The sequence below is a fragment of the Halogranum gelatinilyticum genome, from assembly GCF_900103715.1.
Classification (GTDB): domain Archaea; phylum Halobacteriota; class Halobacteria; order Halobacteriales; family Haloferacaceae; genus Halogranum; species Halogranum gelatinilyticum.
Genome location: NZ_FNHL01000004.1, coordinates 114,980 through 172,650 on the forward strand (window position 1 = coordinate 114,980; position 57,671 = coordinate 172,650).

At 65.2% G+C, this 57,671-nt stretch carries 45 protein-coding genes and 2 pseudogenes (1 of these 47 cut by a window edge); 28 read left to right on the forward strand and 19 right to left on the reverse strand.

The features are described from left to right. Positions 1-787, reverse strand: partial view of a hypothetical protein gene (locus tag BLR57_RS14065; protein WP_089698605.1) — the beginning only. Its footprint begins 965 nt before the window's first position; 787 of the gene's 1,752 nt are visible here — the first part of the coding sequence; the start codon lies at positions 785-787; its stop codon lies off the left edge, out of view. Positions 788-915: 128 nt separating this feature from the next. Here BLR57_RS14065 and BLR57_RS14070 point away from each other — a divergent pair, with 128 nt between their 5' ends. From BLR57_RS14070 to BLR57_RS19020, 3 genes are all read left to right on the forward strand, one after another. Beyond that, positions 916-4,350: a tubulin-like doman-containing protein gene (locus BLR57_RS14070; protein WP_089698607.1), complete on the forward strand. Its 3,435-nt coding sequence runs from the start codon at positions 916-918 to the stop codon at positions 4,348-4,350. Between the two features lie 74 nt (positions 4,351-4,424). After that, the gene (locus BLR57_RS14075; protein ID WP_089698609.1) at positions 4,425-5,846 is read left to right on the forward strand and encodes a hypothetical protein; all 1,422 of its coding nucleotides are present in this window, start codon (positions 4,425-4,427) and stop codon (positions 5,844-5,846) included. Between the two features lie 2,118 nt (positions 5,847-7,964). Then, the gene (locus BLR57_RS19020; RefSeq protein ID WP_139173363.1) at positions 7,965-9,332 is read left to right on the forward strand and encodes a hypothetical protein; all 1,368 of its coding nucleotides are present in this window, start codon (positions 7,965-7,967) and stop codon (positions 9,330-9,332) included. Here BLR57_RS19020 and BLR57_RS14085 read toward each other — a convergent pair whose 3' ends face one another. Genes BLR57_RS14085 through BLR57_RS14095 form a run of 3 tightly spaced genes read right to left on the reverse strand, consistent with a single transcriptional unit; the run spans position 9,333 to position 14,563 of the window. After that, positions 9,333-10,919 carry a hypothetical protein gene (locus BLR57_RS14085; RefSeq protein WP_139173364.1) on the reverse strand — a complete coding sequence of 529 codons (1,587 nt, stop codon included), beginning with the start codon at positions 10,917-10,919 and terminating at the stop codon, positions 9,333-9,335. Further along, on the reverse strand, positions 10,919-12,601 hold the full coding sequence (locus BLR57_RS14090; RefSeq protein WP_089698615.1) for an FtsZ/tubulin family protein: 1,683 nt from the start codon (positions 12,599-12,601) through the stop codon (positions 10,919-10,921). The genes BLR57_RS14085 and BLR57_RS14090 overlap by 1 nt, the downstream gene beginning before the upstream one ends. Before the next feature lie 6 nt (positions 12,602-12,607). After that, the gene (locus BLR57_RS14095) at positions 12,608-14,563 is read right to left on the reverse strand and encodes a YybS family protein (protein ID WP_139173365.1); all 1,956 of its coding nucleotides are present in this window, start codon (positions 14,561-14,563) and stop codon (positions 12,608-12,610) included. A 232-nt stretch (positions 14,564-14,795) separates the two neighbouring features. Here BLR57_RS14095 and BLR57_RS19980 point away from each other — a divergent pair. Further along, a pseudogene (locus tag BLR57_RS19980) lies at positions 14,796-15,149 on the forward strand (universal stress protein); the annotation flags it as partial. A 269-nt stretch (positions 15,150-15,418) separates the two neighbouring features. On the opposite strand, the gene BLR57_RS19745 reads toward BLR57_RS19980, so the two are convergent. The 3 genes and pseudogenes from BLR57_RS19745 to BLR57_RS14110 form a co-directional block, all read right to left on the reverse strand. Then, positions 15,419-15,700: a hypothetical protein gene (locus BLR57_RS19745; protein WP_244510042.1), complete on the reverse strand. Its 282-nt coding sequence runs from the start codon at positions 15,698-15,700 to the stop codon at positions 15,419-15,421. A 510-nt stretch (positions 15,701-16,210) separates the two neighbouring features. Continuing rightward, a pseudogene (locus BLR57_RS19985) lies at positions 16,211-16,435 on the reverse strand (HNH endonuclease); the annotation flags it as partial. 387 nt (positions 16,436-16,822) lie between these two features. Further along, positions 16,823-17,824, reverse strand: a complete 1,002-nt coding sequence (locus BLR57_RS14110; protein WP_089698621.1) for a sensor histidine kinase — start codon at positions 17,822-17,824, stop codon at positions 16,823-16,825. A 137-nt stretch (positions 17,825-17,961) separates the two neighbouring features. Between BLR57_RS14110 and BLR57_RS14115 the strand changes: the two genes are divergently transcribed. The 3 genes from BLR57_RS14115 to BLR57_RS14125 all read left to right on the forward strand — a co-directional run bounded on the left by BLR57_RS14115 (position 17,962) and on the right by BLR57_RS14125 (position 21,140). Continuing rightward, positions 17,962-18,468 carry a hypothetical protein gene (locus BLR57_RS14115; RefSeq protein ID WP_089698622.1) on the forward strand — a complete coding sequence of 169 codons (507 nt, stop codon included), beginning with the start codon at positions 17,962-17,964 and terminating at the stop codon, positions 18,466-18,468. Between the two features lie 3 nt (positions 18,469-18,471). Continuing rightward, positions 18,472-20,379 (forward strand): hypothetical protein, encoded by a 1,908-nt coding sequence (locus BLR57_RS14120; RefSeq protein ID WP_089698625.1) that lies wholly within the window; start codon positions 18,472-18,474, stop codon positions 20,377-20,379. 344 nt (positions 20,380-20,723) lie between these two features. Then, complete coding sequence (locus BLR57_RS14125; protein ID WP_089698626.1) at positions 20,724-21,140, forward strand: type IV pilin domain-containing protein; 417 nt, start codon at positions 20,724-20,726, stop codon at positions 21,138-21,140. Between the two features lie 365 nt (positions 21,141-21,505). Here BLR57_RS14125 and BLR57_RS14130 read toward each other — a convergent pair whose 3' ends face one another. Beyond that, positions 21,506-23,182: a histidine kinase N-terminal 7TM domain-containing protein gene (locus tag BLR57_RS14130; protein ID WP_089698628.1), complete on the reverse strand. Its 1,677-nt coding sequence runs from the start codon at positions 23,180-23,182 to the stop codon at positions 21,506-21,508. 135 nt (positions 23,183-23,317) lie between these two features. Beyond that, complete coding sequence (locus tag BLR57_RS14135) at positions 23,318-24,148, reverse strand: UbiA family prenyltransferase (protein WP_244510044.1); 831 nt, start codon at positions 24,146-24,148, stop codon at positions 23,318-23,320. Between the two features lie 360 nt (positions 24,149-24,508). On the opposite strand from BLR57_RS14135, the gene BLR57_RS14140 reads away from it, so the two are divergent. Beyond that, entirely contained in the window at positions 24,509-25,450 is a 942-nt protein-coding gene (locus BLR57_RS14140; RefSeq protein ID WP_089698632.1) for an ROK family protein, read from the forward strand. Between the two features lie 42 nt (positions 25,451-25,492). Here BLR57_RS14140 and BLR57_RS19640 read toward each other — a convergent pair whose 3' ends face one another. Both BLR57_RS19640 and BLR57_RS14145 read right to left on the reverse strand, forming a co-directional pair. After that, positions 25,493-25,906: a hypothetical protein gene (locus tag BLR57_RS19640; protein ID WP_211603278.1), complete on the reverse strand. Its 414-nt coding sequence runs from the start codon at positions 25,904-25,906 to the stop codon at positions 25,493-25,495. A gap of 18 nt (positions 25,907-25,924) precedes the next feature. Further along, on the reverse strand, positions 25,925-26,887 hold the full coding sequence (locus BLR57_RS14145) for a DUF6498-containing protein (RefSeq protein ID WP_211603281.1): 963 nt from the start codon (positions 26,885-26,887) through the stop codon (positions 25,925-25,927). 107 nt (positions 26,888-26,994) lie between these two features. Between BLR57_RS14145 and BLR57_RS14150 the strand changes: the two genes are divergently transcribed. The 7 genes from BLR57_RS14150 (at position 26,995) to BLR57_RS14180 (ending at position 35,538) form a co-directional block, all read left to right on the forward strand. Continuing rightward, on the forward strand, positions 26,995-28,794 hold the full coding sequence (locus BLR57_RS14150) for a DUF7408 domain-containing protein (protein WP_089698633.1): 1,800 nt from the start codon (positions 26,995-26,997) through the stop codon (positions 28,792-28,794). Next, positions 28,794-31,220, forward strand: coding sequence for a vWA domain-containing protein (locus tag BLR57_RS14155; RefSeq protein WP_089698635.1), 2,427 nt, complete (start codon positions 28,794-28,796; stop codon positions 31,218-31,220). The genes BLR57_RS14150 and BLR57_RS14155 overlap by 1 nt, the downstream gene beginning before the upstream one ends. Next, entirely contained in the window at positions 31,217-31,855 is a 639-nt protein-coding gene (locus tag BLR57_RS14160) for a hypothetical protein (RefSeq protein ID WP_089698637.1), read from the forward strand. The genes BLR57_RS14155 and BLR57_RS14160 overlap by 4 nt, the downstream gene beginning before the upstream one ends. Then, positions 31,852-32,763 (forward strand): DUF7502 family protein, encoded by a 912-nt coding sequence (locus tag BLR57_RS14165; RefSeq protein ID WP_139173366.1) that lies wholly within the window; start codon positions 31,852-31,854, stop codon positions 32,761-32,763. Before BLR57_RS14160 ends, BLR57_RS14165 begins: the two co-directional genes overlap by 4 nt. Further along, entirely contained in the window at positions 32,756-33,724 is a 969-nt protein-coding gene (locus BLR57_RS14170; RefSeq protein ID WP_089698642.1) for an AAA family ATPase, read from the forward strand. The genes BLR57_RS14165 and BLR57_RS14170 overlap by 8 nt, the downstream gene beginning before the upstream one ends. Further along, complete coding sequence (locus tag BLR57_RS14175) at positions 33,721-34,578, forward strand: DUF58 domain-containing protein (RefSeq protein ID WP_089698645.1); 858 nt, start codon at positions 33,721-33,723, stop codon at positions 34,576-34,578. The genes BLR57_RS14170 and BLR57_RS14175 overlap by 4 nt, the downstream gene beginning before the upstream one ends. Before the next feature lie 78 nt (positions 34,579-34,656). Beyond that, positions 34,657-35,538, forward strand: coding sequence for a universal stress protein (locus BLR57_RS14180; protein WP_089698647.1), 882 nt, complete (start codon positions 34,657-34,659; stop codon positions 35,536-35,538). A gap of 29 nt (positions 35,539-35,567) precedes the next feature. Here BLR57_RS14180 and BLR57_RS14185 read toward each other — a convergent pair whose 3' ends face one another. The 4 genes from BLR57_RS14185 to BLR57_RS14200 form a co-directional block, all read right to left on the reverse strand. Further along, the gene (locus tag BLR57_RS14185) at positions 35,568-36,611 is read right to left on the reverse strand and encodes a halocyanin domain-containing protein (RefSeq protein WP_089698649.1); all 1,044 of its coding nucleotides are present in this window, start codon (positions 36,609-36,611) and stop codon (positions 35,568-35,570) included. 32 nt (positions 36,612-36,643) lie between these two features. Beyond that, positions 36,644-37,792, reverse strand: coding sequence for a multicopper oxidase domain-containing protein (locus BLR57_RS14190; protein ID WP_089698651.1), 1,149 nt, complete (start codon positions 37,790-37,792; stop codon positions 36,644-36,646). Between the two features lie 114 nt (positions 37,793-37,906). After that, the gene (locus tag BLR57_RS14195; RefSeq protein ID WP_089698653.1) at positions 37,907-38,992 is read right to left on the reverse strand and encodes an SDR family oxidoreductase; all 1,086 of its coding nucleotides are present in this window, start codon (positions 38,990-38,992) and stop codon (positions 37,907-37,909) included. Continuing rightward, positions 38,989-40,593, reverse strand: coding sequence for a succinic semialdehyde dehydrogenase (locus BLR57_RS14200; RefSeq protein WP_089698655.1), 1,605 nt, complete (start codon positions 40,591-40,593; stop codon positions 38,989-38,991). Before BLR57_RS14200 ends, BLR57_RS14195 begins: the two co-directional genes overlap by 4 nt. A gap of 302 nt (positions 40,594-40,895) precedes the next feature. Between BLR57_RS14200 and BLR57_RS14205 the strand changes: the two genes are divergently transcribed. From BLR57_RS14205 to BLR57_RS14235, 7 genes are all read left to right on the forward strand, one after another. Beyond that, positions 40,896-42,788: a serine hydrolase domain-containing protein gene (locus BLR57_RS14205; RefSeq protein WP_089698657.1), complete on the forward strand. Its 1,893-nt coding sequence runs from the start codon at positions 40,896-40,898 to the stop codon at positions 42,786-42,788. 403 nt (positions 42,789-43,191) lie between these two features. Beyond that, complete coding sequence (locus BLR57_RS14210) at positions 43,192-44,466, forward strand: urea ABC transporter substrate-binding protein (RefSeq protein WP_089698659.1); 1,275 nt, start codon at positions 43,192-43,194, stop codon at positions 44,464-44,466. Position 44,467: 1 nt separating this feature from the next. Next, positions 44,468-45,349: an urea ABC transporter, permease protein UrtB gene (urtB, locus tag BLR57_RS14215; RefSeq protein ID WP_089698661.1), complete on the forward strand. Its 882-nt coding sequence runs from the start codon at positions 44,468-44,470 to the stop codon at positions 45,347-45,349. 1 nt (position 45,350) lies between these two features. After that, complete coding sequence (locus tag BLR57_RS14220) at positions 45,351-46,472, forward strand: ABC transporter permease subunit (RefSeq protein WP_089698663.1); 1,122 nt, start codon at positions 45,351-45,353, stop codon at positions 46,470-46,472. Further along, complete coding sequence (locus BLR57_RS14225; protein WP_089698665.1) at positions 46,469-47,260, forward strand: ABC transporter ATP-binding protein; 792 nt, start codon at positions 46,469-46,471, stop codon at positions 47,258-47,260. Before BLR57_RS14220 ends, BLR57_RS14225 begins: the two co-directional genes overlap by 4 nt. 5 nt (positions 47,261-47,265) lie before the next feature. Further along, a complete protein-coding gene (locus tag BLR57_RS14230; RefSeq protein ID WP_089699067.1) occupies positions 47,266-47,964 on the forward strand; it encodes an ABC transporter ATP-binding protein in 699 nt (232 codons plus the stop codon). Between the two features lie 175 nt (positions 47,965-48,139). Beyond that, the gene (locus BLR57_RS14235; RefSeq protein WP_089698666.1) at positions 48,140-49,006 is read left to right on the forward strand and encodes an amidohydrolase family protein; all 867 of its coding nucleotides are present in this window, start codon (positions 48,140-48,142) and stop codon (positions 49,004-49,006) included. 251 nt (positions 49,007-49,257) lie between these two features. Here the strand turns inward: BLR57_RS14235 and BLR57_RS14240 are convergent, their stop codons facing one another. Next, positions 49,258-49,650 (reverse strand): type II toxin-antitoxin system VapC family toxin, encoded by a 393-nt coding sequence (locus BLR57_RS14240; RefSeq protein WP_089698668.1) that lies wholly within the window; start codon positions 49,648-49,650, stop codon positions 49,258-49,260. Further along, positions 49,647-49,847 (reverse strand): DUF7557 family protein, encoded by a 201-nt coding sequence (locus tag BLR57_RS14245; protein WP_089699068.1) that lies wholly within the window; start codon positions 49,845-49,847, stop codon positions 49,647-49,649. Before BLR57_RS14245 ends, BLR57_RS14240 begins: the two co-directional genes overlap by 4 nt. Positions 49,848-50,034: 187 nt before the next feature. Here BLR57_RS14245 and BLR57_RS14250 point away from each other — a divergent pair, with 187 nt between their 5' ends. From BLR57_RS14250 to BLR57_RS14265, 4 genes are all read left to right on the forward strand, one after another. Beyond that, complete coding sequence (locus BLR57_RS14250) at positions 50,035-52,464, forward strand: penicillin acylase family protein (protein WP_089698670.1); 2,430 nt, start codon at positions 50,035-50,037, stop codon at positions 52,462-52,464. After that, the gene (locus BLR57_RS14255) at positions 52,461-52,805 is read left to right on the forward strand and encodes a hypothetical protein (protein ID WP_211603285.1); all 345 of its coding nucleotides are present in this window, start codon (positions 52,461-52,463) and stop codon (positions 52,803-52,805) included. Before BLR57_RS14250 ends, BLR57_RS14255 begins: the two co-directional genes overlap by 4 nt. Positions 52,806-52,902: 97 nt before the next feature. Then, entirely contained in the window at positions 52,903-53,376 is a 474-nt protein-coding gene (locus tag BLR57_RS14260; RefSeq protein ID WP_089698672.1) for an FKBP-type peptidyl-prolyl cis-trans isomerase, read from the forward strand. 104 nt (positions 53,377-53,480) lie between these two features. Then, positions 53,481-54,422: a DUF5995 family protein gene (locus BLR57_RS14265; protein WP_089698674.1), complete on the forward strand. Its 942-nt coding sequence runs from the start codon at positions 53,481-53,483 to the stop codon at positions 54,420-54,422. A 196-nt stretch (positions 54,423-54,618) separates the two neighbouring features. Here BLR57_RS14265 and BLR57_RS14270 read toward each other — a convergent pair whose 3' ends face one another. After that, complete coding sequence (locus BLR57_RS14270) at positions 54,619-54,993, reverse strand: CBS domain-containing protein (RefSeq protein ID WP_089698676.1); 375 nt, start codon at positions 54,991-54,993, stop codon at positions 54,619-54,621. A 239-nt stretch (positions 54,994-55,232) separates the two neighbouring features. On the opposite strand from BLR57_RS14270, the gene BLR57_RS14275 reads away from it, so the two are divergent. Continuing rightward, positions 55,233-56,474, forward strand: coding sequence for a digeranylgeranylglycerophospholipid reductase (locus tag BLR57_RS14275; RefSeq protein WP_089698678.1), 1,242 nt, complete (start codon positions 55,233-55,235; stop codon positions 56,472-56,474). 67 nt (positions 56,475-56,541) lie between these two features. Further along, positions 56,542-56,874, forward strand: a complete 333-nt coding sequence (locus BLR57_RS14280; RefSeq protein WP_089698680.1) for a DUF7964 domain-containing protein — start codon at positions 56,542-56,544, stop codon at positions 56,872-56,874. A gap of 199 nt (positions 56,875-57,073) precedes the next feature. On the opposite strand, the gene BLR57_RS14285 is transcribed toward BLR57_RS14280, so the two are convergent. Next, entirely contained in the window at positions 57,074-57,649 is a 576-nt protein-coding gene (locus BLR57_RS14285; protein WP_089698683.1) for a hypothetical protein, read from the reverse strand. Positions 57,650-57,671: the final 22 nt, after the last annotated feature.

Consider the following 57,671-nt stretch of genomic DNA (forward strand, 5'->3'; position numbering starts at 1 on the left):
TGACTGTCTCTGGGTCGTCAAGACGGTCCGCGCCGAGCACGCTCAGGTCCTTCACGGCCCGTCGCAGTCCCCCCGCGACGGAGCGTCGACCGCTCGAATGTGGTCCAACGAGGAGAGCACGTCGGGTTCGTTCGACCGACGACACCGTCAGGACGGAGACCGCTCCGAGCGTCGAGAACCCGCCCAGAGCGATGGCGACGACGCCAGCGACGGGTCGCCCCCCAGAGACGGCCATAGAGACGCCGGTCAGACAGTAGCCACCGCCGAGGAGGACGACGGCAGCGACGACGGCGTACTGGACGACGGAGTCGCCCGAGACCGGACCGTACCGGGTGTCGACGACGCCCGACTCGAGAGAGACCGCCGCGACGAACGTCGAGATGCCCGCCAAGACGACTAGTGCCAACTGGAGTGGTGTACTCCCGACGACGGCCTGCACGACGGGGACGGGACTGACGAGGAGTCCGACGACCAGGCTCCCGCCGGTGACGACTGTGGCTGTCCAGGTCCGTCTTGTGTAGTCGACTCCAGCGACAGCACCGAAGACGCTGGCGAGCACCGGTCCCCAGCCGCCGACAGGGCCGAAGACGGTGGTGAGTAGGGCCCAGACACCACCGAGCGGCCACTGACTCGCGACGGCCGTCTGATAGCCCGTCGCCAGCGTTCCGGTGGCCGCCGCTCCGAAGGCAATCAGCGAGAGGAGTACCGACAGTTCCCACTGGGAGTAGCTCAGACGTCCCTCGTCGACAAAGTAGAGAGGATTCCAAGAGGATGGCCAACTGTCCACTAATTGAGTAGAACACAACAGTGACATATATGTGGTACGGTTGTAAAGTTCCCAATCGAGCGCGTGACGAACGTGTCAAAAATAAATGGTTGGGAAGATTTTATTATGGGCCACCGTAAGAAACAGCCATGGCTGTCAACAACAACGGGGAATACCGTGCCCAGATTCCCGATACGATCATCGGGATCGGGGGCGGGGGCAAATCCGTCGTGTACACGCTTCTTGACCAGGATTGGATCCTCAAAGAGGCACTGGAACCTCGTGACGATACAGCTACCCCGGGGTTCAACCCCGTTGTCGTCGACTCCGAGAGCGGAGCGGGCAACAATGACGACTCGCTGGCTAAAGAATACTCGGAGCGGATCGACGAGTTCGCCACGAGTCTCGGACACAACGCGAATAGCTCGGAGCTCACCTACATCAACACCGTCGAGGAGAGTTCGGTCCAGGATACGGTTTCGTTGACCGACGGGACACCCGTCAACGAGATCGCCCGCGCTTCCAACCTCCGCAGTTGGTGGGTCGACGACTCCGACCGGATGATCGACACCGACGACAACTTCGCGGAGGGTGTCAACCGACGTCGGGCACTGAGTAAGGCGTTCTTCCACGGAACCCGAGCGAACAGAGACCCGTTCAACGAGGTCGTCAACCACGCAGGGACCTCCGTCTACATCGTCGTCGGGCTCGGTGGGGGGACTGGTTCGGGGACCTTCCTCGATCTGGCCCGGCGGTTCGACGACAACACCTCGGTCCATCTGTTCGGAATCCTCCCCGGTCAGAATGCCGGATCACAAGAAGACGCCAACGCCCACGCTGCCCTCTCTGAACTCGAATATCTCTCGCTCACCGACAACCTCCCGTTCGACAACGTCGTCATCGTCCCGTTCGCGCCGGCGACGGACTACGGCGACTTCGACGAGGCGGTCGTCAACGCGATGATCTCTCACGCCAACATCGCCGAACAGGGAGTAATCAACAACCACGCAGACTTCTTCAATCCCGGTGAGGGAGCGGCAGTCAAGAAATTCGCCCCGTTCACCATCGCGGTCCCCAAAACCTTCCACATCGACGTTCCAGAGATCGAGGAGGCTGCCGAGAAAGTTGAGTCGTACGTGACCCGAATCGAGGGCGCGCTCGACACCGAGGAGGCGCTCTACAACAGGATCGAATCGATCCTCCTGCGTCCCGAGGATTTCGCCGAAGAGCGCACTGGAGCGTTCGAAACGGGGAGTCTCCCGGGCGACGTACGAGAGGCGCAAGACGCGCTCAGAGAGAGCCTCGACGGCGGCTCCCCCGAGTCCACGCTGTTCCAGTTAGACACCGGTGAGGCCGAACGGCTCGAAGAGCGACTCAACAACCTGCGTTCGTTGCTCGAAAAGGAGATTTTCGATGATCTGAACTTCCTCGGACCGGCAGGACTCGCAAACAAGATCGACAACACCGAAGACCAACTCGATGTCCAACGCGAAGACGTCAACGATGTCGAGTACTTCGAGCGCCTCGTCGACAAACTGTATCGGGTCTTCGAGACGCTGAGCGTTGAGGACATCCTCGACGCTGGAAACCGTAACGTCGACCAGACGGACCGAGAACTGACCAAACAACTCAAGCGAGAGATACTCCTCATCGGGAAACGGAGCACCTTCCTCCGAGCACTGCACGTAATCGAGGACGACAAACCCCTCCGACGTGGGCTGCAGGCGGCTATCGGCCCGAAAGTTGAGAACTTCGCCATTGTCGACGACGCTGACCGCGCACGGCGGGACCTTCTGAGTGCGGAGTCCCGTGAGCAGAACTGTCTCGAGGCACTTGAGTCGGCACTGACTGATTCACAGGACGAACTCGAACGAGCCCTCGAAGAGTGGGAGACGTCCGTCGAGCCGGATGTCGACCGGCTTCTGTACATCGACTCACACCGCGACGAGATTGAAGAACTCCTCGCGAAGCTGAACCGGAAGATCGGACAGGCCGTCACCGACCTCAAACGTCCGGGGAACGAAGCACCCGCCCGACAGCCACTGGACTTCGACGAGTTCGGCAAACTGAACAATATGCTGAAATCCGCTGGCGGCGAGCGCGTCCCCCAAGATGCCATTCTAACGTCGCTCAAGAACCTCTCGAACATGAGGCGGGCGAAGATCGAAGACGAGGACGGTGGGGGATACATTCCGTTCCTCGGAAGCAACAACAACAACTCCGATCCGGAAGGCGACTACGAGAACGCCCTCATCAACGTCAACGATCAACTGTTCGACACGGAGCCAGAGTTCCAGCGGAGCTTCGACGTTACGTTCGTCGGGGAGGAAGCCATCGAGAGCCGACTCGACGACGTCGACAAGGCCCGGCGCGAGGCAGTCGAAGCGATCCTCGAAGACCTCGACAGCTACACCCAACAGACCGTCGGGTTCGAGGAACTCGTCGACGACCCGTCGGATCTCGCGAAGTGTGAATTCGACATCACGCTCGGACTGAAGCGCCACCAGAACGACTACAAACATACGCTGAAGAGCGAGCTCAATCGAACGTTCACTGAGACGACGACGAGCTCCCTCCTGCGGGACCTGACTAGATCCGACGACGGGCAACGCGGTTCGTCGGAGATCGATAACGTCGTCAGACAGGCACTCTCGGCGGCTATCGTCGATCCGATACAGGACTCGCTAGAATCCCGACGGGCGAGTTTGGTCGACGACCAGATCCGGCTGAGCCTCTTCGATTCCGTCCGCGACCTCGTCAACGAGGAGGGCAAAGAGTTCACGAACAACCGGAGCATCGAGATATCGCTCGACGTGAGCTTCAGCGAGCAAGCGCGGGCAGCGAACCCGCACAAAGAGCGAATCTCTCCGCACAACCGCGGGACGTTCGTCGGCTACGACGACATCGAGGCGGCCGATATCCTCGACAACGACCGGGAGATGGAGCGGCTGCTGGCGAAGTTCAGCCAACAGGCCACTTCCATCGCTGCAGGCGACGATATCGCGCCGATACTCAACCCAAGTCTCAGGCGACATAAGGGAAAGAAGGTCTCGAACGCGTCACCGTACTACGAGGGACAGGTAATCAAATCGGTATTCCTCTCCCGGGCGTTCGGAGAGTCACAACAGGCCAACGCGAACCTGACGCTATTCAACGACGAACTCAAGAACAACGGCTTCGACGGCATCCGCTTCCAAGAGAACATGGAGTTCTACAACGAGATGCAGGTCGCGTACGGCGCGCCGTGGGACATCACGATGACGACGTTCGTCGGCGGGGTCTTCCTTGACAACCTAGCACCGGCCGGAAGCGTACGGAGCGGCTACCTGCAAGCCTACAGAGGCCAGCGTGACGAATTCGGCGAAGACATCATCGTCCGTCACGTCCACGGTCTCGACGGCCACGACAAGTATCTCGACCTCGATTTCAACGAGGGCGCGTACGTGTACCGTGACGAGCTCGTCAACGTCCTCGGAGACGAACGGGATCTCTTCACTCTCGGTAACGAAGACGACATCGCGAACGAACTCATCGAGAAGTACACCGTGACTCGCTTCGACTCGCCGGTGCCGTTAGAAGAGTGAGGCTGTCGTAATCCTCACTTATGACCCGTTCACGCGTTTACGACGGTGCGCTGTTGGTCGTGTCGATAGCCGTGATGATCCTCTCTGCGAGGCCGTTCACAGGACTATTAGTCGACGCGTGGTCAGTTGAAAGCAGCGTCGTCGCCGCCGCCGTAACCGGCTTCCTCTCGGCCATCGGAGCGACTCTCGCGTCTGCAATCGCGTTCACGACCGGACTGCTCGGTGTATTCATCCTGTTGTTCCTGTTCGACTCGTCAAAGAAGGTTCAGGCACTCGTCTTCGTGCTCGCGCTCCCGCTGTTCTTCACCACGTTGAACCGCTTCGACCTGTGGACAATCCCGTGGACACGAGAACTGATTCCGTTGGCGGTCGGGGTTGTGGTTGCTCTTCCCATCGGAACCGCCGGTGCGCGGGTCGACACCGAGTCCGACGGCGCGATCCCGCGAGTTCGGGAGTTCCCAGCGGCGACACGGGCGATTTACTGGATCGTCGTCGTCTCAGTCCTCGTGGCACTCGTCCAGGTACACGTGTTGGCCGGGCAACCAGGCATCGTACTGAACGTGGTCCTCTCCGGGGCCATCGTCGCACTCACTGCCGTGTTTACGACGTATCAAGACGACCGGTCGGTCCTCATCATCAGTCCCGATCCGTACGAGGAGGCGAACGTCCTCGGAGGGATCTATCAGGAAGCGAGAAGCCGCTTCGGAGCCGAGGCGATAAACGAGGGGAGTTCGATCGCGACCGAAGACGTCTCCGCGCTGGGCCGTGCACGAAAGCTCACGGCCCCCGACCTCGACCTCGACCAGAGTTCGGGGATGACGGTCGCAGCAGCGGCGAAAGAACATCTCGTGGAGATCCGTGGCGACGCCGGGTTCAGGTTCCGTGCGCCCGGTGTGTTCGGCCGAACGCTCGAAATCATCGCGCACGGATACGGCCCGGACGACATTCGACGCGAAGACTTGGACGCGCTGGACGACAACGGCCAGTCGTCGCGCCTCGACTCGCTGCGACGACGTGTCGTCGACTTCGCCGGGTTCGTCCTCCCAGCGATGCTCCCGGCGTTCGTCCGAGAGCGGCTCACCGGTGGCCCGACGAAGAGCATTGGTGAGGCGATACGAGACGCCGACATCCTCCTCCTCGTCGCCCCGCTTGACGACCAGGTCGCCGAGGGAGCCGCGACGCAGGACGCTGGCGACAGATCGACGGTACTCGGCAAGTACGACGCAATCTGTGGGTCGGACGCTGTGAAGGAGAAGACAGTTCGGATGGTCGTCACGGACAGCCACCGGCTGAAAGACGAGTTCGAGGAGAAACGGAACGCGTCGACCAACTCACCGCCGTCGAAGTATCTCCGTCGTTTCGGGCGGTTCTTGAACCAGACGAGGTTGGGGAACACGTGCTGTGAGGTCGTCCCCGTCTTTCGAGTGCTCAACTCAGAACGAGAGATGGACACCCGACTCTGGGGTGCCAGCGAACTACTGGAGGAAGTCTATTGACACGAACCCACGACACGGCTGGCCGCGTACAGACGTATCGACGACTGTTGACTCACCAGAGTGTTGTCTCGGCCACTCAGAGAACGCTGAGGAGGAGCGTCGATGACTAACGAGGAGTCGATAGACGGACTAATCGAGGGGCTAACCGACGCCGGCTATACGCACCGGACGACACTCACGTCGAAGCTGTCCGGACCGACCACCGCCGACACGACGCGTCTCGGCACGTTCACGACCGACGGGCGGGTCTGTGTCCTCGACGTGGGTGAGTCCGATCCGTCGCCCGTACCGGGGTTTGTCGCCGAGGACCCAACCGACATCTGTTTCGGTCGTGGCGACCAGCTGTACGTCCTCGACGGGTCGGCGGTCGTCCCACTTATCGCGTCCTCCGGTCCGATTGGTGTCCGGTGGGACCAGTGGTCGAACCTCCGACGTATCGACGCGTTCGACGGTGAACCATCGCTCGCTGCACTCACCGAGCAGGGTGACGTTCTCCTGTTGAGCGCACAGGATGGGCGGGAGCGAACCAGAATCGAACAGCGGCTCGGCTCATCGATACACGGAGAGCACTTGTTGACTCACCGAGAGCGGGTGTTCACCGCTGTCGGTGAGACGCTGACGTGTCATGACTACCGGGGGAACTTCGAGTTCGACGTGGCACTTAGTGCGCCCGCGGTGGCGATGGCGGTACTGAACTCACGGGTCGTGGTCGCGTGTGCCGACGACCACGTGTACTGGTACGACTTCGATGGCGACGAGAGAGCCTCAGTCGACGAAACTATCGACACGTTGGAGGCGGTCGGCACGTCGATGGTGTTGGGCAAACGTGATCGTTCGCTCGTCGCTTGTGGGAAGGGTGGAACGGTTGAACCACTGACGGAGATCGGAACGAGGGAGATGGCACACACGGTTGATGGGAAACGGCTACTCGTCTTGGGTGACGAGAGCGCGCTCTTCGAATACGATGCAACGCCGCAAACGAAGGTCTTAGCCGACAGCGTGGCTGTCGGAACGGGAGAGATCGCCATCGAACTCGTGAACCCACACCCGATTCCACACGACTTTACCGTGGCTCTCTCTGCTGCGGACGTGGATGCGGAATCCGCGTCACAGTACAACGTGACGGTGGCACCGGCGACAACCGAAGAGGTGGAGTTCCCGCTCGGTGAGTTCGCCAGCGACCCGGGGACGCTACTCGTCGAGACACAGTCTTCGGAGGGACAGGAAGAGGTCTCCGTACCCGTCGTCTCACAGCGGGTGCACGATACTGAGTTACCCCTCTCCCAACCCGAACGCCCTACCGACGAGAGAGATCTGGGCTCGCCCGATTCGACGACGAACCCACAACGAGAGACCGTAGATGTAGATCGCGGGGACCGGTCGAACAGGCCACCGGTTCGCTCGGGGTCGCTGAGCGATCCGAGGCTCCAGCAGGGGACCGAAGATACCGAGACGTCCGAATCCGAGGCGGACGGCTCAGAAGCGGATGGGACCGAGGTGGGTCCCACGCCGTCCGGCGATGCGGAGGCCGACGAAACGGTGACGGACTCTCACCACGGCCGCGAGACGGTGGGGGGTGGGACTGAGTCGTGGGGAAGAGAGGAGTCGTCGAGTCCGTTCGAGTTCACAGAACCGAGTTCGGAAGCGAGTCCGACCGAAGTCGCGGAGACTGCTGACTCTGGAGAGCGGGTCCCCGAGTCGGAGGCCGCAGCTGGCCACGCTGACGACCCGGGAGACACTGACGAGCAGTCCGGACAGCGACCGGCTGCAGGCGGTTCTTCGCCGTCGCCGGGAGACGGGAAGGCACCGACCGAATCCCTGAACGAACCACCGGTCGAAAAGATCGACGTCAACATCGACCTGGTCACGGTCGAGAATGGCCGGGGGGTCGCGGAGGTGACGCTTCGGAACCACACCCCGGCCGAGTTCGAAGACGTTTCGCTCCCGGACTGTCCACGAAACGTCCAACTTGACACCGACTTGCCGACGGTACTTCCCGCCGGGCGGACCGCGTCATTCCGCATCGCGGGTCCGCTCTCGGCCGTCAGCGAGTTCGCGGTCAGCCCACGAATCCGGAGCTTCGAAGTCGGGACCACCACGCTGGAACTCCCCGAGGAGGTGCTCCGAATCGAACTCAAGGATCACGGAGAAGACGCGGCCGGTCTGTCCGTGCAAAACGAACTCGCCGTGCCGGTTACCGATACGGTCCATCTCTCCGTCACCCGTCCGGACGGTGACAAAGTCGGAGAGTGGTCGTACAAGACGACGTTCCGTCCCGGTCGGACCAACGTCCAACTACCGGTCGCACCGCTCGTTGAGCGGGGAGCGTCCGTGGTCACTATCTCGATACTCGGTGTCGACACACGGTCTGAGGTATCCCTCGACCGGTTCACACCGTTCTCGTCGGTTACCTGTACGAACCAGATGCTGTGTCAGTCTCAGGATGACGAGAACGGTGAGATACGAGTGCACAACGAACAGTACGCTTCGGAGTCTAAGAGCCGTTTCACGGGACCGGTCGTCGACATCATCGAGATCGAAAACGGCCGCTCGGAGCCGCTCGAAGCGGTACAGGTCCTCGACTTTCGAAATCCCGCGGGGTCGTCGTCGACGTTCGATATCCCCGCATCCGAGACCCGGAAGATAGCCAGACTTTGCGATTTCTCCGGGGCAGAGTCAACGGTTCCGGCAATCGGAGTCGAAGCGGACGACGGTCGACATCTCGACCAGCGAGGGTCGAAGCCAATCCGGACGACGTCAAAGGTGATCGATGCGCGTGTGCGAATCCAACCGTTCGACGAGGATTCGGTTCTCGTCTCACTGGCGATCGATGCGGAGTTACCACGGTCCGTCGATTCGCTTCGGTTGACCACATTCCGAATCACAAAGGGGCCAGTGTCGATTAAGCTCTATCCGAAGCTCGAAGTCGAGACAGGGCGTACGTACACGACTCACGTGGTGTCAGCGGACGTGAGTTCACTCCGTGGCCAGCATCCGCGTGTCGATCTCACGTTCGCCGACGGCAGCCGTGAGATCTCGGACATCACCACCGTTGCCGATCTGGTCCCGGAGCCGTTTCGGGGACCGCCGGTCGAACTGGAACGTGTAACACAGGGCGAAAGTCGAGAAGATCTCACGATCGCCGTGCGGACGCAGTCGGACTGTCCGGCGGTCACGGTCCAGGAGGTGACCGTGCTTGTCGATGATGGCACCGTTACCCCCCGTCAGTCGGACGATGCCGAGGGGAAGCGTCGATTCGACGTGTCCGTCCCGTTGGCTGACAGAGGAGAGATCCCCGTCGAACTCGTCTACGAACGACGAACGGGACCGAAAGAGACCGCACAGTACGTCGTCAGGACGACGGAACCCGGGGACGTGGAGTTGGTTGCGGGTGACGTTCCGATGTCGGAGTTCTTCGGTGAGGGCTGGCCGACGCCCCTGTGTTCGTACTGGAGCGTCTTGGACCCCGACCGCACTCAACGGTAGTCAGGCCTCAACGAGCCGGTAGTCGGGGCTGCGCAGCTTCCACAGATCGTTTAATTGTGCCTGAAGCCGTCTGTCCTCATACATCGATTTGATAGCCGACAACATCATCTCTGCCGCGATCGTCATCCCCATCGCCCGCTCTTGCTCACCCTGCTCTCGTGTGCGGCCGGCCTCCGAGAGCAACGAGCTGATCGCGTTTGCGAAGTGGCTCGGGATCCGATTGTTGTATCTCTCTCCCCTGCTTCCGTTGATGTAGGCATCCCGGTACGCTTCGAGCTCCTGTTTGCATGCCGCGTGTCTCTTGTCGACGTCCGTCTCTTCGTCTTCGACCCGTCCGACGAAGTCGCCGATGACGTCCTCGAGGAGGCTCACCCGAGTATCGACGAGATACCGCTGAAGGAGCTGCATATCCTCGTCGAGCCGGTCGCGTTCTCGCGTCAGACGCTCGGCCATCTCGGCCCCGAAGTAGTGGTCGATGGCCCGACACTGCTCTATCAGCGACGCTACCTTCCGGTCGATGTCTTCGACGGAGGATGCCGCGCCGAGTTGGCCTTGGACGATGCGGTGCTCGTCCAGTGTCTCGGCCGTCGCTCGCAGTGTCTCTGTAACCGCTTCGACCGATTCGGAGGGATCCGAGAGCACCTCACACAGACGGCGTGCCTCCGGGGCACTGAGCGTCTCTTCCTGTGAGACCCGTGTCGCCGCCTCAAGCGCAGTACGACGGCCGATCCGGTCGTCGTCGACATCGCTGATGATCTGTTGGAGCGTCTTGTCGCTGTTCTTGCTCGTCTCGACTCCGATTTTCGTTCCCAGTTCCTCGATGCGACTGGCTTGTTGGCTCAACTGCTCACGGTGTTTGATATATTGGCTCAGGAGCGTTTCGGTCGATCCGAGGAACGACTCTACGTCACCGGTACCGACCGGCTTCCGTCCGAGTTCCGCCCGCTGTCGTTTGAGGCTCTCTTTCGCCTGCTCTAACTCGGCTTCCGAACTCGTCGCCGGCGACTTGTCGAAGTTCTCCGAGAGTTGCGAGAAGAGCTGCGCGATGCGCTCTGACTCATGGTTTTCGCTTTCGAGGTCGTCTATCCTGTCAACCGTGTCTTCGAGTGATCGGACGACGCGCTGGTGGTTGTGTCCGTTCTGTCCGTACTCTTCTAACTCGTCTACGACGGTGCGGATGGCAGCGACGTTACCGTGGTCGACGTCCTTCGAGAGGGTCTGCAACCATCTATCGTTCACTCCCTCGTCGGCGCGGACGATTTTGTCGCCTTCGACGCGAGTCGAGAGTCTCGCCGCGAGCGTCCGTGCGTTTGCGGGACGTCTGATGTCCAACTCGAGATTCTCGTGGACAGTCTCCAGTTCGGACCGTGTCTCCTGGAGTCGTGTCCGCAACTGCTTCCCGCGGAGTCCGAGCAACAGCGCTATCGCCACCAGACCCACGACCGCAAGGAGTGATGCCCACGACGAACTCCCGACTGCGGTCGACGAACCGATTCCGAGTAGCGTGGCAAGTACGTAGACGACGGCGACTCCCACGGCGGCGGCGGTCAGAGCGACATCGAAGGTGAGATTTCGCATCCGCATCATCACTGGTCGAGAACCCGTCCGATACCGAGATGGTCACAGATTGCGTCGATGTCATTCATGCGCTTTTTCAAGTCGTCGTAGATGTCCATGTGGCTGAACATCTCCAGCTGATCACGGGCTTGTTCGAGTGCCGGGATCTGGGGGTTCCAGAGAACACCCCAAAGATAGAGTTCGTCCAGACTCTCGCTCGTCAGCATCTTCACGTCCATTCGGAGCGTCGGATGATCCTGATCCGTCACGTACGAGTTAATCATCGCTTCGATGTCGCCGCGACTCTGCAGGTCTCGGACCGGTTTCATCTTCTCCTCGGGACCGAAGAGGAGGAACGCGCCGCCCCACGCCGTCTTCGGGTCGAAGTCGAGGAGCTTGCCGCTTTCGAGTGTGCGGTCGACGAGCGTCTCGACGACGGACTCGTTGATTTCGCCGGCCGAAGTCGAGTTGAGCACGGGTGCACAGATCGTCGCAGGGACGTAGTCGACGCTCCGTCTTTTCGGATAGTACCGCTTGATGGGTTGGTAGGTGTCACGGACGTCGAGTCCGTCCCCACTCGCATCGATGCCGACGTTCGAAGTGAGGGTGAACGCCTCCAGGAAGCGGACGAGACTCTGGTTCTGTTTCTTGTGGCCGAACTTCTGTCCCTCCGGGGCACCGTCGAAGTCAATTTCTGCGTGGAGGTGGTCGAGCGACTTGGCTCCGAGCTTCTTGTTCTGAAACAGAATAATCGAGTCGACGTGAGGTGAGAGACCACCGAGACCATACATCAGGTTTATCGGTTCGGCGAGGGGGTCGTTCGGGATGACCGCCGCGCTGACCATCGCCTTGTCCTCGCCGGCCCAGTCGCCGTTCTTCCGGAGGAATTCGGCGACGACCGGAGAGACGCCCGTGCCGGTTCCGTTTTCAATACTGTGTAGTAAGAGAACTGCTTGAGCAGTGTTCACGTCCATAGACGTGACGAAACTGTTGTCGAAGAATCCGATATCCGGTTCCATAATATCCGATCGAGCGGTCTCCTCACCGGCGATAGGGTCTCTACCCTTACCACTACCGGATCCTAAGACAGCCTGTTCTTGCATCGTCGTTGCGTCCCACTCACGGTCGTTCTGGACGTAGTAGGTCTTCTGAAGCTCGCTGTCGTTCGTGTTCATCATCAGGTAGCCGTTCAGTCCCCCTGGCCCCCACACCCCGGATAAGTCGAGGAGTCGCCGGTCGTGGTTGAGTGTCTCCCGGCGGAGTAGAATCGAGTCGAGGATGCCGTTCCCGGCTCCGCCGATACCGAACACGAACCACTTTCCCGAGTAGTCGGAGTCCGTCTCGTAGAACTCGCCCGAACGGCCGCCACTCGGCGAGCTGTCGGTGTCCGCTTCGAACTCGTTCACATTGGAAGCGGTCTCGGTATCACTCTGCGTCTCGGCCGTCTCGCCCTCGGTCGCTTCCGTCCCACCATCGTCGACGTCGTCGCCATCAGCGTCCACGGTGGTCGCCTCTGTCGCTGACGTTTCAGTAGTTGCTTCTGTGTCGTCGTTTCGCTCCGTCTCGTCGAAATCGAGACCGGCGGCTAGTTCCGCTCCGTAATGTTCTTCGATCTGGTCGATCTGGTCGCCGTGTTCATCGGTAAGATGCGACTGCAGGTCGTCTTCCCACTGGCCGCAGATCGTACACCGGGTCTGAGAGTTGTCGCTCATCTGTTGTCAGTTAGTGATGTTTGAGTGGTCGTTCTGCTCGCTGTTCCACGCCGAAAAGTCGTCACGGAGGTCCCTCGTCACCTGTTCGAGCGGGCTTCCACCGCTCGTCTCCACGACGAAACCGCGTTCCGGACTCTCCTCCGCCTCCTCCCGCACGACGAGTTCGTCGTGCGTATCGACGAACGACTTGAACGCACTAATCGCCGACTCATCGATACCGCTCGGAAGCTCGTCGCGGTCGATTACGACCTGTTCGTTGTCGCGCGACCGTTCAGTGATCTTGTCGAGAAGCGAGTGCACGCGCCACTCAACATCCTCGGAGGCCGACGTCGTGTCCGTGACCGCTGCCCCGTCGCCCACGTCTATCTGGTCGTCCGATGGAACATTCGCTCCCGCGTCGTACGTCACGGTGAGCGTCTGTGCCGTCCAATCGATCTCGTACTCCGCGCCGAAATCCTTCGCGACGCTCTGTTTGAGCGTCTCGAAGACGTGTTCGTCGAATACGGGCTCGGGGGTCGCGTCGCGGGCGTAGAGCGAGAGCTGTTCTCGCTCTTCTTTCAGCCCACGGTAGAACGTCCGGTCGTAGTAATCGACGGCCGTTTGGAGCGATGCGACCATCCCGTCGATCCAGCGAACAGTCTCCTCAAGATCCGTCGCTGTACACCGACGCACCGAGTTTTCCGCCTCGTCGACGGCCTCCCGCACGTCGGCGACGGAGACTAGTTCCGAGGTGCCGTCGTTTCCATCGACGTAGATGTCGTACAGCGACTTCCCGAGGAGGCCCTCTATGGCCTCGAAACGCTCGACGATCGTCGTTCGTTGCTCGACCATGTCGTCCCCGCTCTCGTCCTCGGTGGACCACGACTCGACGTGTGGGGCGAGTAGTCGGATCTGTGATTCGACGTGTGGGGCGACTCGGGTTTGGACGTGGTCCACGACGTCGTCTATCGCCCTGATCGCCTCGATGATAGTGAGTTGGTTGGCGGTTCGCAGTTCGATGATCTGCTCGCTGACAGACCGTTGTGAACTCAGTACGATGTCGACGTCCGCCTCGGTCGGCACGTGCGTGTACTCGCGAGGGAGGTTTTCCACTTCGAGTTGCTCGCCGTCGGGTGTTTCGAGCCGAAGCTTCCCGATCTTCTGTTCGGCAGCCTCGCGGACCTGTGCTTCGAGCTCCGTACGTAGCGTCTGGAGTGCCTCCTCTGGGTCCAACTCCATCGCGTCGAGTTTGACTCCCTGCGCCCGCCGTTGGAGGTCGTCGAGATCCGGTTCCGCCGAAGAGGTATTCCTGATGCGCTCGGCCCGGTTCTCGATCTCACGGCACTCCGCCGGGAACGCCAGTTCGTCCGGAAGCAGTGAGGTCTCCGACGGGTCGCCGCCGATCTCTTCGGAGAGTCGGTCGTCGAACTCACGACGCTTCCGACCAGCCGCCTTCTCGGCTTCTTTGAGATCCTTGATCGCCCGCCAGTACCGTTCGTCCTCCCATGGATAGATGTAGTACGAGCCGACCAGCAATCCCGAGGCGACGACGGGCACCGCGAAGAACGCTGCCAGCTGTCCCACGGGAAGGTCCGTCGTCAACAGCCCGTTGTAAACCCCGAAAAACAGGATGAGATACAGTACACTGGCGACCGTCACGGCCCCAGCAGCCACGGTGCTCGACGGTTCGATCCGCCTGCGAACGCCCGTGATCATGAGGACACCGAACGCGAGCCACGATGTCAAGATGAGGAGAAAGAACCCGAGGACGAGGCTCACCTGTCTGAAGGCGATGTCTTGAGCCACGACGAACACAGCCATCTCCTGTAGGGCGACCGAGATCTGCCCCGCTATGGGAATCGGTGCTACCAAGTTCGTACCTGTCAGAGCGGATGCAGCCCTGAGAGAAGACGAAATGATAGGCAGCCCAGCCAGGATCCACCCTGCCCAAGCGTACCTCTCCGAATTGGTCGGCATCATCACATAACTAATGTCGGTGTGACATAGTGTTTTCTACGACAACAATAACGACGTACTGCTGACGGCCAGCAAATACCAGAATGAACTGGAAATCTGCCACAAAGATCTCGCTGTCACACAGAGAGATTCCGAAGTCGGCCGGTACGGTCGCCCGCACCGCTGTCATCGATTGCCATCGAGACTGGTGATAGTCGTGGGATACAGCCATCTCTTCAGCAATCCACCAGCATTCGTCATGTACTCGACCATCTTGGTCCCCGCCGGCGGCAGCGAGACGGCTACCCGCGCCGTTGACTACGCTATCGACTTCGACAGACAGTACAATGCGACGCTCCACGCCCTCTCGATCGTCGAAGTCGGCGAACTCGGGCTGCGAACACCGACAGATGTCAATCCCGCGAAGCTGCGTCGACCACTCCGCGAACGTGCGCAGAACGCCGGCGACGCCGTCGCACGAGTCGGTGAGAAAGCCAGCGTCGACGTCGTCGAAGCTATCAGAGTCGGCGTCACACATCAGGAGATACTGGAATACGCCGCGGACAACAACGTCGATCTCGTCAGAATCCACGGCTGGAGTGGCCTCCCTCGGGCATTTCTCAAAATAGTCACCGAGCGGGTCGTTTGGACGTCGAACGTCCCAGTACTCGTCGGAATCCACCCGACGAATCACCCTACAGTTGACCGACAAAGACAAAATAGCGACAACTGCACGCGTGACTGCCTGTATCCACACCTTTCACCTGCAGGGTGGTGTCTCTATCTAATCTCCCGAACAGACAACACCCCAAAATGTCTGTTTCACCTCGGCGTTGACCCCCGAACTACTCGCTTTGTATCTTCTGTAGACACCTCACTGACTCACAGTGCGACGAGCGGCACTCCAACGTGGAGGAATAGCCCCACGAGCACCACGAGCGTCCGTTCTTCGAGTAGATATTCAATTGTCCCGCCGAAACCAGTGACAGGTACAATCCCTTCTGCAGGGATGTGCTGTGGCATCGCCCTCCAGAGTACACTCCCAACACCCGAAGCGACTGCCCATACGAACGCAGTTGCCACGAGCGAGCCCACGGTTCCAATCGCGGCGAGTAACACAGTCGCCGCGATGACCTCCTGCGTAGAGAGGCTAAAAACGCGCATACTCGCTTCGATGAATCCTGCGTTGACACTCGCTGAGAACACGGTACAGACAATGAAAAGTAGTAGGGCAGCCAGACGAACTGTCCATTGGAACCATCCACGAGACTGGACCACAACTCGTTCGAACTGTGTTACAGGACCACGAGGGACAGCAACCGCAGCCGGCGGATCCGACGCTGACGGCAGCATCGGTGCCTCCGGAATTCGACTGAGTACCTCCCGTCCTGAGAGCAACTCTGTCGAGAGTAACGAGGGAACCACCAACGTCTGGTGAGCCCCACAGACGACCCCAGCACAGGGCTTACACAGTGGAACTGGTGTGGACGACGAGCGAAGAAAAGACGCAGGGACGCCGACAATCGACTCGCTCGATCCGGTCGTCTCACACCGAGCACACTGTCTGTAGTCGGGATGCAGCGTCGCAACGCGTTCGTCTGCACTGACTGCCGGGAACGGTGGGGCGACGGACAGCGCGTCTGCGAACTCCAGATTCGAGGGATGCTGTACAGCGTGACACGGTATACACAGCGTGATCAGGTTTGACAGCGTGTCTGGGCCACCCTGCGAGCGCGGGACGATGTGGTGTGCTTGGAGTGTCCGGTCACGATTCCCGCAACGCTGACACTGAAACCGGTCACGATGGAGCACACGCCGACGGAGTTCGTCCCAGTCATCTCCGTAGCCATCCCACGTTGTTTCGTCTTTCGCTCGCACCCAGTTACCCATCCAGGTCATGATTTGGATTCGAACACTGTAAAACACCTCTGAAACACCAGATTTCAGCCAGAATGAGAATCCAAGAGGCCAACAAATCGAAGGAACTGTGGTGAGATGTGCCTTCGAGACATCCCCCGTGAGATGAGTGCGTGCATTCGCCCCTCGACACTCTCCCACTCACGCTCACACTACACCAACTACTGTCGGTAGGAAGACCGTTGGTATAGGTGGATTATACAGACTTTGACAAAGACTAGAATCAAAGCAATGGCACACCTCACACCCTTTCGAACCACCGGTTACAATCCGCGATATCTTCAGTGAAGACCGTCGTACCGGACGTGAATAGAACGAGTTGTAGGACTGGTGGCACTTAGTGAGTGCGTGCAGCCGCTCCCCGAGTAGTCACTGACTGTCGCCAGCACGGAATTCGAACCGACAGCCGCCCTCGGGACTCTCAGAGAGCGAGACGGTCAGGTCGTGGGCCTCGGCGATACGCTCGACGATGGCGAGTCCGACGCCGTCACCGCTGTAGCTCGTGGTGAAGCCGTGGTCGAACACCTGCTCTCTGTCTTCCGGCGGGATTCCCGTCCCGGTGTCTTCGACGTAGAAGCCGTCGGCAAGCGGACCCACGCGGATGGCGACGTCCGAGCCGCCGTGGCCGACAGCGTTGCGAAACAGGTTCTCGAAGAGTGCCTGCAGCTGGCTGTAGTCACCGACGAACTCGGACGCGTCGGTGGAGAGTGTGGCCGACCGGGTGTCGGTCGTCTCCCACGCGTCGCGGGCGACGTCGGCGAGCGAGACGGGGTCGTGATCCACGTCAGCCTGGTCTCGGTGGCCGAGCACGGTGAGGTCGGTCGTGAGCTCCTCGATACGCTCGAGTGCCGTCTCGACGTCGTCGAGATGTGCCTCGTCGCCGGTCTCGTGAAACAGGTCCAGTCGGCCGTGGGCGACGTTGAGATGGTTCCGTAGGTCGTGAGACAGCATACTGGCGAACTGCTCGAGATGCTGGGCTTGCTGCTCGGCTCCTGTCGTGGCGTGTCGGTCGTCGGTGACGACCTGCGTGGCCACCACCGCGTGTGACTTGCCGTTGACGTCCACCGGACGGGTTTCGACGTGGTGGGTCTCGCCGAGGAAGACCGCGTCGAACGACCGGCCCTCGCCGTCGAGCGTCGCCGCGAGGTTCGACTCGAGTCGCTCGGCGGTCTCCGCGGGGAACACTTCTTCGAGCCGTTTTCCGATCACGTTATCGACGCTCCATCCACAGAGACGGCGGGAGGAGGGACCGACGGCCTGAAACCGGAGATCGGTGTCGACGAGTGCTAAGACCCCGTTGGGGAAGTGATCGACGAGGAGCTGGACCGATCCGGGGGGTAATGATGACTGTGGATTATGAACGTCGCTCACACCGCGGCTTCGAGCGGCTCATGTATAGCAATTGTGCTAAGGGAACTCACAACAAGCCCCCACTCGGTTGGGAGCGACGCGGGCCGACACTGTCGCAACCAGCATTCTTTTCACACAGACACCGCCACAGAGAAGCAATGAACCGGCCCAGAACGGTCGTCCTCTCCACCCTCTTCGTCTTCCTCTGCGTCTCGGTGGTGAGCGGGCCGCTCGTCGGCGGGGTCGACCTCACGCCCCAGCGGACGGACGCGCGGTTTCCGGGGGTCGACGCCGAGACGGGAACCCTCAGCGTCTCGGACACCGCGGTTCCGGCCGAAGGCTACCGACTCGAACGGGGTGTCGCCGGGTCGGGAGTCTACACGCTCTCGGTTCCGGCGGCGACGGTGGAGGTCGAATCGATCACCGGGACGGTGACGGTCATCTACCAGCTGGAGATTCGCGAGATTGGGTACGCCAGCCAGTCGCTGTACACACTCGACGCGAACAGCCCGGAGACGGTCACGCTCGCGGTCAGCCAGCAGTCTATCGAGGCCGACAAGATCGAACAGGAAGAGTACGCTGCGACGGCGACGGTCTCCGTCCGGTCGAATGGGACCACGCGCGTCCTCGAGACGGCGAACGTGACTGTCGACGTCGAGGAGTGACCGATGGCTCGCACACCTCTCTCCGACGATGGCTCTGAGACGACCAGCACTCGGCTCTTCCGGGCCGTCTTCGGCGACGAGTACGGACTGCTGCTCTTCCTCGGAGCATTCGCCTTCTTCGGACTCTCGTGGCGACTCGGGGTGCTCGTCAACGACAACTACACCCTGGCGAACGCGCTCTACAACCTCGCGAACGGCCATCTCGCGGTCGTCGACGTCGTCTACGGGCCGGAGTCGGGTGCGACGCCCGGCATGGTGAGCAGCAACGGCACGCGGTACGGGCGGAACTACGGACAGCTCGTCGTGAGCCTCCCCGTCGTCTACGCGCTCCGCGGACTCGCGCTCGTCGCAGACCTCCGGCTCGTCGTCGTCGGGCTGTGGAGTGCGAGCCTCCTCGGCTTCGGCTGGCTGGCGGGCCGGGTGGTCGGCCGCGAGACGCTCGGTGCTGTCGTCGGCTCGACGGTCGCGCTCGTGGCGTTCGGATTCAACGTCGCCGTCGCGACCGACCTCCCGACGCGGTGGGCCAGCCTCCTCGCCCTCCAAATCACCTCGATGGCTGCGGCCGCACTCACGGCGGTGCTACTGTACCGGCTCCTCACGCGCCTTCACGACCGGCGGGTCGGAATCGCAGCGGGTGCCGCCGTCGCGCTCGCGACGCCCGTGGGCTTCTGGGCGACGGTTCCGAAACGACACACGTACGTCGCGATGTTGGTCCTCGCGACGGTCTACGGCTTCTACCGGAGCCGAGCCGCTGTCGAACCCGCCGAGGCACGTCGGTTCCGGGCACTCACCTACGCCGTCGTCGGGCTGACCGCGTGGGTCCAGGCGGCCGAGGCGTTCGTCCTCTTCGTCGCCCTGGTCGTCGTCGACCTCGCAACGGCGGCGTCGAACTCGCGTCGGGACCTCGGCGTCGTCGGTGTCGCGTTCGGGCTGTCGCTGCTGCCGTTCATGCTCACGAACCTCCTCGTCGCGGGCAACCCGTTCCAGCCGCCGCGCTTGCTCCCTCGGTTCCAACCGGGCGACAGCGTCTCGGCGACAGGGAACCACGGATTGGGGGTCGACCCCAGCGGCGGCAGTGACGGCGGACAGGCGGCCGGAGAGGGGTCGTCGACGGGCTGGCGACGCGTCGTCGGTCTCGTCGAACGCTCGACACTCGAAGCCGTCTCGCAGGTCGGCCGACTCGGCGGCTATCTCGGACAGGGGATCGGGGCGGCACTCGAAGCGGACCGCCTCTACCGGGTCTTCGTCCGCGGTGGCTACCTCGAAAGTGTCGCGAGCAGAGACGGTGGCCGCGCAATCAACCTCTCGGTCCTCGAATCCGCGCCGCTGTTCGCCGCCCTGGTGGTGCTCCCGCGGGCGGTGCTCGCCTGGATTCGAGACCACCGCTCGACCGGCCGCCGCGACGCCGTCGTCGCGACCGACTGGTTCGTCGCGGTGTTCTCGCTCCTCTTCACCGTCTTCTACATCCACCGGCTACCCCTTCATGCGATGATCACCGTCCGGTATCTCGTCCCGATGATGCCACTTCTCGTCTACGGCGTCGCCCGCCTCGCCGCCGTCAGAGACCTCCTCGAGTCGCCGTGGACGGTCGGCTTCGCCTACGGGCTGACGGTGCTCGTCGGCTCCCAGCTCCTGCTCGCCGTCTTCGTCGTCGAAGACGTCACCCTCGGCGAGGCAGTCCAGGTGCACGCGTGGCTCAATCTCGCCGCCGCGGGCGGGCTGGCCGCGTGGCTCGTCTTCGAGAAGCGTCTGCCGGACCGTGTCGCACCGGTTGGCTCGGGACTCCTCGGCGTCGTCGCGGGGGTGACGACGAACTTCCTCCTCCTCTCGGGGCTGTTCTACTTCGCGCTCCCCGACGGGTTCGTCCTCCCGGTCGTCGAGACCGTCAACGAACTGACGACGTGGCTGTGACCGCCGAGTCGGCGACTGAGTGGTCTCCCGACTGGGTCGTCGGGAATACATAAACCTTCGCGGTGGTAACATTTGAGTGACACGAGCGGCAGGGGCGAGGCCGTCCCACGAAATCGCCGTAAGAGTCGTGTCTCCCGTTCGCTCGGTCGGGACCACTACCGCGAGTTACTGTCTGCCCCGCAAACTTTATTTATTTCAGTAGCGTCCAGTTCAACTGAACACGCCTTACAGGAAAACCGGGTAGAAACGGGCGCGGAGTGGCCGTCGAATCCGGTCACTGTCCGTTTTGTTTCGCTGTCGGTCTCACTGGCCGACCAGTTCACTGGAGGTGTGGAGAGAACAACATGAAATTCAACAACCTATTCAACACAGACGACCGCGCTGTCTCCCCTGTTATCGGGGTCATCCTCATGGTCGCGATTACAGTCATTCTGGCAGCCGTCATCGGTACGTTCGTCCTCGGGCTGGGCGATTCGGTGAGCGACACGTCGCCGCAGGCAAGCCTGTCGTTCGACTACACAGCAGATGCTGCCGACAGTACGATTGAAGTCACTCACAGCGGTGGTGACGCAATCCCCGAATCTGCGACGCTCACGCTGAACAGTGACGTTGCCGCGCTCGATACTACAGACGAACTCGGTAGTGAGCTGACGGTTGGTGACACGAGAACGGTTGGCATCGACGCAGAACTTGAAACGGGTGACACACTCAACGTCATCGTCGGCGACCGCATCGTCGCGTCGTGGACCTACCAGGGCTAAGCCCACACAACTGAACTTCGATTTTTCGCGCAGACGACGCTACTGAGTTACATCGTTACTCAACACTCTTGAGACCCCACGAGCGACCTCTCCAATACTAAGTCGCTTGCAAAATCAGAGCCGCACAGCTCACGGAGTCAGTCAATCAGCGTCAAATCGCAAACGAGAGGGATGTCCGACCGGTGTCGGGAGGCACCGGTCGGACGGGCTGTGGGGCGTACAGCTGGCGAGAAAAGCGCCAGCCGTACGTCGGCCGAGGTGCGGGCGTGTGCGTCGTGTGACGCACATGAGAGCTTCGCGCGGTCTCACTTGTCAATCTTTTCACTCTGCGACCCGTTTCGCGAGGTGAACCACAGTCCCGAGGGCTACGGTCCCGACGAGGGGGGCGGGAGGCGTGGGACGCCGACGGTGACGACGGTGCCGCGTGACTCCGGCGTCGCGAACTCGACCCAGCCGTCGGCAATCTCGACGCCCCACTGGACGAGCCACAGTCCGAGCCCGCTGCCGTGGTCCAGCGGTGTCTCGGTGCCGTCGCGCAACACGCGCAGTTCGTAGTCCTCGATGCCGGGCCCGTCGTCGGCGACTTCGACGATGACGCGGTCGGCCGTCGTCGTCACCGTGATGGAGACGTGTGGCTCGGGGGCGGGGTTGTGTTCGACCGCGTTCTCGACGAGGTTGGTGAAGACGACGTCGAGCAGACCGGCGACGAACACGTCGTCGGCAACGTCCGGAACCGAGATGGTGGCCGCTGGCGACGCCGTGCGAACCGTCGAGACCGCTCGGTCGAGCACGCTGGCGAGCGGTCGCGGCGTCCGTCCGGCCGTGCTTTTGTCGAACAGTTCGATGGCGTCGCGCCCCTTCTTGCCGAGTTCCTCGATGCGGAGCGCGCGCTTTTTGACGATCTCCGCGTCCTCGTCGTCCGCGAACCGGTCGACGTAGCCGTGGATGAGGTTGGTCTCCGTCCGGATGTTGTGCCGGAGGACGCGGTTCAACACGGTGAGCCGCTGTTGCTGGCGGAGATGTTCGCCGATGTCGTGGAAGGTGACGACCCGGCCGATGGTGTCGCCTCTGACGTTCGTGATGGGCGTCACCGTGACGTCGTAGGGCTGTCCACCGGCGGTGTCGCCGACGAGCAGATGACCGGGAAGCGACCCCTCGTCGGGGAACTGCTCGTAGTCGGGGATGACGTCGGCGGCCGGGGCACCCAACAGCGTCGGTGCGGCGGTGCCGAGGAGGTCGACGCAGCTGTCGTTGACCTCGACGACGTAGCCGTTCATGTCGACGACGAGCGCGCCGTCTTGCATCCGGTCGAAGAGGAACTTCCGGGCGCGTTTGTTCGGCGCGGGGCTGGTCCCGAAGAGTCGAAACCGCGTGAGCGCGCCCAGATACGCCACGCCGGAGACGGAGAACGCGACCGGCGTCGGGTCGATGCCGGAGGTCGCGAAGACGTCGGCGAGAAACAGGACGTTTGTCAGCCACGGCACCGACAGTCCCAGGATGAGCGCGGTGCTCTGCCCGCGGAACGTCACAGCGTCGCTCGTCAACAGCCCGAGAAGCGGGATGATGCCGCCCAGTCCGAGCAGGTAGGTGTAGGCCGCGATGACCCAGTACCACGGGCCGCCCTGGGTGACGAGAAAGACGCCGGTCCGACCGAAGCCCAGGGGGCGGGCGTACAGCAGGTCGTGATACGGCGTCGTCAACGCGAGGACGACCGTGATGGCGGGGACGACGGCGAGAAGTGCCACGTACCGGGGCCGGATATACTCGTCTCGGCCGGTGTATTCGAGCGAGAACAGCAGCCACGCGACCGGGATGATCACGACGCCCGGCCACGCGAGGTCGGTCCAGAGCAGCTTCGCGTCAATCGTCGTCGCCTGGAGCCGGAAGATGAGACACGTCGACCACCAGCTCTGTCCGAGCAGGAGCGCGACCAGCGGTTTCGCACCCGGTTCCGAGCGGACGCGCCACGCAAGAATTGTGGCTGCCGTGCCGACCGCGACGGACAGAAACAGCAGCCCATAGAGGATCGTTACGGAGACCACGAGTGTGATGGATTCTTTGCTCCCGCTATATGAAACATCCGCCCAATCACGTCGACCAAACGCCAGAAACGGCCGTTCGTGACTCTCAGACGACAAATTCGGGGACTAGGTGAAAAAACGGAGGAGTCGGGTCGGCTACAGCAGTGCGAGATAGACCGCGATGACGACGAGATGCTTCGCTTCACCGGCGACCGAGAGCCGGCCGTAGCTCGTCGTCCGGCCGATACGGGAGGCCAGTACCAGCGCGTAGGCCAGCCCGACCAGGACCGCGACGGCCAGTGCCGTCGAGATGATACCGACGACGTACGCGCCGCCGACGAAGGCGACGAGCGCGACGTCGACGCCGTAGAGGAGCTGTCGCGTTCGGGTCACACCGAAGGCGACGGGCAGCGTCGACACGCCGATAGCGGCGTCACCCTCCATGTCGGCGATGTTGGGTATCTCCGTGTTGACGAAGGTGTCGACGAGGAAGTAGACGAAGACGACGATTGCGGCCGGAGTGATGGCAGCCTCGGCGAACGCCATCGGCAGGAGGACGACCGCGATGGCCCACGCGAGCGCGACGATGAAGGAGTTGACGACGAGGACGTCTTTCAGCCGCTTGAAGTACGAGCCGACCGTCGGGAGCCAGTCGGTCGCGTAGACGACCCAGAACGCGCCGGGGAGCAGCGTGATGGCCAGCGCGAGCGGGCCACCGAGGACGGAGATCGCGATGGCGAGTCCGTAGGACGCCGCCGACAGGACGGAGAGGACGCTCCGGTGTCGGCGGACGAACGCACATTTGTCGGCCTTGTTCGGGTCGACTGCCTCGTCGGTGTCGACGTCGGTGATGCGGTCACCCACGTAGACGGCGAACGTCACGAGACCGACTACGAGCGGTGCCGGACTCAACGGCAGCGACAGTGCGAGCATCGCGGTGGCGACTTCCACCATCGCGATGACGACGAGATACAGCGAGCTATACATGAGAACCGCACGGAACCGCTCGATAGAATCGAGAAGCGGTCTGGTTAGATGTCTGTGCGTCGGTAGTTCGGCGTCCACTGGCGTGGACAGGTTTCGAGGGTCGTTTGACATGTTCTCTCTCTGGTGGCCGCACGGCCGTCGTGACAGCCACCAGAGTAGTCTTCGACCCCACTCTCCTCAAATTATAGTTAAATGCGCAGACATAAAACCCGTCGTCGTACGGGTCACCACCCCGTGAGAAGGTGGCGGCCGACTGTCACCGACCGAGTCGGCTGGAGTACGAACACTGAACTGACTACGTCCGGTCGAGGCGGATGATGAGTACCGAACGCCACCTCACAGCGTCGTCACGAGTCCGGTATGGCATCTGACCCTGTCGCCGTCGTCGACGTCGGCAGCACGACCGTCCGGTACGGCCGCGTCTCTGAAGCCAACCTCGTCGACGTCGACACCGAACCCACTCGCCCGAGAGACCTCCCCGCACAGCTCGTCGGCGTCGTCAGGCGACTCCGAGAGCGCGCCGACGGCGGCGGGAACCTCAGTCGCGTCGCCATCTCCACGACCGGGTTGGTCGACCACGAACGCGGCGTCGTCACCGAGTTCGACACCGCCGACGGCGACACGCTGCACGACATCCCCCTCGCCGAAGTCATCGAAGCCGAACTCGGGCTTCCCACGACCGTCGAGAACGACTGCACTGCGGCCGCACTCGGCGAGGCGATCTTTGGCGACGGCCGGGGCTACGGGACGGTCGTCCACGTCACCGTCGGCACCGGCATCGGCGCGGGCGTCGTCGTCGACGGCGAGCCGCTGCGCGGCGAGCGGGGCTACGCCGCCGAGGTCGGCCTGATTCCGGTCGTCGCCGACGGCGACCTCGCGAGCACCGGCGTCCGCGGCGCGTGGGAGGCGTACTGCGGGGGCCGCGGTATCCCGCGGTTCGCCGAGCGGCTGCTCGCCGACGCTGACGACGGGCGCGAGTCGGTCCTCCGCGCGGGCGACGAACTCACCGCGCCGGACGTGTTCACCGCCGCAGCCGACGGCGACGCGGTCGCTCGGGACTGTCTCGACCGCGTCGCACGCTACAACGCCGCTGGTGTCGGAGCTGTGCTCAACGCGTTCGACCCCGGCATCGTCACCGTCGGCGGCTCCGTCGCGCGCAACAACCCCGAGTGGTTTTTCGGCGGTCTCGACCGCTATCTCGGTGACTACGCGCTCGCCGACCCGCCCGAGGTCAGGCTGACGGGTCTCGGTGCCGACATCGAACTCTACGGGGCCGCAGCGGCAGCCGGATACACGCTGTAGGCCGCGAAGAACGCCGTAGGCTGTCAAGAACGGCGTCGCCGCCTAGATCCGCGAGAGACCGCTCGCGACGAGGATGCCGACGAGGAGGAGGAAGAACGGCCCGAGCAGGAGCGTGACGCCGAGTGCCTGGCCCTGACTCACGCTCGGAAGCGCGTAGAGACCGAGCGGGACGGCGAGGAAACAGCCACTGAGCACCGCAGCGACGGCCACGACTCGCCGGTCGGTCTCGGGGCGGCTCGTGTCGACGACCGGAAGATCGAGTCGGTCGACGGCGCGGTCGAGGTCGGTGACAGGACCCAGTTGGACGGCCGAGCGGCCGCCGCTTTCGACGTCTGACAGCGTGAGCGTCCCCGTCCCGAGCAGTCGGTCGGCGACGCGGTTTTCGACGTCGACGTCGTGGAGTCGGCGCACGGGCGTTGCCCACTGCGGTTCGTCGAGCAGTCGGTCGTAGGCCACGAGATAGTCGCCGCGGCGTTAGTACTGGAGCGCCCCGAACCGGAGATAGCGCGCTGCGAGCTTCACGCCAGCGATGAGACAGAGCGCGAGACCCGCGGCCACGACGACGGGCGTCCCGAAGACGAACCAGCCCAGCACGAACACGAAGCCCGCGAGGTAGCCCGGCCGACTCATAAGTCCGGCGGCGACGGGTGCGGTCCCGCCGAGGAGCACGGCGCGCGTGTCGGTGTCGACGCGGACATCGGGTTCGACGTCGGGCGCGTCGACCGTCGGCGGCGGCTCGGCGGTGTCGCGCGGCCCGAGGAGCCACCGGCCGAGCCGACCGGGCGAGTGGGCGGTGTGTTCGACGAGGAAGCCGTAGCCGTCCGAGAGGAGCTTCACTGCGACGACGGCGACGAGCAGCGCGCGGCCGCCTGCCCCGCTGTTGGCGACGGGGACGAGACACAGAAGCAGGAGCAGCTGCCGGGCAGGTGTCGCCGCGAGCATCCGCGCGGAGACGTCGCGATACTCCTCGCGGCCGAGATAGTCGGCCCGGAACTCGACGAGGCGGGCGACGACGAGTCCGAGCGCGCTCGCGACGAAGCCGGCGGAGACGACGCTGGCCGGGTCCACGGAGAGCCACAGTGCGAGGACGACGCCGTAGGCGACCAACACGACACCCGAGACGCCGAGGACGCCGATGGCGAAGGGAACGTTCCGGACGTAGACGGGCGGCCAGTCGGCTCGGACGTGGACCCCGCCGCGCTTGGCGGTAAGTTCCGAGAGCGGCTGGAGCCGCGCGCTGGCGTCCGTCGATGCACGCTCCGCGAACAACAGCTTGCCGCCCGTGAGTACTGTCGTGACGACGGCCTCGAACCAGTAGAGCGCGAGCAGGGCGGCGAGGTTCCACCCCCAGACGGCGACGCCGACGAGCGGGAGGAGGTTGCCGACGACGACTGCGAGACCGATGGCCGGAGTCGTGAGCGAGCGAGGACGCTTCATCGGGATATTTGGAAGGAGTCACTGCCGGTCCGTCAACCCTTCTACTGACAACGCGTAGTCATGGTTCGGCGTAAACTCCAAATGTCATTGGGACCACACAGCTGACAGTGGTTCTCGACAACGTCCTCCTCTCTCCGCTCGGTCTCCTCGCTCTCCTGGCGACGCTGCCGTTGATTCTGCTGTATCTCATCCGTCCCGACCCCGCGGAGCGCGACCTCCCGACGATGCGGTTTCTGACCGACGACCGCGGCGAGGACGCCTCGACGCCCGTCTTCGAGCGGCTGAGTCGCAGCCTCCTCCTCCTGATTCAGCTCGCGGCCATCGTCCTGCTGGCAACGTCGCTGGCGACGCCCTACACGCTCGTCTCGGAGTCCTCGACCGTCCAAGAGACGGTCGTCGTCGTCGACGGCAGCGCGAGCATGGCGACCGATTCGGGAGGTTCCACCCGCTTCGACCGCGCCGTCGCCGCCGCCGGCGACGCCCCCACCTCCGTCACGTCGGTCGTCTTCGTCGCCCGGCAGGGCGAGGTCGTCCTGCGCGACGGGACGCCCGAACAGGCGCGGGGCGCGCTCGACGACCTCAGCGTGACCGATGTCTCGGGTGACCTCCGCGACGGCATCGCCCAGGCCTCCGCCGTCGCCGGCGAGGAGGCCCGCATCGTCGTCTACAGCGACTTCGCGGACGACGGCGGCTGGGAGGAGGCCGTCGAAGCTGCCCGCGCCCGCGGCCTGCTCGTCGACCTCCGGCAGTTCGACGGCGGCGGTGCGGACAACGTCGGCATCGTCGACCGCTCCTTCACCGGCAGGGAGGTCACGGTGACGGTCAAGAACTTCGGGGACAGCGAGGCCGAGCGGACCCTCTCGCTGGGCGGCCAGCGCGAGTCGCTGACGCTCGGCGCGGGCGACGTGGTGACGCGGACGCTCGCCGTGCCCGCAGGCGGGGGAACCGTCGCGCTCTCGCCCGGCGACTCCTTCCCGACCGACGACACCGCGGCTGTCGCCGCCCCCGAGGACGCGACGGTCGACGTGTTGCTCTTGACGAACGACCGCAACCGGTATCTCGCGACCGCGCTGTCGGTGATTCCCGAGGTCGAGTTGACCGTCGAGTCGCCGCCAGCGAACGTCGAGGGGACCTACGACGTCGTCGTCTACAGCAACATCCAGGAGGGCCGGCTGCTCCGCGGCAACGTCGCCGACGGCGAAGCGGCACTCGCGAACGGCGGCGGCGTGGTGGTGCAAGCCCAAGAAGGGATGCCGAACCGGTACGTCGAACTGCTCCCCGTCGAGGTCAGCGACGCGGTCGACGGCGGCTCCGTCGGCGCGGTCGCCAACGACGAACTCACCCGCGACATCAGCTACCCGCCGCCGGAGCGACATCTCGTCGCCGAGACAGCCGACGGCACCCGGACGCTCGTGGGGCTGACCGACGGCTCGCCGCTCGTCGCCACCGCCGAGCGCGACGGCGGCCGCGTGCTCTACTACGGCTATCTCGAAGACGCCTCGTCGTTCAAGTTCAACTACCAGTATCCGGTCTTCTGGAAGCGCGCCGTCTTCTATCTGGCCGGTCGCGACCCGCTGCCGACACTCAACCGACCCACCGGCGACCAGCTGCGGTTCGCCGAGGAACGGACCGTCCGCACCCCGAGCGGAACGGTGACCGCGCGGATGGTCTCGATGGACGAACAGGGCTTCTACGAGGTCGACGGCCGGCGGTATGGGGCGGCACTCCTCAGCGAGTCCGAGTCGGCCGTCGCCACCGACCCGCTCGACGAACGGACCGAGGGGTCGGTCCGCAGCCGCGAGGAGGACCGACAGGTGCCCGACCCCCTCACCGAGTGGGTCGCACTCGGCGCGCTCGGCGTCGTCGTGGTCGAACTCGGCTATCTCCGTCGACGGGGTGACCTGTGATGTTCCTCCAGACCGGGCCGCTCGACGGCTTCCTCGACCAACTGCTCGGCGGGTCGCTCATCAGAGTCTTCGACAGCTGGTCGGTCGTCGTCGACGGGCTGACGCTCGGGCTCGAACGGCCGCTGTTTCTCGTCGCGCTGCCGCTCGCCCTGCTTGCGGTCTGGTGGGTCGTCTACCGCGGGGCCGACGGGACGGCGACGCCGAAGATGCGTCGGCTCCTGACCGTCTCGCGCGTGCTCGTCGTCTGCTGTCTCGTCGTCGCCGCCGCCGGACCCTACACCGTCGAACGGGCGGAGACGACGGGCGAACCGCGGGTGACGCTGCTCGTCGACGAGTCCGACAGCATGGCCGTCATGCCCGACACGGCCGACAGGCTCGCAAACGACATCGAGAGCCAGGGCGTCCCCGTCACGCGGGCGACCATCGGACAGGGCGCGCGTTCGCCGCTCGGCGACGGGGTCGCGGCCAACCTCCGGGAGAACGGGACGGTCGTCGTCGTCAGCGACGGCCACGTCACCGACGGCCGGAGTCTCGCCGACGCGGGCGAACTGGCGACCTCGCTGAACGCGACCGTCGCGTCGGTCGACCTCACGGCCCGCGACACCGAGCGCGCCGTCTCGGTTGCGGGTCCGGCGAAGACCAGCGCGGGCGTCGAAAACAGCTTCCTCGCGACCGTCGACGGCGTGAACGTCGGCGACGACGCTCGCCTCGTGGTCACCGTCGACGACGAGACGATCCTCGACGAGCCGGTGCCCGAGAGCGGCCGCATCGAGTTCAGCGCGACGTTCGAGGAGACGGGGTCGCACCGCGTGACCGCCCAACTCTCCGGCGGCGACCGCTTCGCCGAGAACGACGTCTTCCGCAAGACCGTCCGGGTCGTCGAGCAGCCGAAGGTGCTCTACGTGTCGCGGCGCGACTACCCGTTCGGCCGGTATCTGGACAACCTCTACGACGTCGAGCGCGCCGAGGCGGTCCCCGAGGACCTCAGTCCGTACTACGCCGTCGTCGTGCAGGACGTCGCGGCCGACGACCTCGGCAACGTCGACGCGCTCCAGGAGTTCACCATCGACGGCGGCGGCCTGCTCGTCGTCGGCGGCGAGAACTCCTTCGAGAACGGCGGCTACCAGGGGTCGTCGGTCGCCTCGATGCTCCCGGTCACCATCGGCGAGAGCGTCGGCGGCAGCGCGAACCTCGTGCTCGCCATCGACGTCTCGGGGAGCGCGGAGTCGGGGATGCGTGTCCAGAAGGCCGTCTCGCTCGACGCGCTCGACCAGCTCGGCGACGAGAACAGCGTCGGCGTCGTCGCGTTCAACCACGACGCCTACGCCGTCGCCGACCTCGCGCCGCTGTCGACGAACCGCGAGACGGTGGCCGACCGCATCCGACGGCTCCAGAGCGGCGGCGGCACCGACCTCGCCGCGGGCGTCCTCGGTGCCGAGGAGATGCTGGGCGACGAGCGCGGCACGATCATCCTCATCAGCGACGGCCGCGGCCCGGTCGGCCCGCCGACGGCCGCCGCCCAACGGCTCGGCGGACAGGGTATCCGAATCATCGCCGTCGGCACCGGCAACCCCCGCGAGTCGACGCTCCAGCGTATCGCCGAGGCCTCCGGCGGCAGCTACTTCCGCGCGACCGACACCAACCGGCTCCGACTGCTCTTCGGCGGCTCCTCGCGACGCTACGAGGGCGACGCCCTCACCGTCGTCGACCGCAACTCCTTCGTGACGACGGGCGTCGAACTGACCGCGAACCCGCCGCGGAACAACGACGTGTCGATCCGCAGTGGTGCGGACTACCTCGTCGCATCGAGTTCCGGCCGTCCGGCGGTCGCCTCGTGGCGCTACGGACTCGGCCGCGTCGTCACCATCACCGCCTACGACGACCAGGGGACGCTCGACGGGCTGCTCACCGCGCCGGACTCGCTGTTACTCACGAAGTCGGCGAACTACGTCATCGGCGACCCCGAGCGCAAGGCGACAGACGTCGCCGAGGCCGCCGACACCCGCGTCGGCCGGGCGACGACGGTCACCTACCGCGGGTCGGAGCCGCCCGAGGCCGACGGCGTCGCGCTCCGCCAGGTCGCGCCCGACACCTACCGCGCGACGGTGACGCCGACGGAGGCCGGCTACGCCTCGCTGTTCGGTGCGGAGTACGCGGTCAACTACCGGAGCGAGTACGCCGCCTTCGGCCAGAGTCCGGCGTTGACCGACCTCGTGCGGACGACCGGCGGCGAGGAGTTCCAGCCGAATCAGGCGGCGGCCATCGCCGACTTCGCCCGCGAGCAGTCGACGCGGGTCCGCGACGTCGAGCGCGGCTGGGACTGGACGTTCCTCGTGGCGGGACTGTTCGTCTACCTGATTGAAGTGCTCGGCCGACGTATCCGTGTCTACACCGGCCGCACCTCCAGCGACGGTGGTCTGCAATGAGCTATCTCGGCAACTCCATCAACCTCGCACTCGTGGTCCTCGTCGTCGTCGCCGTCGCGGGGACTGCCGGAGCCTCGCTGTTCTACCAGCACTCCACGGCACAGCTCGAACAACAGAACGAACGCCTCCGGTCGTCGAACGCCGACCTCCGCGAGGATCTCTCGACGACCGAGGCGGACCTCTCGGAGACGCGAGCGCGACTCCAGCAGGTCAACAGTAGCCTCCAGGCCGCCGAGGGCGACGTGGGACAGGTCTCCACGACGCTCGAACAGACCGAGAAGGAACTCTCAGAGACCATCAACGAACTCTCACAGACCCAAGAACAGCTGGACGAGACGGAGGCCAATCTCGAAGAGAGCCGCCGGAACCTCCGGCAGGCGCGCAGCGACCTCGACACCGCCGAGGAGGAGGTCGAAGACCTGGAGGACGAGGTCCGGACGCTCGAACGCGAGCGCGACAACCTCGAAGACGAGGTCCAGACGCTGACGCGGGAACGCGACGACCTGCGCGACCGGGTCGACCGCCAGCAGCAGGAGATCGACCGGCTCGAACAGGAGATCGACAACCTGGAGACGGATCTCCGGCGCGTCTGTAACAGCATCCAGGGCGAGCAGCCACGGGAGTGTCAGTCGTGAGCGGCGACAGCGACACGAACGTCGCCACCAACGGCGACGTGAGCGGGCCAGCAACTCGAACTGACGCGACCGAAGGGCGACGCGAGGTCGCCCGCGCGCTCCGTGAAATCCGCCGCGAGGGCTACAAGGTTGCCGTCGTCTACGGCGTCGTCGACGCCGCGTTGGCGACGTTGCTGACGACGCTCCTCGTCCGGCTCGTCGGCCCGGCGTGGCTCGGCGGGTCGGTCCCCCTCGCACGGTTCGCGCCGCCGTCGCTCGGGCTGCCGAACGTCGCGCTCCCGATTCCCATCCTCGTCGGCGTCGGCGTCGGCCTGTTGGTGCTCGTCGCCGAGGTCCTGCTTCGAGTCCGGCGGCCGCTCGTCGAGCAGTTCGAGACCGCCAACCCGGCCGTCGAAGAGATGTTGCGGACCGCCCGCGACGCCGTCGCCGCCGACCGCGACACCCGGATGGCCGGGCGGCTCTACCGGGACGTCCTCGCCGCGCTACGGGAGACGTCGAGTCTCGGGCTCGTCGACCTGCGGCGGCTGACCGTGACGCTCGCGGTCGTCGTCGTCCTCAGCGTCGCCAGCATCCAGGTGGCCGTCGTCGACCTCCAGTTCGGGGGCGACGAGCCGGGACCGACGGGACCGACGGACGAGCCGACGTTCGACGGTCTCCGCGACGGCGACGAGGTGCTCGGCGACCCGGAAGACGTCTCCGCCGGTGACGAGGACCTCGACGCCGAGATCGGTGGGAGCGGCGACGGCGACGCCCCGCCCGGCGGCGCGCCGTCGGCGTACGACTCGGCGGGGCTTCCCTCGGGGGACCTCGACAGCCAGCAGGCTGGCTTCAGCAGTGGCGAGCGGCTCGAAGACGCCGAACTGATTCGCGACTACACTCTCCAACTCCGGAACGAAACCGATGTCTGACGACAGCACGCGCGGCGTTGCCGCGACCGACGACGAGATCGCACGGCTCCAAGACCGCCTTCAGGACGTCCGCCAGGAGGTGAAAAAGCGCATCATCGGCCAAGACGAGGTGATCGAACAGCTGCTCGTCTGTATGCTCTGTGACGGCAACGCCCTCTTGGAGTCGAACCCCGGTCTCGGCAAGACCTCGATGATCCGCGCGCTCGCGGAGGTCATCGAACTGGAGTTCTCACGCATCCAGAACACACCCGACCTGATGCCCTCGGACATCACGGGGACCGAGATCATCCGCGAGTCCGAAGGCGGCCGGGAGTTCGTCTTCGAGCGGGGACCCATCTTCGCCAACGTCGTCCTCGCCGACGAGATCAACCGCGCGACGCCGAAGACGCAGGCCGCGCTGCTCGAAGCGATGCAGGAGAAACAGGTGACGGCGGCGGGCGAGACCTACCGGCTGCCCGAGCCGTTCTTCGTCTTGGCGACGCAGAACCCCATCGACCAGGAGGGAACCTACCCCCTCCCCGAGGCACAGACCGACCGCTTCCTCCTGAAGATCGTCCTCGACTACCCCAGCTACGAGGAGGAACGCGAGATCGTCCAGCTCTACACCGAGGGGACGGCGACGCCGGCGGTCGAACAGGTCGTCTCTCGCGACGAACTCAGGACGATGCAGTCGCTCGTCCGCGAGGTGCCCATCGCCAGCGACATCCGCGACCGGGCCATCACGCTCGTCCGGAAGACCCGCGACTCGCCGGACATCGAGTACGGCGCGAGTCCGCGGGCGAGCATGGCACTCGTCTTGGCCGGGAAGGCCCGTGCGTTCCTGCGTGGCCGGAGCCACGTGGGGTGGGATGACATCGAGGCGATGGCGACGCCCGTGCTCAGACACCGTATCCTCGTCGACTTCCGTGCCGAACGCGAGGGGCTGACGCCCGAGGACGCCATCGCGTCGCTGGTCGAATGATCGACCCGGCCTTCTTCGACGAACTCGACCGGTTCCGGTCGGCGCTCAAACGCCAGAGCGCGTCGGTCCAGCAGGGCGAACAGCGCTCGAAGCACGTCGGCGAAGGGCTGACGTTCAGCGACTACCGGCGGTACGTCCGCGGTGACGACACCCGGCTCATCGACTGGAAGCTCTACGCCCGGACGGGCGAATACTTCATCAAGCAGTTCGAGGCCGAGCGCAGCCTGACGGTCCACGTCCTCGTCGACGCGAGCGGCTCGATGGACTACGGCGAGGGGGAGACGAACAAGTTCGAGTACGCCGCCAAACTTGGCCTCGGCTTCGCCTACCTCACGGCCGAGGAGCAGAACGACTTCCAGTTCTCGCTGTTCGACGAGACGGTCGACCGACTCGACACCGGCCGGTCGAACCGCGGCGAACTCTTGCGGCTCGTCGACCACCTGAACGAGACCGAGCCGAGCGGCGAGGGCGACATCGCGGCCGCCCTCGACAGTTACGGCGCGCGCATCCGGAGTCGGTCGCTCGTCGTCGTCCTCAGCGACTGCCTCTCGGACCCGGACGCGCTGGCGTCCGGATTGGCCGGGCTGGGCCGCAGCAGCGTCGTCGTCGGCACCGTCCTGACGCCCGACGAACTCCGGCCGGAGCCGACCGGCGACACGCTGTTTCGCGACCCGGAGACGACGCGGACCCTCCGGACCTACTTCGGCGGCGCGAAGACCAAGTCCTACCGCGAGCGGCTGGAGACGCACGTCTCGGCGGTCGAAGAGCGGTGTCGACGGCTGCGTGCGGACCACACGCTCGTCGACACCGGCGAGGACTTCTTCGACTCGTTCGGCGCGGTCTGGGTCGGCTGAGCCGACCGGTCGGTCGCGGCCGGACGGGCGACCGGCTGGCCCCCACCGTTTTTGTGGGTTGCGAGAGACAGTTCAGTTATGTTCGACGACTTACTGTTCCCCACGGACGGCAGCGACGGAACCGAACGCGCACTCGACCACGTCCTCGACATCGCGACGGCACATGACGCGACCCTGCACGTGCTCAACGTCGCGGACGTGACGCGCGACAGCGTCGCGCAGATTCAAGGCGAGGTCATCGACGCGCTGGTCGACGAGGGTGAGAACACGGTCCAGCAGGTCGTCGACCGCGCCGAAGCGCGCGATATCCCCACCACCACGGCCGTCGAACAGGGCGAACCCTACCCGACCATCGTCGAGTACGCGTCGTCCAACGACGTCGACCTCGTCGTCATGCCGACCCACGGCCGGAAGGGGCTGAGCCGACTGCTCCTCGGCAGTACGACCGAACGGGTCGTCCGCGAGTCGGACGTGCCCGTCCTCACCATCGGTCCCGACGACACCGACCTGTCGTATCCCTACGAAGACATCCTCGTCCCGACTGACGGCAGCAAGTCGGCCATGGAGGCACTGACACTGGGTATCGACCTCACCGCCGTCGACGACGGGACGCTGCATCTGCTGTCGGTCGCCGAGGTGACCGAGTTCGGCGTCGGCGCGCCCGGCGAGATACAGCTGAAGATATTCGAGGAGGAGGCGGCCGAGACGGTCGAGGCGGCCGCCGAGGTCGCGACGGAGGCGGGCGTCGAACGCGTGACCGAGACCGCCGAAGCGGGTATCTCGGTCCACCGTGCCATCCTCTCGTACGTCGAGAAGAACGACGTCGACGTCATCGTCGCGGGGACGCACGGCCGGACCGGCTTCGACCGGTATATGCTCGGCAGTGTGACCGAGAAGCTGGTCCGAACCGCACCCGTGCCGGTGTTGACGGTTCGACAGAAACCGGACGACGAGGAGTAGCCGAACGGCCGACGCGACGCGGTCGAGAGTCAGTTCGTACTGCGGCCGCCGCGCGTCTCGCTTTTACTGCCGAAGACGAACGTCGTGACCAACACGCCCACGAGACCGAGTCCCGCGCCGAGCGTGAGTCCGTCTCGGAAGTCGTTCCCGCCGTCGCCGCCGTCGCTGCCGCCGCCAGCCCCACCGGCCGCGGAGTCGCCACCGACGACGACCGCGCCCTTCATCCCCATCGGCTTGTGCGGGACGCAGGCGTACTTGGTGGTGCCCTCGGACTCGAAGGTGTGGCTGAACGTGTGGCCGCTCTCGCCGACCAACTCGCTCTCGAAGCTACCGTCCTCGGCGACGACGTTGTGGCTACCGCCACCGCCGGTCCACTCCCAGACGACGGTCGTCCCGGGGTCGACCCGAATCGCAGGCGGGTCGAAGGCGAAGGCACCGTTGTTGCCCTCGGCACCGACCGTGACGGTGACCTCCGACTGGCCGGTCTCGTCGACGACACCGTCGAAGTTGTCCACGTTGTCGAACCAGCCGTCGAAGCCGGGACCGCTCGACCCGCTCGACTCACCGGCCGCTTCGCCGCCGCCGACGCTCACGTCGCCGACGACGACCGCACCCTTCATCCCCATCGCCTTGTGGGGGACGCAGGCGTACTTGCTGATGCCTTCGGATTCGAAGGTGTGACTGAACGTGTGGCCGCTCTCGCCGACGAGTTCGCTCTCGAAGCTGCCGTCCTCGGCGACGACGTTGTGGCTGCCGCCGCCGCCGGACCACTTCCATACCACTTTCGTCCCGGGGTCGACGCGGACGGCCGCCGGGCCGAAGGCGAAGCTGCCGCCGTTGCCCTGGGCACCGACCGTGACGGTGACTTCGGACTGACCGGTCTTGTCGACCGTCCCGTCGAAGTTCTCGACACCCTCGAACCAGCCGCCGTAGGGCGCGCTCCCGCCGCTCTGTGCCGCCGTGGTCCCCACACTGCCGAGTGCGACGCCTGCCGCAGCGGTACCCGCAGCACCGCGGAGGACGGTCCGTCTGGTCAGTTCCTGCGTCGTCGGATCGGAGTTGTCGTGTGACATAGCGTAGCTGTGACTGAATCGTTCCTGGGTCGTTACTGGCTGTAGCCCGCGTACTTCATCAGCTGGTCGAAAATCTTCGTGTCCATCGCCTCCTTGTAGACCACGCCCGAGAGCATCCCGCCGGGGTAGAAGTTGCCGTTCATGACGTGGCTCACCTTGTGGCAGTGCATCAGGTAGATACCCGGCTGCGAGTCGGCGGTGAACTCGATGGTGTGCCGCTCGGCGGGTGCGACGTTGGTGACGTCCATCTCGTGACGGGCCGCCTCGGGAATCACGCCGCCGTCCTTCTCCACGCGCTCGAAGCGGTGGTTGTGGATGTGCAGCGGATGGCTCATGTAGCCGCCGTTGCCGTAGTGGATGCGGACGGTATCGCCCTGTTCGACGATGATGGGCGACCCCTGCTCGGGGTGGAGCGTCCGGGGAGCGACCTTCCCGTTGACGGTGAAGACGTCCGGGTCGCGGCTGCGCGGGTCGTAGCTGGCGTCCTCACCGGCCATCATCCGGTTGAGCCGCGAGTCCCAGTCTTTGACCGTCATGAAGTACTCCTTGTCGGCCTCCTCGTAGCCCTCGGGGTCGACCCGGAAGATGCCGTACATCCCCATGTCGATGTGCCGCTGGGTCTGGAAGTGACAGTGGTAGAGATGCGTCCCGGGAACGTTCGCGGGGATCTCGTAGGTGTGTTTCTCGCCGGGGTCGACCGTGATGCCCGTCGTCGTCGGCACCCCGTCGTCCTTCCACTGCTTCTGGACGCCGTGGAAGTGGACCGTGTGGGGCCGCTTGCCGTTCGTGTTGTCCAGCGTGACCTCCATGTCCTCGCCCTCGGTCGTCCGGATGATGGGACCGGGGACGCTGGGGTCACGGTCGTCCGCCTGGAACGCCCAGACACGCGGGAGCCGGACGGGACCGCCCATCGTCTCCAGCGGATGGGCTTCGTGGACCGCCGGCTGGGTCTTCAGCGTGACCTGCCCGCCCTGCTCGTCGACGTTGACGACCTCGGGCGGGCTGGTCTTCGGGAGCGACGACTGCACCGAACTCGCCGTCGCCGACTGTCCGACTTTGCCGCTGCCCTGGCTCGTCGGTGCGGCGCAGCCAGCCAGTGCTGCACCGCCGACGCTACCGGTCGCAGCGAGGAACTCACGGCGCGACACTCCGGTTCCGGGTGCTCCAATGCGGTCGTTCATGCTACACCTCGGTCTTTCGAAGCCACTGAAAAAGACCTACGAGCCGGTTCCAACGTTGTGGGAAATAGGGAAAAAATATTTACGGGAAGAATTCCCGTCCGGCGATTTGCGCCCTCAAACCATCGCGTCGGACCGAATCTCGGGATGCGCGCGGACGTAGGCGACCAGCCGGTCGACGTACGAGTTGAACGCGGGAGGCTCGATGCCCGACCCGGCGAGCAGCCGCCGCGCGTTCGGACAGGCGTAGCGCGTCGGATGGTCGAAGTAGTCCAGCGTCGCCGGTTCGGCGGCCACGCCGCGGGCCTGCAACAGCCGCATCCCGCGTTTCGCCAGGCCCTTCGTCGTCGGCACGCTCACGACGCGGTGGCCGAGCGCGTCGGCGACGCTGTCGACGAAGGCGGGAATCCGCAGCGGTGCGGGGTCACAGAGCTGCACCACCTCGCCGACAGCCGCCTCGTGCTGGCTCAAGTAGTCGATAGCGTCGACGACGAAGTCCCGCGGGACGACGTTGAGTTCCGTCGTCGCCGCGCCCGGGATGGTCGGCGCGACAGAGAGCAGCGCGGGCTGGGCGAGGAGCAGCCGAAGCAGGTAGTACGGCCCGTCGTACTTCCCCGTCTCACCCGTCTCGCTGTCGCCGACGACGATGGAAGGGCGGTAGACCGTCGCGGGCAACCCCTCGGCCATCCGCTCGTGGACGAGCACCTCGGCACGGTACTTCGTCTCCTCGTAGTGGTTGTTGAACGACTGGCCCTCTCGCAGGTGGTCCTCCGTGAACACCCCGTCGTAGCGGCCGCTGACGTAACAGGTCGAGACGTAGTGGAATCGGTCGACTGCGAGGTCCTCGGCGACGTCGAGGACGTGTTCGGTCCCCCGGACGTTGACCGCCTCGCCGACCTCGCGGGAGACGGCGAGGTCGTAGACGGCGGCGAGATGGTAGACCTCGGAGACGGAGTCGAGTTCGGCGAGCGCGTCGCCGAGACCCAGTCCCGGTTCGGTGATGTCGCCCTCGTAGAGCCGGATCGGACCGTCGGCGTCGTACGCGTCGTCGCCCACGACGTCGGCGGCGCGCTCCTCGGCGAGCGCGCGGAACTTCGGCTGGACGAGACAGGCGACGGGACCCGCATCACGCGCGAGCAGTCGCTCGACGACCTGCGAGCCGAGGAAGCCGGGAAAGCCCGTGAGCAGCACCCGCGGACTCATCGTAGCCTCCGCTGGAGCCGTCGAACGAGCCCAAGCAGCGTGAACGCGCCGTCGACGACCCAGCCCGCACCCCGGCCCGAGGGGAACTTGACGAGACCGACGCGGGAGGCCGCGACCGTCCGCGTCTGGAGGTAGCGGTCGATGCCCTCGACGCCGTGGCGGTGGCCGACCGCGGAGTCGCCGAAGCCGCCCTTCGGCGCGTCGAGCGCGGCCCAGCCCGCGGCGTAGCCGTCGTTGACGCAGACCGTCCCGCTCTCGATGCGGCGGGCGACGGCCCGGCCACGCTCGCGGTCGCCCGTCCAGACGCTCGCGTTGAGGCCGTAGTCGGAGTCGTTGGCCGCGGCGACGGCGGCCTCGGTGTCGGCGACGGGCGTCACCGAGACGACCGGACCGAAGGTCTCCTCGGTGGCGACCAGGGAGTCAGCATCGACGTCGGTCAGGATGGTCGGTTCGTAGCAGTAGGGGGCGACGTCGGGGCGGTGGCGGCCGCCGGAGACGACCGACGCGCCCGTCTCGACGGCGTCGGCGACGTGGCACTCGACGCGTTCGAGTTGGTCGGCACTGGCGAGCGTCCCCACGTCGGCCGCGTAGTCGAGGTCGGTGCCCAGTGTGAGCCCGCGCGTCTCGCGGACGAAGGCAGCGAGGAACTCGGCGTAGAGCGACTCGTGGACGTAGATTCGCTCGATAGAGAGACAGAGCTGTCCGGCGTTCGCGAAGCAAGCGTGAGCCGCGCCCGCCGCGGCGCGCTCGACGTCCGCGTCGTCGAGGACGAGAAGCGGGTTCTTGCCGCCGAGTTCGAGCGAGCAGCCGACGAGGTTCCGGCCCGCCTGCTCGGCGACGACCCGGCCCGTCTCGGTGCTGCCGGTGAAGGCGACGTGGTCGACGCGTTCGACGAGAGCGGGTCCGACGACCGGTCCCTCGCCCGTGACGACCTGGAAGACGCCGTCCGGGAGCCCGGCCTCCGCGAGCAACTCTGCGAGCGCGAGCGCGACGAAGGGCGTCTTCTCGTCAGGTTTGAGGACGACGCTGTTGCCCGCGGCGAGCGCGGGGATTGCGTCGGTGACGGCGAGAGTGAGCGGATAGTTCCACGGCGAGATGACGCCGACGACGCCGACCGGGTCGTAGCTGACGTGGGTCGTCGTCACGCCCGGTAGCGCGCCGCGGCGACGCTCCTCGGCCAGTGCCTCGGGTGCGACGTCGGCGTAGTAGCTGCAAGCGTTCGGCACGTCCAAGACCTCCTCGACGGCGGTCGTCCGGGCCTTGCCGGTCTCGACCTGCAAGAGGTCGAGCAGGTCGTCGCGACGGTCGGCGACGAGGTCGCCGAAGCGCTCCAGGATGGCCGTGCGTTCCTCGACCGGGCGGGCGGCCCAGTCGGCCTGTGCCTCGCGTGCCCGCTCGACGGCGGCGGCGACATCGGTCTCGTCGCACGCCGGGACCGAACCGAGCCGTTCGTCCGTCGCTGGCGCGACGACGTCGATCTCGTTGTCTCCGACCGCTCGGCCGTCCGCGCGTGCGACACGCCCGGCAAGCACCTCGAACCGCCGTGCCGACAAGCCGCTTCCCGACAGCACCGACAGCCCGCCCGTCGTGTGTTCCCCCATGTGTATGGCGGTACACAGGGTTGACGAACAATAAACGTATGCTGACAGGTTTCGGGAGGGTCGCCGCTGGCCGTCGGAACCCGGTCGGCAGCCGCCGGGTGAAGGCGGGTCAGGAAGCTTCGTCCGGGTGGGATAAGGAGATTGTGTTCATGTTGGCGAAAAATAACTTTATCCGGTCTCCAAGTGTCGGATTCGACGTGGACACGTAACCGCTCCGGGCCGCGGTTTCCCCGCCCGACGGGACCGTCGCCGACGGTTCGGAGTCCCCCGCTATCCGACCGACACCCACTTTCGACACTCCAATGCCCGCCCCCCTCACCCGGCGACAGTTCGTCGCCGGAACGACGGCAGCCTGTACGGCTGGCGCGCTCGCGTCGACCGGATCGACGACCGCGACGGCCGCCACGCAGACAGATGCAGCGACGCTCGAAGCGCTCGTCGACGACGCCGCTCGACGGGCACTCGAAGAACACGACGCCGGTGGCCTGGCCGTGACGGTCGCAGAGCCTGACTCGCTCCCACTCGCGAAAGGATACGGCCACGCCTTCGAGAGCGAGGACGTCCCCGTCGACGCCGACGAGACGCTCTTCAGCGTCGGCTCGGTCTCGAAGGTGGTGACGTGGACCGCGGCGATGCAGCTCGTCGACCGCGGCCGACTCGCCGTCGACGACCGGGTCGACGGCTCGCTCACCACCGTCGACCTCCCCGCCGACGACCCGATCACGCTCGAACGGCTCGCGACCCACACCGCGGGCTTCGAACTCCGCGGCCGCTACGACTCGGTCCGACGCCTCGACAACCACCGCTCGCTGGAAGCGTCGGTGACGGCGCACGTCCCGGCGCAAGTCTACTCTCCCGGCGAACTGTCGCTCTACACCAACTACGCGGCCGCCCTGACCGGCCAACTCGTCGCGGACGTGACCGGCGACGGGTTCGGCGAGTACGTCACGGACGAACTGTTCGAGCCGTTGGGAATGGCCGACAGCACCTTCGCGCCGGCTCCGGACGGTCTCGTACCCGACCCGGAGACGGCGACCGAAGACGCCCTCCGGTTCTACTCGACGGTCCCGCCGGCCTCGGGACTCCACGCGACGGCGACGGACATGGGCCGACTCCTGCGCGCGCATCTCAACGGCGGCGTCGTCGACGGCGAGCGCGTCCTCTCGGCGGCTGCCGTCGAGGCGATGCACCGCCAGTGGTACACGCCCCACGAGACGCTCGACGGGATGGCCTTCGGCCTGTTCGAAGAGTCCTGCGGCGAGACACGCCTGCTCACCCACAGCGGCGCGACGCCCGACTTCTCGACCGACTTCGTCCTCGTCCCCGAGGCGGACCTCGGGCTGTACGTCGCGGGCCACGGCGCCGGGGCGTCGGCCGCGGTCGACGACGTCGTCGACGCAGTGCTCGACCGGCTGGTACCCGCGGAGCCGACACGACCGCCCGCGCCTACCGGGACGCCCGCTCGCGCCGACCGCCTCACCGGCCGGTACCGGTCGGTGAGTGCCGCCGAGAACACGAGCTACGAGAAGCTCGCGGTCGGCCTGCTGTCGGGGTCGCCCATCGAGGTCCGCGTCGCCGACAGTGGCCATCTCGTCACCGAACAGGACGGCGAGACCGACCGCTGGGTCGAACGCGAACCGCTCGTGTTCGAGCACGTCGACGGCGACGAGCGGCTGGTCTTTCGGACCGCCGACGGTCGAGTGACCCATCTGTTCCGCGGTCTCGGCGCGTACACGCCGATGTCGGCCGTCGACCGCCTGTCGGTGCAGGGCTGGCTCGCGCTCGCGGCGACCGTCGGCACGCTCTCGGGTGTCGTCGGCTGGCCCGCCGCGCGTGGCTGGCGGCGGCTCCGCGGAAGAGAGGGACCGCCAGCGTCGGCCGGGCGTGCCCGCTGGGCCGTCGGCGGGACCGTGGGAAGTCTCGCTGCCTTCGTCTGCGCGGTGCTGGCACTCGCGTTGGTGCTTCCGATGACCGGCGCGCCGCCGCTGTTCAGCTGGCCGCCGACGTGGTTCTGGCTCGTCTTCGGCCTGCCGACCCTCGGAGCGGTGTTCGCCGTCGGTGCGGCGGGCTACGCGGTCGCCGCGTGGCGCGGGGGGTGGTGGTCGCTCGCGGCGCGGCTCCACTACAGCCTCGTCGTCGCCACCGCGGCCGTCCTCGTCTGGCTCGCCGGCTACTGGAACCTGCTGTGGGTGTGAACAGCGGAGGCACCCATCCACGGGCCTGACACGTTCCGCCTTAAAGACGGCAACCACGACGCCGACATCCCGATATCCCGATATCCCGATATCCACGGTCACAGAGACGAACATCCCGGTGTCTGCCGCGACAGAAAACGAAATCCATTATCGTCGTTTTGGCAGCGATTTTCCTGCACGAACGATAAGCGTATTAGCAATACCTTATACAATATTGCAGTCACTACCGGTAAAATAGGGACATATACTGTACTGTTGACAACCTTTTTGGTGTGTACTCATCTGTGCGGTACTGTCTCAAAATGGTGCGAGAACACAGTCATTTGTCTACGTGTTACGCCGAGAACAACCACAGTGTAAACGAAAACCGCGGAATTAGCGGACAGTCGGTTGAGGTGCGCGAATGAGCCGTCACGTCGGCCGTCGGCAGTTCCTCGCGTCGGGTGCCGCCGTTGCAGGCACCGCGCTGGCTGGCTGTGCGGGCGGGAGTTCGAGCGGGAGCGACACCATCAAGATCGGCGTGCTGGAGGACCGTTCGGGCAACTTCGCGCTCGTCGGCTCGCCGAAGTGGAAGGCCTCGAAACTCGCCATCGACGAGATCAACGCCGACGGCGGTATCGACGGCAAGCAGATCGAACTGTTCGACCCGGACCCGCAGTCCGACAACCAACGCTACCAAGAACTCACGCGCCGGATGATCGACCGACACGAGGTCGACGCGCTGTGGGCGGGCTACTCGTCGGCGACGCGGGAGGCCATCCGGCCCATCATCGACCGCGAGGACCAGCTGTACTTCTACACGACGCAGTACGAGGGCGGCGTCTGTGACAAGAACGTCTTCGCCGTCGGCCCGACCGCCCGCCAGCAGCTGGGGAGCGTTCTCCCCTACCTCGTCGAGGAGTACGGGCCGCGAATCTACACCGTCGCCGCCGACTACAACTTCGGGCAGCTGTCGGCCGACTGGGTGAAGGTCCTCGCCAACGAGAACGGCGCGGAGGTCGTCAACGAGGAGTTCATTCCCCTCTCCGAGTCGCAGTTCGGCTCGACCATCAACCGGATTCAGGAGGCCGACCCCGACTTCATCATGTCGATGCTCGTCGGGCAGAACCACACCTCCTTCTACGACCAGAAGGCCTCGGCCGGTCTCGACATCCCCATCGGGACGTCGACGGCGATGGCGCAGGGCTACGAACATCTACGGCTTGACCCACCGGCGATGAAGAACGTCTACGCCGGGGTCAACTACATGGAGGAGATCCCGACCGCGCGAAACACGGACGACGGCGGCTTCGTCGACCGCTACTACGAGAAGTTCCCCGACGCGCCCTACCTGAACGAGGAGGCGGAGAACAACTACTTCTCCATCTACATGTACAAACAGGCCGTCGAGCAGGCCGGGACGACGGATCAGGAGGAGGTCAAGACCGCGCTCGAATCGGGAATCACTTTCGGCGCGCCCGAAGCACCGGGCGAGGAGACCATCGCGCTCGACGGCGCGACCCACCACGTCGACCACCACATGTGGGTCATGCGCGCCGACGAGAACCACAACGTCGAGGCGGTCGACGACCGCGTCATCCCCGAGACGTTCCTCTCGGAGACGGTCGGCTGCGACCTCCGCGAGGAGGACGAGGAGACGCAGTACACGCCGACCGACTTCTACGAGGAGGCCGGATAGGATGGTCAACGGGCTGAACCTGCTGTTTCAGTTCCTCGATAGCTTCGCGTTCATCGTGTTGGCAGCAGCAGGCCTCGCCATCGTCTTCGGTATCATGGGCGTCATCAACCTCGCTCACGGCGAGTTCATCATGGTCGGCGCGTACGGCACGACGCTGTCGTACAACGCCGGTCTCCCGCTGCCGGTGGCGATGCTCGCCGGCGTCGCCGTCACGACGGTCTTCGGCGTCCTCGTCGAGCGGACGATCATCAAGCGGCTCTACGACCGCCTCGCCGACTCGATGGTCGCGACGTGGGGGCTGAGCCTCATCATGGTGCAGGCCGCCCGCATCGTCTTCGGCAACTCACTGCAGCAGATCGGCACGCCGCTCGGAAGCATCGCCTACGGCGACTTCTCGTACTCGGCGTACCGCATCCTGCTGTCGGGCGTGAGCGTCGTCGTGCTCGCCGTCGTCTACTACATCTTCACCCGGACGGACTACGGGATGCGCGCGCGGGCGACGATTCAAAACGAGACGATGGCCCGCTCGCTCGGCGTCGACACCGAACGGACGTACATGACGACGTTCGCACTCGGCTCGGCACTCGCGGGCCTGACCGGCGCGCTCTACGCGCCGACGGTGACGATGGTGCCGAGTCTCGGCGGGACGTTCCTCGTCGAAGCCTTCGTCGCCGTCGTCGTCGGCGGCCCGTCGGTCGTCCTCGGGACGACGCTGGCCGGTGGCTTCCTGGGCTTCATCAACGCCCTTGTCTCGAATCTCGTCGGGACGTTCCTCGGCCGCATCGCCCTGCTCGTGACGGCAATCGTGATGATTCGGTTCCTACCGGAGGGGATCACCGGCTTCGTCCAGCGGGTTCGCGACCGCCGCGAGGAGGCGGCCTGAGATGGCTACGCCCACCGAGAACGCGTCGGGGAGCCTCCCGACGTCGCTCGCGAGCCTCCGCGCGCTGGTCGAGGGACCGAACACTATCGGAGCGTCCCGGCGGTTCTGGGTCGGCTTCGCCGTCGTCCTGGTCGCACTGCTCGCGTATCCGGTGATCGCCGGGTCGTACGCCGCCTCGCGGCTCTCGCTGTTCGTCGTGTACGCCTTCCTCGGGCTCTCGTTGGCCATCGTCTGGGGCTACACGGGCGTCTTGAGCTTCGGGCAGGTGGCCTTCTTCGGCGCGGCGGGCTACACCTTCGGCGTCATTTCGGTCAACTTCTCGACGCCGCTCGGCATCACCGCCGCGTTCCTGCTCGCCATCGTCGCCGGCGCGGGCCTGGCGTTCGTGCTCGGCTACTTCATGTTCTACGGCGGCGTCCGCGACGTCTACGTCACCATCATCACGCTGGTGTCGACGCTCGTCCTGCATACGTTCATGGCGCAGACCGCGGGCTCGCAGTGGACCATCGGTGAGGCCGCGCTCGGCGGCTTCAACGGGATGCCGACGATTCCGGATCTCGCGTTCGGCGTCGGCGGCTTCGCCCTGACGTTCAGCGACATGACGTTCTACTACTTCGTCGTCGCGCTCCTCTGTGCGACCTATCTCGGTCTCCGCGCGGTCGTCAACTCCGACTACGGCCGCGTGATGGTCGCGACCCGCGAGGACGAGGACCGCACCCGGATGTTCGGCTACGACGTCAAGCGCGTCAAACTGGCCGTCTTCACCTTCGGCGGCGCGCTCGCCGGTCTCTCGGGCGTCCTCTACGCCTCCTGGGGGAACTACATCAACCCCGACGTGTTCTCACTGACGTTCGCCTCCCTGCCCGTCGTCTGGGTGAGTGTCGGCGGCCGCAAGACGCTCCTGGGAGCCGTCCTCGCCACCATCGGCGTCCAGTGGTTCTCGAACATCCTCTCGGGACAGCTCGCGTTCATCATCGTCGGGGTACTCCTCCTGACGGTCATCCTCGTCCTGCCGGAGGGCGCAGTGCCGCGACTGCACGACTACTACGTCCGCTACGTGGCCGATCGCCAGGAGGGCGACGGCGTCGACGACGCGACCCGGCCGACGGAGGTGGCCGAATGAGCACCGACGGCGCCGGGATGGATCCGGCGGTCCGCCAGACGGCCGCGCAGGCCGCGACAGGGACGAAGACCGACACCTTGCTCCAGACCGACGGGCTGGTCAAGCGCTTCGGCGGCTTCACCGCCTGCGACCACGTCGACTTCAGCGTCGACGAGGGCGAACTCCGCTGTCTCATCGGCCCGAACGGCGCGGGCAAGTCGACGCTCCTGAAGCTCATCACCGGCACGCACGCCGCGAGCGAGGGCAGCATCTACTACGACGGCCACGACATCACCGACCTCGAACCGCACGAGCGCGTCAACCGCGGCATCAGCATGAAGTTCCAGGTGCCGTCGGTCTACGGCGAACTGTCCGTCCGCGAGAACGTGCTGCTGCCGATTCAGCGGTTCGCGGACGGCGCCGAACGCCGTCGCCGCGTCGACGAGGCACTCGCCGCCGCCGGACTCGACGGCCGCGGCGACGTGAAGGCGAGCACGCTCTCACACGGCCAACAACAGCAGCTGGAGATCGGGATGGCCGCGTCGCTCGACCCGGACCTCCTACTCCTCGACGAGCCGGTCGCGGGGCTCGACGTGGAGGAACGAAACGAGATCGCCGAGCGCGTCACGCGGCTCAACGAGGAGCGCGGTATCGCGTTCGTCGTCATCGAGCACGACACGGAGTTCGTCGCCGACATCGCCGACCACGTGACCGTGCTCCACCAGGGCGGCATCTTCCGCGAGGGGTCGATTTCGGAGGTCGAAGCCGACCCCGAGGTCAAACGCATCTACCTCGGAGGTGACCACTGATGGCACTGCTCGAACTGACGGACGTGACCGCGGGCTACGGCACCACGCCCATCCTGCGCGACGTGACTCTCAGCGTCGACCGCGGCGAGATCGTCGGCGTCATGGGTAAGAACGGCGTCGGCAAGACGACGCTCATCAAGACGGTCATGGGGTTGGTCGAGCCGTCCGGCGGCTCGGTCGAACTCGACGGCGTCGACGTGACCGACCGACCGGCCAACGAACGCGCCCGGCTCGGCGTCGGCTACATCCCACAGGGCAGAGAGGTCTTCCCGAAGCTGACCGTCGAGCAGAACATCAAGATGGGCGAGCACGTCAACGACGGCGGCGACCGCTTGCTCTACGACGAGGTGTACGACTACTTCCCCATCCTGGAAGAGCGCGCCAGCCAGAAGGCCGGGACGCTCTCGGGTGGCCAACAGCAGATGCTCGCCATCGCCCGCGCCCTCGTCGCCAACCCGGACCTCCTCCTCCTCGACGAGCCCAGCGAGGGCATCCAGCCCTCCATCGTCCAGCAGATCAGCGAGGACATGCAGACCATCAGCGACGAACTCGGCGTGACGATCCTCTTCGTCGAACAGAACCTCGGCGTCATCCAAGAGATGGCGGACCGGTGTTACGCCATCGAGCGCGGGACCATCGTCGACGAACTCGACTCGGCGACGCTCCAGGACGAGGACGCCATCGTCGAATATCTCGCCGTCTGACCGGACCACGTCGTTCGGTCGCCACTGTTTTCGTCGCATCGCTGTGTGATATTCTCGGTGCGTGATAGTTCACTGAACCCGTGCTGAATAGAGCGCGCGTATCTTGCAGACTCCTCCTAACCGTGCAATGATACCGTACCACAACTATACAAAGCTGACCGCTCACTGCGGTCGTATGCGACTGGTTGATACACATACTCACGTTTGGGGGCCCGATACCGCCGACTTGCCTTGGTACGGTGCCAACCTCCCGCCAGAGTGGTCTGGCCCGTATTCCCACACTGACCTTGTTGCCGATATGGATGCGGCTGAAGTCGACGAAGGAGTGTTGCAGCCGACGACGATCTACGGCCGCGACGAACGAGCCAACGAGTACACACTCCGGGCGATCGAAGCCCATCCTGAGCGTCTGTGGGGCGTCGGCGTTATGGAATACTTCCAAGACGAACCCGACCTCCGACAGGCTGTTCGCCGCGTGACCGGTCACGAACGGATGCTCGGTATTCGGTTCCATGCTGCCTTTGAGTACGGGGAGACGCCCGGTCAGATGGATCGACAGACGGACTGGATCGCCGACGATGCGCTTGACCCGCTGTACGACGAGATCGCCACGCAGGATGCAGCCGTGTTTGTCCTTGCGAAACCCGGACAGTACTCGATGCTGGCCACGCTCGCAGCGGCCAATCCCCATGTCACGTTCGTCCTCGAACATATGGGCTGGCCTGACGAGGGAATGGAGCCCGACGAAGCACCCTGGACCGATATCGAGACGCTGGCAGAGCACGAGAACGTCTACGTGAAAGTAAGTTCGGTTCCGAGGGCGTCGGGAGACGATTGGCCCTACGAGACAGCCGGGATGTTCGTCCGGAAACTCCTAGCGTGGTTCGGGCCCGAGCGGCTCATGCTCGGCTCGGATTATCCCTGGCTGGACGACTGCGCATCCTATCGAGAGTGTCTCTCCTGGCCGGAAGCCGTTGAGTACCTCTCGGCCCGGGATCTGTCATGGCTCTCCTATCGGACGTTCGAGTCGCTTTGGGAGTGACGTTCTCGATTACGACCGAGACCGCACCGCCAGCCATCGAGAGGCCGAGGACAGTCTCCACACCCGCTTGAGAAGTCAACTCGGTGGTCAATGCGCAGGCTTCGTGAATAGTTCATTCAGATCATTCGATGTGAAAAATGTCGTCTCCGTGCTGCATGCGGCCTCTATATTCAGCACGCACTTTCTGACAACGGTTGGGACGGTTGGGAGCGGCCATGAAGAATCACAGGTCCAAGCACTGTCCAGAAGGACTACTGCCCAAATCTCCGGATAGAGAGGAGTTCACGGAGCCCTTCTGTATCGAAACCAGCGTCGGAGACGACTAGTTCCTTCCCTTCAGATCGAGCCGTAGCTGCAATCATGAGGTCACGTGGCGACAGGGGGTTGCCGGATTCAAGAAGGCGGTTCTGCATCCGGGCAGCTTCAAACGCGACATCTTCGGAGAAGTCAAGAGCAGTGACTCGCCCGAAGTTCTCACGCGCCCCAATGAGGTCTGTCTCACCCGCTGAAAACACCTCACCAGCAAGAACTTCAGAGAGACAGATGCTGGAGGTGACCAAGGTCGGTTGTTCATCGACGAACTCGACGACTTCCTCGACACCGTCGAGGTAATCGATGATAACCGACGAATCGAGAAAAGTCACTGCTGGAAGCTCTCTCGGGAACGTTTGATTGCTTCGCGAGCTTTTTGGGCTTTGTCAGTTCCTTTCCACGCACCAGCCTTCATTCCCGAACCCTCGTTCGCCAATCGGTCGAGGAACTCATCCCAGCTTTCGTCTTCACGCTTTAGCCGCGCCAGTTTCGCCTTCGTCTCGTCAGAGACGCGGATTGATGTGCTCATATGCATACATTGTGTATGCGGACAGGAGTAGTTTGAGGGAACCGCCACTGTTGGGTTGCGACAGTGACTTTCGGGGTCGAGGCTGCTGCAGATACCCTCGATATGTTGCACGCCGCTTCGCGAGTCGGGCCTGTGAGCGCGACACACCCACCAGAACCTTTATTGACACGTTACTAGTCCCCAAGCCATGAACCGCGACACCACGCGCCGGGGCGTCCTCGGCGCGTTGCTCGGTCTCGGCGTCGTCGGCGCGGCAGGCTCACCCGTCGGCGGCTACCTTGACACGTTCGCCCCGCTGAGCGGCCGGGCGTGGCAGGGCAAAGGGACCGTTCCCGAGACCGTGACGAGCCCATACGGCGAGGCGACGGTCACCTACGACGACTACCACGTCCCGCACGTCGAGAGCGACGACGAGGTCGCCGCGTACTTCGCGGTCGGCTACGTCCACGCCGCCGACCGGCTGTTCGAGATGGACCTCGTCCGACGGCTGATGGACGGTCGGCTGTCGGCGGCAGTCGGCGCGCAGACCCTCGAATCGGACCGCTTTCACGCGAAGATGGACTTCCGCGGGGCAGCCGAGGCGTCGGCCGAAGCCATCGCCGGGAGTCGTGCGGAGGAACTCGCGGAGGCCTACGCCGACGGCGTCAACACCTATCTGGAGATCGGTCCCGAGCCGCTGGAGTTCGGCTTACTCGGCTACGACGCCCGCGAGTGGACCGTCGTCGACACCCTGCTCGTCAGCACGCAGATCGCGTGGGCACTCACCGGCAGTTTCGACACGCTGCGGCGTGGGGTCCTCCGCGAGAGACTCGGCGCGGCCGACTTCGAGCGGCTCTACGAGACGGAGTTCGACCACGGCGCGCCCATCGTCCGCGAGGGGACGACCGGGACGGTTGAGGGCGTCGAGTTGGGCGAGTCGGGTGAGTCCGACCAACGGACCGACAGCCTCCGCGACATCGACAGCGCGTTCGTCGACTGGCTGTCGGCGTTCGAGCCGCCGCCGCTCAACGGCTCGAACCACTGGGCCGTCGGCGGAGAGTCGACGGAGAGCGGCGAGCCGCTCTTCGCCTACGACCCCCATCTGACGCTCATGGCTCCGACCGTCTGGTACGAGCAGCGGGTCACCGTCGGCGACAGTGACGGCGACGGCGACGGCGACGGCGTCGACATCCGCGGGGCGACGTTCCCCGGCATCCCCTTCGTCATCACCGGGGAGAACGCCCACGGCGCGTGGGGCTTTACCAACACCGGCGCGGACGTCGTCGACTTCTACACCTACGAGACCGACGAGTCGGGCGAGCAGTACAGATACGACGGCGAGTGGCGGGAGTTCGAGGTGGCCGAACGAGAAATCGAGGTCGCGGGCGGCGAGAACGAGACCGTCGAGGTGAAGAAGACCGTCCACGGCGTCTATCTCGACCGTGAGGTCGACGGCGAAACCCGCCACGTCGGCGTCGCGTGGACGGCGACCAGCGGCACGCGCGAGGCCGAGGCCATCTACGACTTCAGCCACGCCGAGGGCGTCGACGACTTCCGCGAGGCACTCCGGAAGATGGACGTCCCGACGCAGAACGCGCTGTACGTCGACAGCGACGAGGTCTGCTACAAGGTGACGGGGCGGATTCCGATCCGTCGCGTCGACGGTGCGGTCGTCCGCGGCGACCGCGTCTTCGACGGCTCCGCGGGCGAGGCCGAGTGGGAGAGTTTCGAACCGTTCGGCCAGAGCACCTGGGACGGGTTCGTCCCGTTCGAGGAGAAACCGGGGGTCCGCGACCCCGACTACTTCGGGACGGCGAACCAGCGCGTCGCCGACGACCCGACGTATCCCATCGGCCAGCACTACGCCTCGGGCTTCCGCGGGCTGCGTATCTACGAGCGGCTGGACGAGCGCGTCGCGAGCGGTGACCCCGTCGACCGCGCGTTCATGACGGACCTCCAGCGCGACACGCTGGACATTCGGGCTCGGATGCTCGTTCCCGCCCTGCTCGACGCCCGCGACCGCACGGGCGACGCGGCCGACCCGTGGCTCGACGCGCTGGCCGACTGGGACTACCGGATGGACCGCGACTCGGCGGCCGCGCTGGCGTTCCACCAGTTCTACGCGGCCTTCCGCGAGCGGACGTGGCAAGACGACTTCGAGTCGCTGGGGCTGGACGAGAGCTGGTGGCCCCAGGAGTGGGTGCTCGTGACGCTCCCACCCGAGGACCCCTTCTTCGGCGGCGACCGTCCAGGTGTCCTCGCCGCGGCGATGGACGACGCGGCCGCGCGCATCGAAGAGGAAGGCTGGGAGGTCTACGGCGACAGTCACCAGACGACCATCGACCACCAGTTCGGCGGGCAGGTAGCCGCGCTGAACTATCCGCGGTATCCCGTCTCCGGCACGTCGTACACCGTGTCCAACGTCGGCGACGACGCGAGCCACGGCAGCAGCTGGCGACAGGTCTCGGTCATGGGCGGCGAGTCGCTGTCGGTGATTCCGGGCGGCCAGAGCGGCTCGTACTTCTCGGAGCACTACGACGACCAACTCCGGCTGTGGGCCGACGGCGAGTACAAGCCGATGTCCTTCTCGACTCCCGACGACGGCGAGCGGATCGAGTTCGGGGGTGAGAGCGAATGAGCGGCGAGACGGGCGGGACGTCACTCGACGGCCTCCGCGAGGGAGGGTCGCGCCATCTCCTCGCGCTCGGTGTCGCCGTCGTCGTCGGTCTCGCGCTCGCGTGGGTCCACTGGCTCGGGCTGTTCGCCGCAGGCGCGCTCGTCGGTCTCGTGAGCCGCGACCTGCCGCGAGCGGTCGTCGCTGGTCTCGTCGTGGGCGTCATCGTCCTCGTCGCGAACCAGTTCGTGGTGCCTGCCATGGACCCGAGCGAGTTCCTCGGACTCGCGCCCGCCTCGTACGTGACCATCGCGGCCGCGTTCGTCGCGCCGGTCTGGGGGTCGCTGGTGCGCGCCGTGGTCTGACCGCCACCGTCGACGGCTGGACCGCTCCGCCGTCGACGCCCGGACGGCTCCGCCGTCGATGACGACGCTTATTCGGCTCCCGGCCGCAGTCTCGGCCATGCCAATCGAACCGGGAGACACCGTCACCGTCGAGTACGTCGGCCGCTTCGAGGACGGCAGCGTGTTCAATACCTCGCGGTACGAGGTCGCCGCCGAGCACGGGCTGGTCGAGGCGCAGGGAGCCGAGCGCGAGGACTACACGCCGCTCGTGTTCACGGTCGGCGAGGAGGCCGTCATCCCCGGACTGGACGACGCGCTCGTCGGGATGGAAGTAGACGACGAAGCGACCGTCACGATTCCGCCCGAGGACGCCTACGGCGCGTTCGACCCCGAGCGCGTCCGGACCTACGGCCGCGAGACGTTCGAGGCGATGGTCGGTGACGCGCCCGAGGTCGGCCTGCACGTCCACGCCGAGAACGGACTCCACGGCGACGTGGTCGCCGTCCGCGACGACGAGGTCGAGGTCGACTTCAACCACGAACTCGCGGGCAAGACGCTCGTGTTGGATATCGAAATCGTGGATAGATGGTGAGCGTCGGCGACGAGCCGAGAGTCGACAAGTGGTGAATCTCGGCGATAGGACTCGGAGCGCGCAGGTCGATTTATCCCGCTCGACAGCATGGTCCGGATAGGCCGATGTTCTCAACGTCCTCGACGCTGGCCCGTGCGAGTCTCGCCAGCCCCGCCGTCCGGGGGGTCAGACACGCGCTGACCGCCCCGCGGGTCGTCGTCGACCCGCCCGACGAGCCGGACCCCGAACTCCTCGCGCTCGTCGACGACCCGTTCGCCTCCGTCGACGACGTGGCCGACCGGCTAGGTCGACTCGAAACCCTGCTCCGCGAGCGTGGCGACCGCCGGTCGGTCTTTCTCACCGTCTACGCCCTGATGACCGAACGCACCGACGCGGCGATTCGGGAGGGCGAGTTCGCCGACCCGGCGTGGATGCGGGAGTATCTCGTGACGTTCGCCGACTACTACCGGCGGGCGTTCGCTGCCTTCGAGCGTGGCGAGTTAGACGCGGTCCCGCGGCCGTGGCAACTGGCGTTCGGGACGGCGTTGCAGGGAGAGACGCTCGTCGTGCAGGACGCCTTTCTCGGCATCAACGCCCACATCAACTACGACCTCGCCTTGGCACTCGCGGACGTCGGTCTCGCGCCGGAGACGGAGTCGAAGTACGCCGACCACCGTCGCGTCGACGGGATTCTCGGTCGGCTCGTCGACGCCCAACAGCGGGTGCTCACCGAGGTGTACGCGGCCGGACTCGCCGACGTCGACGACGCGTTCGGTCGGCTGGACGAGCGGTTCTCGCTGTTCGGCATCACCGAGGGGCGCGAACAGGCGTGGCGAGTCGCGCGCGTCCGCTCGGCGGCGGACTGGCCGTGGGTCGAGCGGTACACGGAGTGGCTGCTGCGGACGACCGCGACCGGCGGGGCACACTACGTCATCCAGCCGAATCTGGACCGCGCGCTCCTGCGGAAGCTCCGAGCACTCGAAGCCGGGCGAGCGGAGTCTGTCGTCGGCAGCGTGCGGGAGGCGGCGCTCAGAGCTCCCCGCGACACTCCGGACAGCGAGTCGTAATCGAGAGCCCCATCGAGCCGGTGTGTTGCCGGGTGAAGAGTGCACCACAGTGTGGGCAGGCGGGAGTCGAGGCGGGAGTGGAGGGTTGTGAACTGTCTGGACGCATCACCGTGAGAGACGCGCTCGGGGCATATATCCTCGCCTGTCGGCTGCTGTCGTCACTCGGCGGTTCGAGGCGAGAAGCGGGAACCGAGTTTCAGGAGAGTTCGGCGGTGACGTCAGTCGAGGAGACGATACCGACGTAGTCGTCGTCGACGACGGGCAGATGTTTGATGCCGTACGTCGTCAGCATGGCGGCGACTTCCTCCATGAACAGGTCGGGCGTCACCGTCTCCAAGGGCGCAGTCATGACGTCGCCGACGAGGACCTTCTCGGGGTCGTGGCCGTCGGCGACGGTGTCGAGGACGTCGGTACTGGTGATGATGCCGGTCTCGGCCGCCGGCACGAGGAGCGAACTGATCTCTTTGTCGCGCATCAGCCGGGCGGCCTCTCTGACCGTCGCGTCCTTCGAGATGGTCTCGACCGGACTGGACATGATGTCTGCGACTCGCGTGCGCTTGTCGGTACTCATGTCTGTGAGAGATACGTGCAGGGACTTGGCTGTTCCCCTAGACCCGGGCCGCCCGCCTGTTCCTCTGATCCGACCCGCTCGACCGGGGTGAAGACGCAGTTCTGCTCCCATCTCGTGGCTTCCGCCGGGACGAAATGACAGCGCGAACGCGCGAACGAAACAGGGTGAATTATACACGACCCCTCCGAGGCATGATGCAACAAGCGGAGTGAACGTCAGTTCACTACCCTCTCCCTACCATGAGTGAGTCATACGATGTCGTCGTCGCTGGTGCGGGTCCCGCAGGCGCGCAGTGTGCGCGCGACCTCGCTGCCAGAGGCCACGACGTAGTCGTCCTCGAGACAGAGAACGAAGCAGAGTTCCCCCGAGCGAGTAACAAGTCCACGGCCGGGACGTTTCCGTCGACGATGTCGACGTTCAACATCCCCGACGACGTCGTCATGCACTACACCGACGACGTCGTCATCGAGTCGCCCAACGACTTCTACAAGTACGGCCAGACGGGTGCCGTCTTGGAGTTCGCGGACTTCAAGAACTGGCTCGTCGAGGAGGGCCGCGCAGACGGGGCGGAGTACCGCTTCGAGGCCCGCGCGACGAAGCCGCTGATGGAGGGCGGCGAAGCCGTCGGCGTCGTCTACAACGGCAACGAGGAGGTCCGTGCCGACATCGTCGTCGACGCGACGGGACCGAGCGCGCCGCTGGCGCGCAAACTCGGCGTCACCGACCTGAAGCGCGAGCATCAGGCGGTCGGCATCGAATACGAGTTCTCCGGCGTCGACACCAACGCCGACGGCTACGCGGACCTGACCGACGCGATGATGCTCAGACTCGACCACCGGATGGCCCCCGGCGGCTACTCGTGGATCTTCCACACCGGCGAGGATACCGCGAAGGTCGGCGTCTGCTACCTCCAGAACGCCGCCCACACCGACAAGGCGCGCGACGGGTTCACCATCGACGACTATCTGGAGTGGTGGCTCGACAACGACCCGCGGCTGGCGGACGCCGAGAAGATGGAGGGCAAGATGCACCGCGGCTCGGCGCACATCCAGATGCCGAAGTCGCTGTCGACGGACAACTTCATGGCCGTCGGCGACACCGTGCCGACGCTCGACCCGCTGTGGGGCGAAGGCATCGACAAATGTATGCGCTCGGGGCGGGCCGCCGCCGCGACGGCCGACAGCTGTCTCACCCACCGCTCGCGCGACACCAGTGCCGACCAGATGGAAGTCTACGACCGGCTGTGGCACCGCGACGTCGCACCGATGATGAAACAGCGACTGATCATGACCGAGCTGCTCTATCTCAGCTCCAACGACCGCTACGACAAGCTGGTCCACGACCTCAACGAGACCGACAACGACGTCGCCGCCGGTGCCAACAGTGGCGACCTCAAGTCGCTCCTGCATCTGCTGAAACCCGAGGACATCCCGGTCCTCGCAGAGTACGCGAAGATGGTCTTCGACCGCAAGTACAACTGACGACGCGAGCCGACACGAACCGACGCGAACCAGAACCTTCCTTGGTGTCGCCGACGGACCGAGAGATATGACGCTTCTCGACTCGCTGCCGCCGCGGCCGCTCACGCTCGACGAGGGCGAGGACCTCGCCGACTCGGACACGGTCGCCCCGCTCACCGTGCTTACCGCCGACGCCGACAGCTACCAGCAGGGCGTCTACACGCTCTTTGCGACCGCCTCGGACCCGAAACGCGCGTTCGTGCTCGGGTTCGACCCCGACGAGGGGAGCTGGGTCGTCGTCGACAGCTGGCACGAAGACGAGTGGACGCCGCGAAAACAGGAAGCTGCCCTCGAAGCGTTCCTCGACGACCACTACGAGGACTTGGAGCAGGAACACACCGGGGCACAGCGCGGCGCGTAGCGCGCGGACTACGACGCCTATTTACGTGACTGGCGGAGAGTTCTACCCGAAGCAGGGGCGTTTGCGACGTAGGATACCGGAAACGCGCCTGTTTCGTCTCTACACTCGCGAGTGGCGACGCTCGGTGGCGTGAGTGACAGGCGACGCGGCCGCTCACATATGGACGGAGAGAAACAACAGAGAGCAGCCGGTTCGGGACTCAGTCTTTGATCTCGGCGAACAGTTCGCGGTCGGCCTCGCGAGCGGCCGACAGCTCGTCGTCGGTGTCCGCATCGAGCAGCGACTCGAACTCCAGGGGGTAGTAGTAGCTCTCGCGCTGGGCCGTCTGTCGGGCCGCGACGACGCGGCGGTACCGGCGGATAACCGCCTCGCTGACGCCGAGTTCCGCCGCACACGTCGCGTCGTCCGCGTCGGCTTCGACGAGCCGCAGGAGGTCTCGGAGGTCGAACGGCGCGTCCGCGTCGTCGGGGCGGAACAACTGGAGCGACAGGCGGGCGTCGACGAGCGTTTCGACGGCGACGTCGAAGCGGTCGGCGAGCGTCGCGTCCGACTCACCGGCGTAGAAGCCGCGGACGAGCGCGACGAGGTCGTCGTCGTCGAGCGGCGTCCCGAGGCCGAACCGTTCTCGCATCTCGGCGACCAGCGTCCGCAGCGTGTCGTCGACTTCCTCGTCGGTCGGGACGTCGCCGACGCCAGCCTCCTGGCGGTCGGTGAAGGTGGTCACTGGGCTCAGCTTCAAGAATAACTCTCGGAGTTCGTCGGTCTTGGTGCTCATAGATAGACAGTTCGTCGGGAGC

Coding starts and splice junctions, on each gene's coding strand:
- BLR57_RS14265 (WP_089698674.1), top strand. CDS start 53,481: ATGTTCTCAACGTCCTCGACGCTGGCCCGTGCGAGTCTCGCCAGCCCC.
- BLR57_RS14160 (WP_089698637.1), top strand. CDS start 31,217: ATGAGCTATCTCGGCAACTCCATCAACCTCGCACTCGTGGTCCTCGTC.
- BLR57_RS14120 (WP_089698625.1), top strand. CDS start 18,472: ATGGCTCGCACACCTCTCTCCGACGATGGCTCTGAGACGACCAGCACT.
- BLR57_RS14200 (WP_089698655.1), bottom strand. CDS start 40,593: ATGGGGGAACACACGACGGGCGGGCTGTCGGTGCTGTCGGGAAGCGGC.
- BLR57_RS14090 (WP_089698615.1), bottom strand. CDS start 12,601: ATGAGCGACAACTCTCAGACCCGGTGTACGATCTGCGGCCAGTGGGAA.
- BLR57_RS14245 (WP_089699068.1), bottom strand. CDS start 49,847: ATGAGCACATCAATCCGCGTCTCTGACGAGACGAAGGCGAAACTGGCG.
- BLR57_RS14115 (WP_089698622.1), top strand. CDS start 17,962: ATGAACCGGCCCAGAACGGTCGTCCTCTCCACCCTCTTCGTCTTCCTC.
- BLR57_RS14190 (WP_089698651.1), bottom strand. CDS start 37,792: ATGAACGACCGCATTGGAGCACCCGGAACCGGAGTGTCGCGCCGTGAG.
- BLR57_RS14205 (WP_089698657.1), top strand. CDS start 40,896: ATGCCCGCCCCCCTCACCCGGCGACAGTTCGTCGCCGGAACGACGGCA.
- urtB (WP_089698661.1), top strand. CDS start 44,468: ATGGTCAACGGGCTGAACCTGCTGTTTCAGTTCCTCGATAGCTTCGCG.
- BLR57_RS14170 (WP_089698642.1), top strand. CDS start 32,756: ATGTCTGACGACAGCACGCGCGGCGTTGCCGCGACCGACGACGAGATC.
- BLR57_RS19745 (WP_244510042.1), bottom strand. CDS start 15,700: ATGCGCGTTTTTAGCCTCTCTACGCAGGAGGTCATCGCGGCGACTGTG.
- BLR57_RS14250 (WP_089698670.1), top strand. CDS start 50,035: ATGAACCGCGACACCACGCGCCGGGGCGTCCTCGGCGCGTTGCTCGGT.
- BLR57_RS14285 (WP_089698683.1), bottom strand. CDS start 57,649: ATGAGCACCAAGACCGACGAACTCCGAGAGTTATTCTTGAAGCTGAGC.
- BLR57_RS14225 (WP_089698665.1), top strand. CDS start 46,469: ATGAGCACCGACGGCGCCGGGATGGATCCGGCGGTCCGCCAGACGGCC.
- BLR57_RS14275 (WP_089698678.1), top strand. CDS start 55,233: ATGAGTGAGTCATACGATGTCGTCGTCGCTGGTGCGGGTCCCGCAGGC.
- BLR57_RS14195 (WP_089698653.1), bottom strand. CDS start 38,992: ATGAGTCCGCGGGTGCTGCTCACGGGCTTTCCCGGCTTCCTCGGCTCG.
- BLR57_RS14140 (WP_089698632.1), top strand. CDS start 24,509: ATGGCATCTGACCCTGTCGCCGTCGTCGACGTCGGCAGCACGACCGTC.
- BLR57_RS14270 (WP_089698676.1), bottom strand. CDS start 54,993: ATGAGTACCGACAAGCGCACGCGAGTCGCAGACATCATGTCCAGTCCG.
- BLR57_RS14260 (WP_089698672.1), top strand. CDS start 52,903: ATGCCAATCGAACCGGGAGACACCGTCACCGTCGAGTACGTCGGCCGC.
- BLR57_RS14075 (WP_089698609.1), top strand. CDS start 4,425: ATGATCCTCTCTGCGAGGCCGTTCACAGGACTATTAGTCGACGCGTGG.
- BLR57_RS14155 (WP_089698635.1), top strand. CDS start 28,794: ATGTTCCTCCAGACCGGGCCGCTCGACGGCTTCCTCGACCAACTGCTC.
- BLR57_RS14280 (WP_089698680.1), top strand. CDS start 56,542: ATGACGCTTCTCGACTCGCTGCCGCCGCGGCCGCTCACGCTCGACGAG.
- BLR57_RS14210 (WP_089698659.1), top strand. CDS start 43,192: ATGAGCCGTCACGTCGGCCGTCGGCAGTTCCTCGCGTCGGGTGCCGCC.
- BLR57_RS14175 (WP_089698645.1), top strand. CDS start 33,721: ATGATCGACCCGGCCTTCTTCGACGAACTCGACCGGTTCCGGTCGGCG.
- BLR57_RS14220 (WP_089698663.1), top strand. CDS start 45,351: ATGGCTACGCCCACCGAGAACGCGTCGGGGAGCCTCCCGACGTCGCTC.
- BLR57_RS14135 (WP_244510044.1), bottom strand. CDS start 24,148: ATGTATAGCTCGCTGTATCTCGTCGTCATCGCGATGGTGGAAGTCGCC.
- BLR57_RS14125 (WP_089698626.1), top strand. CDS start 20,724: ATGAAATTCAACAACCTATTCAACACAGACGACCGCGCTGTCTCCCCT.
- BLR57_RS14235 (WP_089698666.1), top strand. CDS start 48,140: ATGCGACTGGTTGATACACATACTCACGTTTGGGGGCCCGATACCGCC.
- BLR57_RS14145 (WP_211603281.1), bottom strand. CDS start 26,887: ATGAAGCGTCCTCGCTCGCTCACGACTCCGGCCATCGGTCTCGCAGTC.
- BLR57_RS14085 (WP_139173364.1), bottom strand. CDS start 10,919: ATGATGCGGATGCGAAATCTCACCTTCGATGTCGCTCTGACCGCCGCC.
- BLR57_RS14070 (WP_089698607.1), top strand. CDS start 916: ATGGCTGTCAACAACAACGGGGAATACCGTGCCCAGATTCCCGATACG.
- BLR57_RS14185 (WP_089698649.1), bottom strand. CDS start 36,611: ATGTCACACGACAACTCCGATCCGACGACGCAGGAACTGACCAGACGG.
- BLR57_RS14255 (WP_211603285.1), top strand. CDS start 52,461: ATGAGCGGCGAGACGGGCGGGACGTCACTCGACGGCCTCCGCGAGGGA.
- BLR57_RS14180 (WP_089698647.1), top strand. CDS start 34,657: ATGTTCGACGACTTACTGTTCCCCACGGACGGCAGCGACGGAACCGAA.